Raw genomic sequence first — 56,536 nt, forward strand, 5'->3', positions numbered from 1 at the left:
TGAGACCGATATTCTGATAGGTGGCTTTGTAGAAGCCAATGTAGCCGCCATGACCGAGGCTGAACTGACTGATATGGAAGCCATATTGGAAATGCCAGACCCTGAATTAACAGATTGGTTGTTTGGCCGCCTACCATTGCCAGAAGAAAAAGCTACCCCCATGTTACGCCGCATGGTTGATGCCAGCCGCGCAAAAGGAGCCGGGAAGACGGAATGACAGCAGAAACGAGTGTTGAGGGCCGTATTGTTCCGGTTTGGGGCGCGGTAGAAGGGTACGATGCCCTTTTGTTAGCCCGCCGTGCACGGGAGCATAACGGGCCGGTTCTGCATATTGCGCGTGACGATGCCTCTACCGCACGGTTAGCAGATTTTCTGGCTTATATGGCAGACGATGTGGAAACCCTGCGTTTTCCCGCATGGGACTGCCTGCCCTATGACCGCGTTTCTCCTAACCCTGCGTTAGTGGCAGAGCGTGTGGCAACGCTTACCCGCTTGCTTGAGCCAGCCAATGGCAAGCCCCGCCTTATTTTAACAACGGTTGCGGCCGTTGTGCAGCGCGTGTCACCCCGTGCCACGTTTGAGGGGCAGTCTATTACCGTTAAGCAGGGTGAAAGCCTTGATCAGGAATTACTGATCGAGCTTTTGGTGGCCAACGGTTACACCCGTACAGACACAGTGATGGAAGCGGGTGAGTTTGCCACCCGTGGTGGTATTTTTGACCTCTACCCGGCAGGGGCAGCAGAGCCAGTCAGGCTCGATCTGTTTGGGGATGAAGTTGAAAATATTCGTGCGTTTGACCCCGGCACCCAGCGTTCAACAGGTAAGTTGCAAGAGCTAACGCTGCGCCCGGTTTCTGAATTTTCGCTCGATAGTGAGAGTATTTCGCGCTTTCGGACTGGTTGGCGCGATGTGTTTGGCCCTGGTGCAGCTCAAGATCCGCTTTATGAGCATGTGTCTGACGGGCGGCGCTACCCCGGTCTGGAGCATTGGCTGCCGCTTTTCCATACGTCTTTGGAAACGCTCTTTGACTATATGCCCAAAGCGTCTATCTCGCTCGATTATCAGGCTGAAGATGTGCTCAAGGGCCGGTTGGAAATGATAGAAGACCACTATCAGGCCCGCCGCCAGCCCGTGCGTGAGGGTGAAACACCCTACCGCGCGCTGCCACCACATTTGCTCTATCTGGACAAAAAAGGCTGGGATGCGGCCATGGGCCGCGTGCCAGTGGTTGCTTTTAGCCCGTTTGCCAAGCCCGATGGTGCCCAAGGCATGGATGTGGGCGGCAGGCCGGGCAAAATGTTTTCTAAACTTGTGCCCAATGCCGAGCGTGAGCAGGTATTTAAGCTACTAGGCAACCAAGTGCAGGAGTGGGGCGATGTAAAGCGCCGCACTTACGTAACCGCATGGAGCCGTGGCTCCCGCGAGCGTATTGGCACATTGCTGCGCGAGCATGGCGTGGCCACCCAAAGTTACGAAAGCTGGAAAGAGGCACAAAAAGCCAAGCCCGGTACGGTAGCGCTTCTGACCATTGGGTTGGAACGTGGCTTTGTGGCGGAAAATCTGGCGTTTGTGTCTGAGCAGGATTTGCTGGGTGAACGTATTGGCCGCCCACCACGCCGCCGCCGCCGGGCTGATGAACTGATTGCCGAAGCCGGAGAAATTACCGCCGGCGACCTGGTGGTGCACCAAGATTACGGTATTGGCCGCTATGATGGGTTAGAGACGGTAAGCGTAGGCGTTGCCCCGCACGACTGTTTACGCCTGCTCTATGATGGCAACGAAAAGCTGTACCTACCTGTTGAGAACATTGAGCTGTTAAGCCGCTTTGGCTCTGACCAAGCTGGTGTACCGCTTGATAAGCTGGGTGGTGTTGCGTGGCAGGGCCGTAAAGCCCGCATGAAGCAGCGCATACGGGATATGGCGTCTGACCTTATTCGCACGGCTGCGGCCCGTGCGTTGAAGGAGGCCCCCGTATTAGCCCCGGCCGAAGGTATGTGGGACGAGTTTTGTGCGCGTTTCCCGTTTGTGGAAACAGATGACCAAGCCCGTGCCATTGCCGATGTGCTGGAAGATATGGGTTCAGGCCGCCCCATGGACAGGCTTGTGTGTGGGGATGTGGGCTTTGGCAAAACCGAGGTTGCCCTACGGGCGGCCTTTGTAGCTGCCATGTCTGGTGGGCAGGTGGCTGTTGTGGTGCCCACCACATTGTTGGCCCGCCAGCATTACCGCACCTTCTCTGCGCGGTTTGAAGGCTTTCCGCTTAAAGTGGCACAGCTTTCGCGCATGGTAACGGGCAAAGAGGCCACGGCTGTGCGGAAAGGGCTCAGTGATGGCTCTATTAATGTGGTAATAGGTACGCACGCACTGCTGGCTAAAACGGTACAGTTTGCCAACCTTGAATTGCTGATTATTGACGAAGAACAGCATTTTGGTGTTGGGCACAAAGAAAAGCTGAAAGCCCTGCGTGATGATGTGCACGTGCTCACCCTTTCAGCTACGCCGCTCCCCCGCACTTTGCAGCTTTCGTTGTCTGGCGTACGGGAAATGAGCCTTATTGCCACCCCGCCCACAGACAGGCTGGCAGTGCGCACCTTTATTATGCCCTTTGATAGCGTGGTAATACGCGAAGCCATTCAGCGTGAGCGCTTTAGAGGTGGGCAGATTTTCTGTGTGGCTCCACGCATTGAAGACCTTGACCGTTTGGCAGAGCGCCTAAGCACCATTGTGCCAGATGCCAAGCTGGTGCAGGCCCATGGCCGCTTAAGCCCCACTGAGCTTGAGCGGGTTATGACTGAGTTTTCTGATGGTAAATACGATATTCTGCTTTCTACCAATATTGTAGAAAGCGGGTTGGATATGCCTGCGGTAAACACGCTTATTATACACCGGGCAGATATGTTTGGCCTTGGGCAGTTGTACCAGTTGCGTGGGCGCGTTGGGCGCGGCAAGCAGCGGGGGTATGCGTACCTTACGTGGCCGCAAACGCATGTGCTTTCGGCTTCTTCGCAAAAGCGGCTTGAGGTTATGCAAACGCTCGATACGTTGGGGGCAGGCTTTACGCTGGCTTCGCACGATCTTGACCTGCGTGGGGCCGGTAATTTGTTGGGCGACCAACAGTCTGGCCATGTGCGTGAGGTTGGTATTGAGCTGTACCAGCAAATGCTGGAAGACGCCGTGGCAGACCTGCGGGCCGATGCCAGCCGGAGGCGCGCAGAAGATAGAGACTGGACACCCAACATTATTGTGGGCCTGCCAGTGCTTATACCGGTTGACTATGTACCAGACCTGCCTGTGCGTTTGGGGCTATACCGCCGTATTAGCGGCATAGCCTCTGATGCCGAGCTAGAAGCTATGGAAGCCGAGCTGGTAGACCGCTTTGGCCCCGTGCCTGAAGAGGTGAAAAACCTGCTGGATATTGTGGATTTAAAGCGCCTGTGCCGCCAAGCCGGGGTAGAGCGGTTGGAGGCCGGGCCAAAAGGTATGGTGCTTCAGTTTAGGCACAATAGTTTCCGTAACCCGCAAGGCTTGGTGCAATGGATGGCCCGTTGGAAAGATGGCACTGTGCGCCTGCGTACCGACCACAAAATGGCCGTAGTGCGAGAGCTTACAAATGTGCAGCGTATTGACCTGGCAAGGCGTGTTTTGCGCGACCTTGCAAAACTGGCGCAAAAGGTACCCGCTTAGTTAATGCGTGCTATGCTTGGGAATATAGGCTTTTCAGTCACTTAGAAATTGTTTGACAGAGTTGCTCCGCTATTCTGTGCTGTACATTACAGTTTGTTGATGCGGAGAAAATGTGTGGGCGTAGTGGCTGCCGGGGCAAGCTCTCGGGATATTCTGGATTACTGGCGTATTTCGCTTATTGACAGCACGCAGTCTGCGCCAGATGCAACGGCTGCAAATGTTGATGTAGAGCCGCAAGAAATTGAAAACGGGCACTTGCCAGCACAGGCAATTGCCCGCCTTTTTGCGCTTAAAGCCGCTATGGCCACAGATCAGGATGATGAGTCTGATGATGTTGTGGCTAATGTTGCCCTCAGAACATTTATTCCTGAACATTTGCACACAGCGGCTCATACACGCAGCAAACCAACCTGCGCTTTAGGCTGTACGGTACGTGTGACACCCAAAGGCGTTATTACGCCGTATGCGTCTCAAACAGCGCCGCTTATACCACGCTCTCTTTTAGCGCCCTCTGGGCAGATGCAGACAATTGGGCAGGTAGCAGCGGTTGACCGCTACCTAGAGCAAAACCCGTTTAACTGCACCACATGGGAGCAACTGCTTATCTGGTCTGACCAGTTTTGGCAGAGCATTACCCAAAACCGCCAATTACCCGGCACTGTTTTGGCTGAGTACTTTACATTTACGCCAACCCCGCCCCCAGTGGGGCAGAACACTATTGTTAACCTTAAACAATTTTATGACTTTGCCCTTGAAGAGGTAAGTGCTGTTGAAACGCCGCTTTTAAAAGGCTTTTTACACGGCTGCCCCATAGCCCCCACAGTGCAACCAGAGCAGAGGTTGGCGCAGCTTGGTGCAGTAAGAGGCACCATGAACCCCAAGTTTGGGTTGTCGGCCTCGCAATCAGATACAATGGCCGCGTTTTCCATGCTGGGGCATGGGCAAATTTTAGCGGTTAATGGCCCACCCGGCACGGGTAAAACAACCCTGCTGCAAAGCGTAATTGCAACCGAGCTGGTACGCCGTGCCATAGCGGGGGGTGAGCCTGCGGTTATTGTTGGCTCTTCCACCAATAATCAGGCCGTGGTGAATATTATAGATGCCATGACCGAGGCCTTGGCCGCCGCTGGCACCGCCGCGTGGGAGCAACGCTGGTTACCTGATGTAGAGAGCTTAGGGCTATATTTTCCCTCTGGTGGGTATAAGCCCAAAGAAGGCCGCCAGCCGTTTATTGCCAAAGATGGGCGCCTTTTGGGCACTGAGCACTGGCAGGGGTTTCCGGCTGAGCGGGAGCGAGACCCAGACTACTACTGGCGGGCTCATGCTGCGTGGCTGGAGCAGTTTAGGCTGGTTTACCAAAGCCATGCCGCAGCAAATGTAAGCGATGCGGTTGAGGTTATACAGTGCGATATTAAAGCACTTTCTGCGCGTTGTGCTGCTTTGGCGCAGGCCTTTAGTGTTGCACGGCAGAGCATTATGCAGCATGGCGGCACACGAGTACTTGCGCAGCGTAAAAAGGAATGCCGTACACAAATTGATACGCTGACACAGCAGATTGCAGAGACGACAGAGCAAAAAACGCTTGCCCAGCAGCAGTTGAGTGCACTTTCGTACAGTTATAGCCAGAAAGCTGGAGCTTACGAGGCCACTTTGGCCCCTTTACTGGCAAGCGTACAAGACGCTGAGGCCAAACTGAAAAACGCCAAAGGCACAGAAGCCCGTATTTTGGCCGGGCTGCCTGAGAGTGGTTTTTTGGCAGCCTTTGGTGCAGCGAAAAAATGGAAAAATTTAGAAATTCTGGTTTCTGAAACCGAATTTGCAGACCATTTTTTACCTTTGGTGCGTGAACATTCAAAAGACGCCCAAGCCTGGCAAAATGCCGCAGCAAGCCTAACTGCGCATTGGGCGTTGGAAGAAGAGCAACGTATCAACCGCTATACTTTGGCTAAAGCTAACCCTCCGGCTGAGATTGCGGCCCTTGTTGCGCAAAAAGATGCAGCGCAAAAGGCGTATGAGGCATTGAACCAAAAGGTTTTGCAGGCTGAGCAGGCCCGTGTGCAGGCTACCAAAACCCTACAAAGCAGCGCACAGGCAGAGCATTTTTTAGCGCAGCTTGTGGCCCAGCTAGAGCAAATTTCTAGCCAGTATGGCTTGGGGGCAGACACACCAGATAAACCACCGGCGTGGCACCTGCCGGGGTGGGAGGAAACAACCGCCAGCCTTGATGACCTGCTGGATAAAACCCTGCGTTACGAGATGTTTCAAAAAGCCTTGCGTTATTGGGAAGGGCGCTGGCTGAACGAGGTGGAAACCCTACACCGCGCCATGGCGGGGGAAGAGGGTGTTGCCTATAAGTTTAATACAGGCCGCGTAGGTATGGAGACCATGTACCGCCGCTGGTGCATGCTAACCCCGTGCCTGATTATGACCACGGCCCGTTTGCCACGTATGATGAAATATTACCAAGGCAGAGAGCAGTACCACGCAGACTTTATTGACCTACTTATTATTGACGAAGCAGGCCAGATACCGCCTTACCAAGCGGCTCCGGCATTTTCTTTTGCGCGTAAAGCCATTGTTGTGGGTGATGTCTTTCAGTTAGCACCCGTTGTGACCTTGGGTGGCGAGACCGATAAAGGCAATGCGCACTCTGCCGGTGTGTACGCAGCATTTTGGCAAGAAGAAGAGGCCGTAAACCCCAGAGTGGTGACTGGTTTGGGTGACGGGCGGCAAACGCCTGGGTCTGTTATGGGTGTTGTGCAGTCTGCCACGGCGTGGTCATCGGTTGGGGCAGATGTGCCGGGTATGTTTTTGTCGGAACATAGGCGGTGCCGCAAAGACATTATCCAAATTTCGAATGACTTAATTTATAAGGGTAAGCTCCAGCCCTTACGGCCAGAGCCTGCTATTGCGCCGCCGCTGCCTGCTTTGGGGTGGGCGCATGTGCGGGGTGAGTGCATACGCCACAATGGGAGTAGCTGTAATTTAAAAGAAGCTGATGCCATTGCAGAGTGGATAGCCAGCAATGCCAAAGCATGGCAGTATTTTTACAAAAAAGAGCTAGACCAGCTTGTGGCGGTTATAACGCCGTTTTCGGCTCAGAAAAAAGCTGTGGCGAAAGCGCTGTCCAACATTGCGCATAAAACAGGGCAGGCTACCTTAAAAAAAATTACTGTAGGTACAGTGCATGCGCTGCAAGGGGCAGAGCGGCCAATTATTATTTTTTCTACGGTGTCTGACCCGCAGTCTGGCACAGGGTTTCTAGACAGTAGCGCCAGTTTAATGAACGTAGCTGTCTCGCGCGCAAAAGATTCGTTTGTTGTTATAGGCAACATGGACATTATGAACCCGGTTGTAAAAACGCCACTGGGTATTTTGGCCAGAGCCTTGTTTGAGCGCGGGCAAGAAGTTGAAGGGGTGCAGGGTAACTGGACATTGCCAGTTTTGCCCAGCCAAGTGCCTTTAATAGAGCGTGTTTCTACCCCCAATGAGCATACCAGCATGATGGATTATGCGTTGGATATGGCGCAAGCCGGGCAGCAGGTGCTTATTGTCTCTCCGTTTTTATCGCAAAAAGGGGCGCTGTGTGAGGCTGTGGTAAGCCGCATAACAGCTGCCGTGCAAAGGGGGGTAGAGGTTTCTATTGTTACGCAGCGCTGGCAGCGTACCAACCGCGAAGAACACCAGATGTGCGTAGAGGGGCTTAAAGCCTGTGGTGCGCAGTGTTACTGCATAGACCGCATACACATGAAAACCTTAGCGTGGCCCGGCCATATTGCGGAGGGGTCTTATAACTGGTTGAGCGTGTACCGCGAGCATGGCGGCAAAGCGAACCTTGATAGTTCGTGGAAAGTATATGGCCGTAGGGCCAAGCAAGCGATTGAGGCGGTGCTGGCAGAATTAGCCGAAAGAGGCGTGTGGGGGGGTAAAGCCCCCAGTATTGAGATGTTTCGCTCAACCGACCAGCAACGAGCTGCCCAGCAAGAGGGTGAGGGCGCACAATAGAGGCAACATGCCTTGGTAACAATAAGGGCATTGTTTACCAAGGTTGCTGCGCCAGATGATTTTACTACCCTACGTTATTTAAGGGGCAGCGGGAAACCGTTGACGGTGAGAACACCACCAGACCAAGTGGTGTTCCATGCGTTGGCGTCGTCCGCTTTTTTGCTGACCAAACGGGCTAAAACCAACCCTGCTGCCAGTTTCATTTGCTGGGCACTGCGGGCGGTTTCAATCAGGGTTTCAAGATTTGTAATTTCTAGGTGGCCAGAGGCTGATGTTGCGTTGACATCACCCGTAAGGGTGGCCGACCCATTGCCTTGTAGGTGCACAGTGCCACGTTGGGCGGCAAAGTTAGAAATAGTGACATGTACCGCAGGTGCCTGCTCGGCCCTGCCGCCAACGGCTGCCATAAGGGCTGGCAATTCAGACGCGGGTAGAGAGAATGCTGCTTGTGCAGAAGAAGGCAGGAGTTCTTGATTGGCGACGTTGTGAAAGCTCAGGCCAGACATGGTAAGGGTAGCCGCACTGGTGTGGGCGGTTGTATTACCCTGTAGCTTTAGGGCAGCGGCGCTAAGCCCAACCCGCGCGGTACCACGTTGAATACTGGCCGTGTTCCAGCTTAGGGCGTAATTACCCCCGGCCTTTAGGCCAGTGGCAACATTTTGCCCTTGGCGTTGCAGCCATTCAGAGCAGGCAGCATTATGGTGGCCTGTCATAGCAGAAACCAGCAACAGAGAGGCGGCATCTGCTTGGTCTTGCAGGCTTTGCGCTGTGTTGGCTGTGCTTGCGCTAAACTGCATCTGCTTAATGGTAAGGCTGGTGCTACCATCGGGTGTGCGCAGGGTTGTTGCGTCTAGCGTTATACTCTGGCCTGTAGAGCGTACGCCACCATGAGAGATAACGGCACAGCTTGCAGGCGGTGCTGCCAAGGCTGGCCGAGTGAGTGCGACGCTCACGAGCGCGAGAGCCGCAGAGCAAAAAAGGGTTTGTCTTTTCATTTGTGGGTAAAGGTGGCGTAAGCAAGCAACCTGCGCAATGACGATTTTTGCGGGGCTTCCCTTTTATGGCCTGCAAGGCTGTGCTTGTGGTGTCGTGCAGATAAGCAAGAAAGAATAAGGCAGCATGTTTGGTCTGGATCCGTTTTTACTTAGCCTGATAGGCACTGTGTTGTTGGCTACGTTTTTTCCGTGCCATGGGGCGGCGGTGCCAGTGTTTAAGTGGCTGGCTATTGTGGTCATTGGGGTTATGTTTTTTTTGCAAGGGGCACGCCTTTCGCGCCAAGCGGTGGTGTCTGGGCTTACGGCATGGCGGCTGCATTTGCTTATTTTATGCTGTACGTTTGTGCTTTTCCCGCTTTTAGGCATAGCGCTGCATGCGGTGTTTCCGGCCCTGTTGCAAAACGAGATTTGGCTGGGTGTGCTGTTTTTGTGCTGCCTGCCGTCTACGGTGCAGTCTTCTATTGCCTTTACATCTATAGGTGGGGGCAATGTGCCTGCGGCTGTGTGTGCTGCAACGGCCTCTAACGTATTTGGTATTTTCATTACACCGTTTTTGGTGGGGCTTGTGCTGGCAAAGCACGGTGCCCAAGGCGGTGGTGTGCTCAATATTGTGCTTGAACTTCTTTTGCCATTTGTACTGGGCCAAGTGCTGCAACCCTGGATTGGCAAATGGGCGCAGCGTAATAAAAAGCTGCTTTCATTAACTGACCGTGGGTCTATTCTGATTGTGGTTTACGCAGCCTTTAGCGATGCGGTTATGCAAGGGCTTTGGCACAAAGTGCCTTTAAGCCAGTTAGGCATGATAGCGCTGATAGATTTTATGTTGTTGGCTTGTGTGCTTATTTTAACCGCCCTGACCAGCCGTGCCGCAGGCCTGCCTTTAAAAGATGAAATAGCCGTTGTGTTTTGCGGGTCTAAAAAAACACTGGCTTCTGGGGTGCCAATGGCCAACGTGCTGTTTCCACCCGCCAGTGTTGGGCTTATTGTTTTGCCGTTAATGATTTACCACCAGATACAGCTTTTTGTCTGTGCCGTGCTGGCACGTCGTTTTGCGGCCAGAACAGCGCAGCTTGAGAGCAAGCAGAGTGCAGGAGAGTAAAACGATGGCCGGGTTAGACCCCAAAAACTGGGATGAATTACGCACACTCGGCCACCGTATGCTTGATGATATGCTGGATAGCATACAAAGCGTGGCAGACGGCCCCGTATGGCAACCTATGCCCCAAACGGTAAGGCAAGGGTTTGCCCAGCAGCCTTTACCCAAAACCGCGCAAGCGCTGCCTGCTTTGTATGAGCAATTTACCAAAAATGTGCAGCCTTATGCCGTAGGCAACCGGCACCCCCGTTTTATGGGGTGGGTGCACGGAGGGGGCACGGCCCAAGGCATGCTGGCCGAAATGTTGGCGGCAGGGCTAAATGCCAACCTTGGCGGGCGTGACCATGCCCCGGTTGAGGTGGAGCGTATGGTTATACGCTGGACAGCCACCATGCTGGGCTTTCCTGAAACGGCATCAGGCGTGCTGGTTACGGGGTCTTCTTTAGCGAATTTTATTGCTGTGTTGACCGCCAGCCGCGCCGTGCCAGAGGGTATTGCCATGCGGGAGGCTGGCATACAGGGCCGTAAATTGGTTGGTTATGCAGCCGAGAGCGCACATGGTTGTGTGGCGCGTGCTTTTGATATGGCGGGCCTAGGCATGCAAGCCTTACGCCGCGTGCCGGTAGATGCTGCTTTTAAGCTAGATATGGCGGCCCTACAGCGCATGGTAGCGCAAGACCGCACAGCAGGGTTTGAGCCATTTTTGGTGGTTGGCACCGCCGGTACGGTAGATACGGGAGCCATTGACCCACTGGCAGACTTAGCAGCGTTTGCACGGGAGCAGGGGCTTTGGTTCCATGTTGATGGTGCGTTTGGTGCCCTGGCTTGCCTCTCCCCCGCGCATGCGCCTGCTTTGGCTGGCATAGAGCAGGCCAATAGTATTGCGCTTGATTTTCATAAATGGGCACAAACTCCTTACGATGCGGGGTGTGTGCTTGTACGTGAAGAAGGCCGGCAGGCGGTGGCTTTTGCGCAGTCACTCGCGTACCTCTCCCGCGAGGAAAGAGGTGTTGCTGCTAGTGCTCCATGGTTTTGTGACCTTGGGCCAGATCTGTCACGCGGGTTTAGAGCCCTTAAAGTGTGGTTTACGCTGGCGGGTTTTGGCACCGAAGGGCTTGGGAACGTGGTCGCGCAGTGCTGTGACGTTGCGCGTTATTTGGCCGAGCGTGTAAAAGCCACACCAAGTTTAGAGCTGTTGGCCCCAGTAACCCTGAACGTTGTGTGCTTTCGTGTAAAAGAGGGAGCCGCTGACCTAGATACTTTGAATGCTGAGCTTGTGAAAGACCTGCAAGAAAGCGGTATTGCTGTGCCCTCTACCACCATAGTGCAGGGCAAGCTGGCCATTAGGGCCGCTATAGTAAACCACCGTACAACGCAGCAGGATATTGATATTATGCTGCATGCAGTGCTGGAACTGACACAAAAGCGCACGGGTGCCAAAGTACCTCATGCGCAGGGGCAGCCTTTACCCGTGTAAACTGGTTTTGCGTGCGCCACCTTTGCGTTTTTCATCAAACAAAGCAGAGAGAGACTGGAGCATGGTGCCGCCCAGTTCTTCTGCATCGGTAATGGTAACGGCGCGTTGGTAATAGCGCCCCACATCGTGCCCAATACCGATAGCCGATAGTTCGACCGGGCTGCGGTTTTCTATCATGTGAATGACTTCCCGCAGGTGGTCTTCAAGGTAGGATGCGGGGTTGACTGACAGGGTGCTGTCATCAACTGGTGCGCCGTCAGAAATAACCATAAGAATTTTACGGGATTCTGGGCGGCTTTTTAGGCGGCGCCATGCCCACAGCAGGGCCTCACCATCGATATTTTCTTTTAGTAAGCCTTCGCGCAGCATAAGGCCCATATTGGCGCGGGCGCGCCGCCATGGCAGATCTGCTGCTTTGTAAATAATATGGCGTAGGTCGTTTAAGCGGCCCGGTGCTTCGGGCTTGCCGTCTTTCAACCATTTCTCGCGGCTTTGGCCGCCCTTCCATGCGCGGGTCGTAAAGCCCAGAATTTCTACTTTCACGCCGCACCGCTCAAGGGTGCGGGCCAGAATATCGCCGCAGGAGGCAGCAACGGAAATAGGGCGGCCCCGCATGGAGCCAGAGTTATCTATCAGCAGGGTTACGGCTGTATCTCTAAACTCTGTATCGCGTTCGCGTTTGTAAGACAGTGAGAGCAGGGGGTTAACCACCACGCGGGAAAGGCGGCCAGCATCAAGCAGGCCTTCTTCCATATCAAAGTCCCACGAGCGTGTTTGTTGCGCCATGAGCTTGCGTTGCAGCTTATTCGCTAGGCGGGACACAACGCCGTGCAAGGTGGCGAGTTGCAGGTCTAGCTGGTGGCGTAGGCGGTTGAGTTCTTCTGGCTCGCACAGGTCTTCGGCCCGTACTTCCTCATCAAACTGGGTGGTGTAGGCGTGGTAGGTTTTAGCGGTTTCGCCCGGTGTTATGTCTTGGCGTTTGCCGGGGCCTGCGGCATCGCCTGTGCCTTCGGCCCCGCTACCTTCCCCTTCTTCTTCTGCCATATCGGGCGAGAAATCACCTGAGCCAGCTAATAGTTGGGGCTCTGGTGTGCTGGGAGAGGTTTCTGGCTCAGACGGTGGTGCGTCATCATCCTGCTCTGGGGGGGCAGACGTGTCTTGCTCTTGGGAGTCGGTTGTTTCTGCACCGCTTTCGTTTTCATCTACGTCATCAGAAGAGGTTTCCTCTTCTTCTTCCGTAAGAGAACAGGCCGCGAGAATCTGGCGAGACGCCCGAGCATAAGCAGCTTGGTCATCTGCATGTGCTTTGAGATGTGCAAGGGCGTCTTGCGCTTTGCTGGGCAGGGCTGCGCGCCATTTATTAAGAATAGTTTGGGCCGCAACAGGTGATGGCTCACCCGTTAACGCCTCACGCGCTAAAAGCTCGAGGGCTATGGCCGGAGCCAGCAGAGCAGGGTCTGTCATTTGCGCCAGCCCGCCCTCGCGGCATTCTGCCTCTAGCCGTTGGCGTAGGTTGGCAGCAACGCCTTTCATGTGGCGTGCGCCTACGGCCTCAATACGGGCTTGCTCGAGTGCGTCGTACACGTCTCGGGCGGTGGCGTCTTCTGGCAGGCGGCTAAGGTGTAGGGTGCTGTCGTGGTGTTTAAGGCGAAGTGCTTGGGCATCTGCCGCACCGCGAATGCGGATAAGCTCTTCTTCTTTCATGTGGCGTGTGGGGGCGGGTAGGCGTGCTTTACCCCCTAGGCTGAGAGATGCCACAGGCATGTGCCCGGTATGGAAAGAGACCTCGGCCTCACGCTGGCCCCCCATAGCACGGAGCGTTGCGGCTGTAGCCTGTTTAAAGGCGTCTACCCGGTCGGCTGGGTTGCCGGTAGGGGCTTGATTATGCCCTGCCGGTGTGGCCTGCGTGCCTGTTTTGCTCTCTGCCATACCTTAGCAGCCTTCCCCCTCTAAAACCTCAAGCGCCCTGTTTGGCGAGTGGGCTGGTGTTAAAGCAACGCTGGTAATATTCGGCCACCATGTTGCGTTCTGCCTCATCGCACTTGTTCAGGAACGTTACGCGGAAGGCGAAGGCTGTATCTTTGAAAATACGCTCGTTTTCTGCCCACGCAATAACAGAGCGTGGAGACATAACGGTTGAGAGGTCTCCGGCCATGAAGCCAGCGCGCGTTAGGTTGGCAAGGGCTACCATATTTTCAATGGTGCCTTTGGCGGCTTTGTCTTCTGGGTTAATGCCAAGGCGGGAGAGAACAATGCCCACTTCCTGCGCATGGGGCAGGTAGTTGAGAGAGGTGACAATGTTCCACCGATCCATCTGGCCTTGGTTGATTTGCTGTGTACCATGGTACAGGCCTGTTGTGTCGCCCAAACCAATGGTGTTGGCTGTAGCAAACAGGCGAAACCACGGGTGGGGTTTAATAACGCGGTTTTGGTCGAGCAGGGTAAGCTGGCCTTCTACCTCAAGCACGCGCTGAATAACGAACATAACATCTGGGCGGCCTGCATCATATTCATCAAACACAAGGGCGCAGGGGTGTTGCAGGCACCACGGCAGCAGGCCTTCTTGAAATTCGGTAACCTGTTGGCCATCGCGCACGACAATGGCGTCTTTCCCCACGAGGTCTATACGGGAGACGTGGCTGTCTAGGTTAATACGAATGCACGGCCAGTTTAGGCGGGCTGCAATCTGCTCAACATGGGATGACTTACCGGTGCCATGAAAACCCTGCACCATAACGCGGCGGTTAAAGGCAAAGCCCGCCAGAATGGCCAGTGTGGTGTCGTGGTCAAAACGGTAGGCGGGGTCTTTGGCGGGCACATGCTCTGTACGTAGCGAAAAGGCCGGTACGGTCATATCTGAATCGATACCGAAGACATCGCGCACTGAAACTTCAAGATCCGGCGTGGAAAGTGCCGAAATGGGCGGAAGATCACTAGGTGAGGCCGGGTTTGAAGACTCAGTCATGCTGTATCCGTCTGTGCGTTATGGTGGTGGACAAAACAAGGTACCCTGCTGTGCGTGAGGGTGCCAATAGGGAAGGTTAAGAAACAGGATGACATGATCACCCTGCTTTTTCGAGTCCTTCAGAGGTAAGGTGTGTTCTTACAATTGTGAAGGCCACATTAATAACCTTAAGCCGCTCTTCGGCTCTGCGGTCACCATTGTTGGTGTCTGGGTGGTGTTTACGCGCCAGATCACGATAGCGCGCTTTGGCAACGTCTAGCGTTACTGGCCAGTCTAACCCCAGTGTGGCTAAAGATTCCCGCAAGGGTTCTGGGGCGCGTGGCATGGCCGCTTTACGTTTTTGCTCAGCACGTGCGCGGCGGTTGCGGCCCAGAATATCGAGCGGGTCGAGAATTTCTTCTTCGTTGAAAGTGCTCTGTTTTGGCCGGGCTGCACTCTGGCCAAACGCCCAAGACGGACGGTCCCACGCAATGTCTGCACGCAGGTGGGCTTCTATCTGGCCGGGAGACATGCCTTTGTAATAGTCCCAACGGGCATTATACTCCCGCACATGCTCAAGACAGAACCAGAAATACTGGTTCAATGTATCGCGTGAGCGGGGGGCACGATAACCGGCGGGTTTGTCACAGTCTGGCATGTCACAGCAGCGCTGTGGGGCGTCCGGGTCCGGGTCGAACGCCCTATGACGGGTATTCCTTCGCTTCATCATCAGGGTTATGTGCGTGCTCAGTGGTTCTGCGCAAGGGGTAAGATATGGCAACGTTACGCAATTCAGATACGACACCAGCAGTCTTGGGGGCACGTGCAACGCGCGTGCAGGAGGTTTTGACCAAAACCTTTGCCCCCCAGAGACTCGAAATTTTGGACGAAAGCCACCGGCATGCACACCATGCCCCCATGGTGCGTGGGCCAGAAGCTGGTGCGTCTGAAACACATTTTAGAGTGCAATTGGTGAGTGCGGCCTTTGAAGGGGTAAGCCGGGTTAACCGCTCACGCATGGTGCATGATGCCTTGGGGGGCGAGTTTGAAACCGGGTTGCATGCGCTGGCCTTGAGCCTGCGCACCCCAGAAGAAGACGCGGCTCTTTCATGAATAAGGTTACGCAATTAGCACGGGCAGCTAAAGGCGTTGTGGCGGCAAGGCGGTTTGTTTTGCTGGGCACGTTGTTTTTGGCAGCCTGCGCAGGCGGGCAGGGTGGGTTAGGTAAGCCCGCCCAAACAGAAACAGCCCGTGTTGAAGCCTATTTGCGCACAGCACAGCTTAAAAATGTGCCTTTTGTGCAAACATGGCCCAATGGGGCAACTGGGGGGGGCGGGTTAACATATCGCCCCGGTTACCTGCATCTTGTTTATACCGCACCCCACGGTATGGATTTAGAAGCCTCAGGCAGCCACGCCGTGTTTAAGGATGCGCAGGCCGGGTCTGAAACGCATATGGGCCTGTCGCATAACCCTTTGGGGTTATTGCTGGGTAACCCTATTCAGCTTTCTGGTGCTGTGCAGGTGACCGATGTGCAAAAAACACCCGGCGTGCTGCAAATTTCTATGGCCCGGCGCGATAACCCTTCACAGGGGTTAGTGACGCTGCTTTTTCAGGACTCTGGGCGTGCGCTCACGTTGCACGATATTACTGTGGTTGATGAGCGCCGCCATAAGGTGCTTATTCAGCTTCAAGCTCAGTAAAGGGAGTGGGCTGGCTGCCAAAAACGGGCTGCCAGTTTGCCACCAAAGCGGCATCGAGCTGGGGTTGGGTCACATTTAGCCCCAGCTTTTCAAAGCTGGTTACGCCATATTCTTTTATGCCGCAGGGCACAATGCCTTCAAAATCTACCATGTTGGGGCGCAGGTTTATGGAAATGCCGTGCCAGCTCACCCAGCGAGAGACACGTACACCAATAGCGGCAACTTTCTCTTCTAAACCTGTGCGGGGGTCTACAACCCATACGCCCACCCGGTTTTCCCGACATTCACCCTTTAGGCCGAATGTAGCGAGAGTGCGAATAACCCATGCTTCTAGGCCGTGCACATAGGCGCGTAGGTCTCTGGGGGGGATGGTGCCGTGGGGCTTTTGAAGGTCGAGCATAAGGTAGGCGATTCTTTGCCCTGGGCCATGGTATGTCCATTGCCCACCACGCCCGGCATCGTAAGTGGGGTAATTGTGGGGGTTAAACAGGTCTTCTGGGCGGGCAGAAGTGCCAGACGTATAAAGGGGCGGGTGCTCGAGCAGCCAGACGCGTTCTTGTGCGTTTGCTGCGCGTATTTTTTGCGCAATGTCCTGCATTCTGGAGAGAGCGAAGGGGTAGGGAACAGGTTTTTTGCTTATTTCCCATAAAAAATGCTCGTTGGTCATTGCCGCCTGATGCTTGTTCGGTTATAGGGCTTCTCACCAAACGGTATCGCACTTTATGGTACTGGTTGTCACGGGGCGGCCGTGGCGGAATGGTAGACGCGCAAGCTTGAGGTGCTTGTGGGGGAATACCCCGTGGAAGTTCGAGTCTTCTCGGCCGCACCAAATCCTGACACCAAGAAAATTCAGATTTTTAAACTGGTTTTTCTTGGTGTCAGATATTTCCCAAATTTTATGACGAAAATGTAAAAAAGTGGTTTTGCCACATTAAGGCCGCTGTTGCGTTGTTTAAACGCCACGTAATGTTGGTTGCAGCGCAGCATGCCTTGGTAAGTTGGTGGTAAAAATAACCAACGCTAAGGCAGGCAGCATATATGGGCTAAGTTTGACCTGAGCGGTAAGCTGATATTAGCTGTTACGCGGTGCAATGTTTTGAAACCTAATTTTGATCAAGGTGTCGTATTCGTGTCCAAGCCCAAGCCATTACGTAAAGCAGTCCTGCCGGTAGCAGGGCTGGGTACACGCTTTCTGCCCGCAACCAAAGCAATGCCAAAAGAAATGCTTACGGTTGTAGATAGGCCACTGATCCAGTACGCTATTGATGAAGCACGGGCCGCAGGTATTGAAGAATTCTGCCTGATTACAGGCCGTGGTAAAGATTCTCTGATTGATTATTTTGATATTGCTTACGAGCTTGAGGCCACACTGCATGAGCGGCACAAGCTGGATGCACTGAAAGCCCTTGAGCCTAGTTCTATTCAGGCTGGGTCTTTGGTGGCGGTACGCCAGCAAGAGCCTCTGGGGCTGGGGCATGCTATTTGGTGTGCACGTAGCTTTATTGGTGATGACCCGTTTGCTATTTTGCTGCCAGACGACATTGTGCAGGCTAAAACGCCGTGCCTGAAGCAATTAGCTGATGCCTATTACCAGACGGGCGGTAGCGTTGTTGCCGTAACAGAAGTGCCCAAAGAGCACACAAACCGTTACGGTATTTTGGAAACCGGTGCCGATGATGGCCGCATGGTTGAGGTGCGCGGGCTGGTTGAAAAACCCAAACCTGAAGAAGCGCCTTCTAACCTGTCCATTATTGGTCGCTACATTCTAACCCCAGAAATTATGCCTCACCTTTCCAAACTGGAAAAAGGGGCTGGTGGTGAAGTGCAGCTGACAGACGCCATGGCTAAAACCATTGGCGAAGTGCCTTTCCATGGTTTGCGTTATGAAGGTCGCCGTTTTGACTGCGGTAATAAGGTTGGCTTCCTTGAGGCGCAGATTGCGTTTTCTCTCGAACGGCCAGACCTTGCAGATGATGTCAGAGCGTTTTTGAAAAACTACGTGACTGAACTTTAAAACGCTTAGGCCTTTTTCTCGGTAAAAAGGGTGCGTGCGTATTTGGGCGGCCAGTGGCGTTTGTCATTGGCCGCTTTTTTTATTGGGTGTTTGTTATATAAGGGACTCATGCTGTCCTCTTTAATTGACCCTGCGGGCCGAAGTATCTCCTACCTTCGTGTTTCCGTAACAGACCGTTGCGATATGCGGTGTGTCTATTGCATGGCTGAAAGCATGCGCTTTTTGCCACGTGAGGACGTGTTGTCTTTTGAGGAACTGCTGCGCCTTTCGCAGGTTTTTGTGCGCCAAGGGGTACGGCGCTTGCGCATTACCGGTGGTGAGCCTTTGGTGCGGCGCGATATTGGGCCGTTTTTTGAAACGCTCGGCCAGTGGCTGCAACGGCCAGAACAAGCAGGCAAGCTGGACGAACTTACTCTGACCACCAACGGCAGTTTGTTAGATGTTTATGCCGAAACCCTGTTTAAAGCGGGGGTGCGGCGGGTAAATGTGAGCCTTGATACGCTTAATGAAGACCGTTTTGCGCAAATAACGCGGCGCGGCAAGTTAGCCGCCACGTTAAACGGTATTAAAGCCGCACGTGCGGCAGGGCTTGCGGTGCGTATTAACACTGTGGCCATGGCCGGTGTGAATGAAGACGAGTTTGACCCCCTGCTGGCGTGGTGTGGCAGTGTTGGTGCAGATTTGTGCCTGATAGAGACCATGCCAATGGGCGATACCGGAACCGACCGGACAGCCAGCTATTTGCCGCTATCAAAAGTAAAAATAGATTTGGCGCAGCGTTGGACATTAACACCCGTGCCTGACCGTACTGGTGGGCCTGCGCGCTATATGCGCGTTGCAGAAACAGGGCAGCGCATTGGGTTTATAACCCCCATGAGCCATAATTTTTGCGGTAGTTGTAACCGCGTGCGCCTATCTTGCACGGGGCGGCTTTATACCTGCCTTGGCCAAGAAGATGGTATCGACCTGCGCGACATTATGCGCAGCGGAGGAGATGATGCGGCCATTCTGGCTGGTATTCAGGACGCAATAGCCCGCAAACCCACAGGGCACGACTTTTTGTTGGGGCAAGAGGCTGGAGTAGTGAACGGCCCAGCCCGGCATATGAGTGTGACAGGCGGTTAACGTTTTTAACCGGGCAGAGGGCCTTGAGAGTGCGTTTCTAAAGCACGCGCCAAAGACTGCGTGAACTCTCCCGGTTTTAAAGGTTGGGGCTGAGTGGGGGCTGGCCGCCATGCGGTGAGAATGCTCATGTGTAATGGCATCTCAAACCCACTTTCACCGTTCTGGGCAAGCTCTGCCGCCGCGGCCGGAAAAAGCATGCGGGGCGGGGGGCTTTTACTGCGTTGGGTGAGGGCGTTTGTCTCTCCCGCAGCGCGTAAGTCTTGCAACAGCCCATTGAGAGATTGGTAACGCAAAGACAAAATTTCTGTATCGACCACAGGCAAGGCAAAGCCCGCGCGTTGCAAAAGGTGGGCGCAGCTTGTGTTGGTAGGCAGTGGCGAGACACGCGCAGAGAGACCATCACTGACAGCAAGTTCTGCCATTTCCAGCGCCTGCTTAAGGGGCCGTAGTGTTGGTAGTATGGGCATACTGGCCAAAAACAGCCCGTCTGGCTTTAAAAGGGTACGTATTTGGGCAAAGGTGCCGGGTAGGTCATTGACCCAATGTAGTGAGAGGTTGGCAACAACGAGGTCAAAACTGTTGGGGGCAAAGGGGAGGTATTCTTCATCGGCGCAGACGGTAGGGGCTGTTGTTTGCAAGGTTTGGGCGAGAGGGAAGGCGCTTTCGCATTGTATAACGTGCAAGCCGCGCTCATGCAGTTTGGGTGCCATAAAGCCACGCCCACCTAAGTCCAGCGCTGTTTTGAAAGGGCGTGTTATGTCGCTGAGGCGGTCTATGAGCAGGTCTGCTGTGGCAGTAAGAATGGGGGCAACGTTGTGTTGCGTGTGGGCCGCACGGGCGCGGTGGCGTTTTACCGCCATGCGGTCAAAAATAACGGGGGCTTGCATAGTGTAAGCTGTGCGCCACCTTACGCTTTTTGCCAAGAGGAGCCGAGATGACATCTGGGCGAGACGCCCTGCAACGCAAAATGACTGCCTATGCCCGTACGGGCTGGCAGGGGGTGCTCAATGCCGTGTTTCCGCCAGTTTGTTTGCTTTGTAGTGCAGAAACAGAGCAAGCTGGCTTGGTGTGTGCGGCGTGTTTTGAGCGCCTTGTGCGCGTTGAAAAGCCATTTTGTGTGCGTTGCGCTACACCCCAGCCTTCTGTTGCTTATTTAAATGCGCAAGGTGAATGCGTGCGGTGCGAAAAGGCCCCACCACCTTGGGCTGCTGCGCGAGCTGCGTTTTTATATGAAGGCACAGCACGCAGCCTTGTTTTGCAACTTAAATATGCAGACCGCGTAGAGCATGCTGGTTTTTTGGCAAACCACTTAAAACGTGCCGGACAAGACATATTGCAGCCTAATTGTTTGGTTGTGCCTGTGCCGAGCCATTGGCGGCGGCGGCTCTGGCGTCGGTATAATCAGGCTGCTTTACTAGCCCAAAATGTTGCTCGTAAAGCCGGTTTGGTGTGTGTGCCAGATATGCTGTACCGTGCCCATGCAACAACACGCCTTTCTGGTTTTTCCCGGGGGGCGCGTTACCAAGAAATGGCTCAGGCCATTGCGTTACGGCCGCACTATAAAAACACCCTACGGGCCCAGCATGTGGTGTTGGTTGATGACCTTTTAACGAGTGGGGCGACAGCATCTGTTTGTACGCATGCTTTGCTGGAGGGTGGGGCCGCCTCTGTAAGTGTGCTTGTGGTGGCCTTGGTGCCCATGCAAAAAGAGATTGACCTTGATTCCCCAATATCGGAAACCGCCTGATCTTTAAGATGCTGAGTGGTCTGGCATTTTCCGTAATTGCGACACATATAAACAAGAGGGAGGCAGTATGCCTACAATCGAAATCTACACTCAGCCGGGTTGTCCCTACTGTGTAAGAGCTGTGCAGCTTTTGAGCAGTAAAGGCGTGGAATTTAAAGAAATTAATGCACCGCGTGGGTCTGCTGAGCGCGAGCAGGCTTATGAGCGTTCTGGCGGAGGCACCACCGTGCCCCAGACCTTTGTTGATGGGAAATGCCTTGGCGGGTGCGACAACCTGATGGCGCTAGAACGACAGGGCAAATTAAACGCAGCGCTTGGCTTAGCCTGACAAAACTAACCTGCCGTTAGAATGGTATTGGGGCATATAAAGGTGAAAGGGCCATGATCTGTTATCGTCTGGTGTGTGTGCATGAGCACTCTTTTGAGGGCTGGTACAAAGACAGTGCAACATTTGCCCGTTTGCAAGAAAACGGGCTGTTAAGCTGCCCAGACTGTGGCACGTCTGACGTAAAGCAGGCGCTTATGGCCCCCGCCATTGCAAAAGGGCGTAGCGCACAGGCCCCCACGAAAGAGGTGGCGCCAGCCCCCCAAGAGACACCAACGCAGGGGAGCAATGTGCCAGACAAGGTCATGGTAGCCTTTCAGAAAATGCGGCAGGCAGTTGAACAAAATTGTGAAAATATGGGCGACCGCTTTGCAACCGAAGCGGTGCGTATTCACCATGGCGAAGCCCCAAAGCGTGGCATATACGGAAACGCAACTGAGCGTGAACGGACAATGCTTCGCGAGGAAGGGGTGGATGTTGTGGCTGTTCCTTGGGTGAAGCGCCCAGAAAGTTAAGCCTGTGCGGCCTTTGACAAGGGTAATGTGCTAGCCCTGCTGTACGCCTGCAAAGAAAATGGAGAAGGCCAGAATGAGCGAAAAGAAAAAATGGCTGGTAGCAGTATTTTGTACTTTTCTGGCCTGTAGTGCTGCCCCAGCCGTGGCCCATGCTGAGCTGAAACCAGAAGAAGCCTTTATGGGCTATTGGTTAAGCCAAGGGCATGATGGCGTTTTTAAAATTGAAACCTGTGGCGATACAGTATGCGGGCGCTTGGTTGGCTTGCAGTATGAGGGAACGGACGTGCCCCACGACAAAAAAGGGCAGTCTGAATGCAACTTATTGATGCTCACAGAGTTTCGTCGGTCATCGAGTGAGGGGGAGCGTTGGAACGGGAAGATACTCGACCCTGATAGCGGCCATATCTATCAAGCTCAGATCTGGTCTCCGCATAAAGATGTGCTCAAGCTGCGTGGCTATATCGGTTTACCTTTATTTGGTGAAACCCAGACCTGGACCCGGTATGAGGGAACATTGGGGCCTGTCTGCAAAATGCCACAGTAATATTGGGTTAATAAAAAGAATAAGGCTGTTATGGTTATGGAACATTCTCTGTCCCGCCGGTTGTTTGGGCTTGGGGGCTTAGCTGGCGCTGTTGTTGTAAGTGCACGGCAAGGCTTTGCCGCTGATGACACAGCCAAAGCACCTGCCCCTAATGAGGATGCCCCCAAAGAGCGTACCTTTTGTTATGTGGGTGGCTATACCAAGCATGGCCCGCCCGGTGGCAACGGAGACGGCATTACGGTTTTTGAAATGGACCGTAAAACCGGGGCGCTTACCAGCCTTATGACGTTTACCGATATTGCCAGCCCATCGTATATTGCGCTTTCTCCTGACCACAGGCTGCTTTACGCAGTAAGCGAAATTAATGATTTTGATACGACCCATAGTGGCGCGGTTACGGCGTTTTCTATTGACCATTCTACTGGGGCATTAACCAAGCTCAATACCGTTGCGTCTGGCGGGGCAGACCCTGCACATTTGAGCGTACACCCTTCTGGCCGGTATGTTTTTGTTGCTAATTATACGGGCGGCACTGTGGCGGTTTTTCATGTGTTGGCCGATGGGTCTTTGGGGCGCAGAACGGAGTTAATTCATAACACCGGGCCAAGAATGCCAGACCGCGCAGCAGATAACCCGCCGGGTAATTATGCGGTAAGCGACCATTCTTCAGCGCACCCGCATATGGTTAAAAGCGACCCAACTGGTAAATATGTGCTGGTAATGGATGCGGGCCTAGACCGTGTGTATGTGTGGGCGCTTAACCTGCAAACAGGTAAGCTTACACCTGCGGCAGTCCCTTTTACCCCCATGACACCGGGCTCTGCCCCGCGGCATTTTGAATTTGGGGAGAGTGGTAAAAAGCTCTATCTGCTTTGTGAGCAGGACTCAAAAGTGGTTGTGGCAGATTTTGACCCGCAAAGCGGTAAAATTTCGCCCGTACAAACAGTAAGCAGCGTAACAGCCCATTTTAGGGGTAGCACCTTGGCTGCGGGTATTCTGCTCTCACCCGATGAGCGGTTTTTGTACGTGTCTAACAGACTTGGCGATTCTCTGGCTGTGTTTCAGGTTGCTAAAGATGGCGGCCTAACGCTGGTTGACGAAATCTGGATGCATGCTGACTACGGGCGCTCACTTATGTTCGATCCGTCTGGCAGCTATTTGTATGTTGCAAACCAGCGTAGCGATTCCATTACCTCGTTCCGGGTTGATAAAACGACAGGTAAAATCAGCTTCACGTGGGACTTCACGCCAGTTGGAAGCCCCACATGCTTTGAATTTATAACTGTGCCCGTCAGCTAGGCTTAGAGTTTTCTGAAAGCTGCAATGTAGTTAACATCTAGGTTGCGGCTTTCTTTCCAACCAGAAAAAGAAGGCACCATGCCTGCTATGGCTTGAATGGAAAGCCCTGCGTTGCGGGCATAACGCCCGAGTTCTGCCGGGGTAATAAATTTACGCCATTCGTGTGTGCCTATGGGCAGCAGGCGTAAAAGATATTCGGCCCCAATTTTACCGACAGCCAGAGACTTTAACGTGCGGTTCATGGTGGAAACAATAACCACACCGCCCGGCTCGGCTAGGTCGGCCAACATGGTCATAAATCTTTCAGGATCAGTGACATGCTCTATAATTTCTAAAGCGACAACAGCGTCAAACTGGCGGTTTTCGGCAACCAGTTCTTCTGCGCTGCCAACGCGGTAAGCAAGCGGGCCAGAGCCGGTGGGGAGCGGGTGTGCCTCTAAGTGGGCGTGTGCTGCAGCAATACCTTTGGGGGAGGCATCTAAGCCCAAAACATCGTGCCCGGCTTTTGCCAAAGCCTCGCTGGCTAGGCCTGCGCCGCAGCCAATATCAAGCACGCGCACCTTTCTGCTGTGGCGGCCTTGTAGGGGTAGGTGGCGGCAGGCCCACTCTATGCGCAAAGCATTCATGGCGTGCAGGGGGCGCATTGGCCCAGAGGGGTTCCACCATTGCTCGGCCAGCGCACCAAAACGGGCAATTTCTTCGGGTGAAACAGAGGAGGCAGTGTCTTGGCTGGAGGGGGGCATGGAACAAAAATCCTTTCCTGCTGATCTCCCCCGCTGGACGAGAGGGGGCCGGGAAGGGTATGTGACGCGCCTTGTGATGCTGCGCAACCGTCCTTTTGCACCTTTCGTACCTGCTGGTGGCAGGGTAGGAGCAAAAAGCGGTCTGTTTACAGCCTGTTCTGGTGGAGAAAAGATATGCCCGGTTCCGTGCCTCGGATCGTCATGAAGTTTGGCGGAACGTCCGTTGGCGATATTGAGCGCATTAAGGCCGTGGCCGAGCGTGTCAAGAAACAAAAAGAAACCGGCTGCGATGTGCTGGTTGTTGTCTCGGCTATGGCTGGGGAAACCAACAAGCTGGTTGGTTTTTGTGATGCCTTGTCTGAGTTGCATGACCCCTGCGAATACGACTCGATTGTGGCAACGGGTGAGCAGGTTACAAGCGGCCTTTTGGCAATTGCGCTGCAAAAGCTGGGTGTAAATGCGCGCTCATTTGCTGGGTGGCAGGTGCCTATCCGTACCGACTCGCAACACGGCAAAGCCAGCCTAGACACAATTGATGGCGCGCGCCTGCTGGGCTGCATGGCCGAAGGCATTGTTCCTGTTGTGGCGGGCTTTCAAGGTGTTGGGCCAGATGGCCGAGTAACCACTTTGGGGCGTGGTGGCTCAGACACCTCTGCTGTGGCTTTGGCTGCGGCTGTTAAGGCAGACCGGTGCGATATCTACACCGATGTGGACGGTATTTACACAACCGACCCACGGATTGTGGCAAAAGCCCGTAAGCTTGAAAAAATTACGTATGAAGAAATGCTGGAACTGGCATCTGTTGGGGCCAAGGTTCTACAAACCCGCAGTGTAGGGCTGGCCATGCGCGAAGGTGTGCGTGTGCAGGTGCTTTCTAGCTTTGTAGATGGGCCAGCTTTGGTTGAAGGTAAGCTTCCGGGCTCTCTGGTGGTGGATGAGGACGAAATAGTGGAAAAGAAACTGGTAACCGGCATTGCCTATTCCCGCGATGAAGCCAAACTGTCTATTCGGCGTATTCCAGACCGTCCGGGTATTGCGGCTGCTATTTTTGGCCCGCTGAGCGAAGCCAACGTGAACGTGGACATGATTGTGCAAAGCACCGGCGCTGACGGCACCACAAACATGACCTTTACCACCAGCAAAACAGACCTGCCGCGCGCTATTAGCACGCTGGAAAGTGTGCAGGCGTCTGTGGAGTACGAAGAGCTGGTAACCGATGCTGATGTGGTGAAAATTAGCGTGGTGGGCGTTGGTATGCGCTCTCATGCCGGTGTGGCCAGCACCATGTTCCGCACCTTGTCTGAGCGGTCTATTAATATTCAGGTTATCTCAACCAGCGAGATCAAGGTGTCTGTGCTGGTAGCGGCTGAATATGCAGAGCTTGCTGTGCGTGCCCTGCACACGGCTTATGGGCTGGATAATGTCTGAGGCTCTGGCGCAGAACAACTCTGCCCCCCTGACCGAGGCTGAGACAGCTTTGGCTCGTAAGCGTTTAAACCAGCTTTGGAAACGCGGTACTGACTTTTTAGGCACGCAATACGCCATTCTTGGCGGGGCTATGTCTTGGGTGAGTGAGCGCCACCTGGTGTCTGCTATCTCTAACGCTGGCGGGTTTGGCGTGATTGCCTGCGGGGCAATGCAGCCAGAACGCTTGGCAGAAGAAATTGCCGCGACACAGGCCCTGACAGAAAAGCCCTTTGGCGTAAACCTTATTACCATGCACCCACAGCTTTCTGAGTTGGTGGAGGTCTGCCTTAAAGCTGGGGTAAGCCATATTGTGCTGGCGGGGGGTATTCCGCCCGGTGCGGCTATTAAGGCAGCTAAAGAGGGGGGGGCGAAGGTTATTGCGTTTGCTCCGGCACTGGTACTGGCTAAGCGCTTGATCAAAATGGGGGTAGATGCCCTTGTGATTGAAGGGGCTGAAGCCGGTGGCCACGTTGGCCCGGTTTCGCTTACCGTGCTGGCGCAGGAAATTTTGCCCTATATTGACCAAGTGCCTGTGTTTGTTGCCGGTGGTCTTGGCCGAGGGGATGCGTTGGTATCTTACCTTGAGCAAGGGGCTGCCGGTGGGCAGTTAGGCACACGTTTTGCTGCTGCGGCAGAAAGCATTGCACATGAAAAGTTTAAGGCTGCTTTTGTGCGTGCCAATGCGCGTGATGCTGTAACCTCTGTGCAGCTAGATGAACGCTTTACCGTTATTCCGGTACGTGGTCTGGCTAATGAGGGGCGACGCCAGTTTATGGCGCACCAAGCCGATGTGATTGAGCGTTTCCAGAGTGGTGCTGTCTCGCGTGAAGAGGCGCAGTTGGAAATTGAACATTTCTGGGCTGGCGCACTGCGCCGTGCTGTAATAGACGGAGATGTAGAAAACGGGTCTGTTATGGCCGGGCAATCCGTTGGTATGGTAAAGGCCGTTCAGCCGGTGGCTGAAATTATCACAGACCTTGTTGAACAGGCTGTTGTGGCGCTTGCCCGCCAAAAACAGCGTATGGATGCTGATGGCTGAAACCGGTTCTGGTTCTACGCAGGAAAACCCTGCTCCTGCTCTGCCCCTGCCTGACATTGCTAGTCTAGGGGTTGGTAACGCGCTGCGTATGCGGCGCGAAGAGCTTGGCTGGGCTTTGCCGCAGGTTGCTGCGTGGCTTCGTATTCGCGAATCCTACCTTGAGGCGTTTGAGCAGGAGCGGGGAGATGTTTTTCCCGCGGAGGCGTACGCGCTTGGGTTTTTGCGTACTTACGCGCAAGCATTAGGGTTTGACCCCGCTTTGGTTGTGGCCCGCTATAAGCAAGAGGGCAAAGCGCCTGTCCGTAAACCTGAGCTAACGTTTCCGGCCCCACCGCCAGACAGGCGTATTCCACCCGCCCTTACGGTCTCTTTGGGGGTGGCGGTTATTGTTGGGGCGTATGTAGGCTGGTACCATTTTGTTGGGCATGCTCCACCGGTGCCTGAGCATGTGCCCCCTGTGGCTGAAATTATACCGGGCGAAAAAACGGCTAATGCGCCGTCTCCTCAAGTTGCCTCTTTGCTGCCTGCGCCGGGTGCATCGCCCGCGCCGCCGCCTAGGCCAGTTGAACCGCCACAAGGGGCACCCCCGGCTAGTATGCCTGCTCCTGCGCAGGCAGGGTTAGACACTAACCCGCCTACACCGGGCAGCATACCGGTTGCAAGCACGACTGCGCCCAATAGCATGCAGGATGATGCACAGCTTATGCTTAAGGCTGATGCCTCAAGCTGGGTGCAGGTTAAGGATACAACTGGCAAGGTGGTTTATGACCACATTATGCAAGCTGGTGATGTATGGGCTGTGCCAAAAGAAAACGGCCCATACACGCTAACCGTTGGTAATGCCGGTGGTGTTTTGGTAACATTGGGCACGGTTACTACGCCGCATTTGGGCCGTAATGGCGCGGTACGGCGTAAAATTATGCTTACGCCAGAAGCAGTCAAAGACGGCTCTTTGGCTGGAGCACCTAGTGTTGGCGCAGGAGATGCCGCGCAGGCCATTACAGCGCCACCAGCGCCTCTTAATGGGCAAGCTCAACCTGTGGCCAGTCAGCCAAGCGGCCAGCAGAGTGCTGCCCCTGTGGCATCTGTGCCGGATATGGGCGTAAGTGATACTAGTACTGGGGTGCCGCAAGCAGTGCGCCCTCAGTTGCATGGGCAGCATAAAGCCGTCTCTCCACCGCCTGAAGTGAGTGCGGACGATTTAAATGCCCGCCAGTTGCAGGGGATAAACCAGCATTGAATGCCTCCTGTGTGCGCTTTCATGTAGCCAACACGGATTGATTTTGGCAGGAAGGCAACAAACGTAATGGGTGGCTGCACAGGCGCGGTGCAGTTTGCTCGACTAACTGTCGTCTCGACAAAAGGATTGTAAGATGAGTGGCTACCGGCCTTACCAGCACATCGAGCGTCGGAAATCGCGGAAGATTCATGTCGGCAAGGTAGCCGTAGGCGGTGATGCGCCAATTTCCGTGCAGACCATGACCAACACTTTAACCAGCGATGCACAGGCAACAATCGAACAGATTCGCCGCGCAGAACTGGCTGGGGTTGATATTGTACGCGTGTCCTGCCCGGACGAAGAAAGCACGGCTGCACTGAAAGAAATTGTGCAGGAAGTGAATGTGCCTATCGTGGCAGATATCCATTTCCATTATAAGCGCGCTATTGAGGCCGCTAAAGCTGGTGCAGCCTGCCTGCGTATTAACCCCGGCAATATTGGTAGTGCAGAGCGTGTAAAAGAGGTGGTGAATGCCGCCAAAGACTATGGCTGCTCTATCCGTATTGGTGTGAATGCTGGCTCTCTTGAAAAGCACCTACTTGAAAAATACGGCGAGCCTAACCCAGAAGCACTGGTGGAAAGCGCGCTTGAACACGCTAAAATTCTGGAAGACCATGATTTCCGTGAATTTAAGATCAGCGTAAAAGCCTCAGACGTGTTTATGGCTGTGGCCGCTTACCAGCAATTGGCTGATGCCTGCGATTACCCGCTGCATATTGGCATTACCGAAGCTGGCAGTAAGCGTGCTGGTACGGTTAAGTCTTCTATTGGTTTGGGCAACCTGCTGTGGGCTGGCGTGGGTGATACCATGCGTGTTTCTCTTTCTGCTGCACCGGAAGAAGAAGTGCTGGTGGGCTGGGATATTCTTAAATCTCTCGGTTTGCGCCACCGTGGTGTTAAAATTATTTCCTGCCCGTCTTGCGCGCGCCAGGGCTTTAACGTGGTTGAAACAGTGCAGACGTTGGAAGACCGTCTGGCGCACATTAAAACCCCGCTTACGCTTTCCATTATTGGCTGTGTCGTGAATGGCCCCGGTGAAGCTCTGATGACTGATCTGGGTGTTACTGGCGGCGGGTCTGGTCGCCATATGGTGTATTCAGCTGGTAAGCAGGACCATACCGTGCCGGGTGCAGACATGATTGAGCATGTGGTTGAACTGGTTGAAGCCCGCGTTGCTGCCATTCAGGAGCAGGAAGCCAAAGAAAAGGCTGAGGGCAAAGTAGAAGAACTACCTGAAATGTCTTCTGCTAAATAAGACGGCGGCATTGGCGCTGCTCCGTATAGTGAGGCAGTGCTTAGTGCAAGAATGATGATACAAATGCCATGCCCGCCAGATAATGATGGCGGGCATGATGTTTAATTGGGAAAAAATCTGTGAGTACCATTCAGCCCGTTAGAGGCACGCACGACCTTATTGGTGAAGATCAACGGCGCTATGCCCATGTGGTATCGACCGCGCGGCACCATGCGGGCCTTTACGGGTTTGAAGAATGGGCGACCCCAATTTTTGAAGATACACGCGTTTTCTCCCGCTCTTTGGGAGATACGTCTGATGTGGTTTCGAAAGAAATGTATTCTTTCAGTGACCGCGATGGTGAAAGCCTGACCTTGCGGCCAGAGGGTACAGCGGCTATTTGCCGGGCTTTGGTCACTAATGGCCTAACACAATCTTTGCCGCAAAAGGTGTTTTATGCCGGGCCTATGTTCCGGTATGAGCGCCCGCAAAAAGGGCGCTACCGCCAGTTTCACCAAATTGGTGCAGAACTGCTCGGCGCTGCCGAACCCTTGGCTGATGTAGAAGCTATAGCGTTAGGCTACCAGATTTTAACCGCCCTTGGCGTGGCGGATGATGTAACCCTTGAGTTGAACACACTCGGGGATACAGCCAGCCGTGAAGCATGGCGGGCGGCACTTGTCTCTTACTTTTCGGGTTATAAAGATAAGCTGTCTGAGGATAGTCTGATCCGGCTTGAAAAGAACCCTTTGCGTATTTTAGATAGCAAAGACGCAAACGACCGTGCTTTGGTGGCAAATGCCCCCATGATGGAAGAGCACCTAACCCCAGATGCCAAAGCGTTCTGGCTTGATTTACGCCAGACGCTAGATGGGTTTGGAATTGCGTACCAGATTAACACCAGCATTGTGCGTGGGTTAGATTATTACAACCATACCACGTTTGAGTTTGTAACCCGTAAACTTGGCTCTCAGGGTACGGTTATGGCGGGTGGTCGGTATGACGGGTTGGTCCAGCAGATGGGCGGGCCTGAAGTGCCCTCTATAGGTTGGGCTGCGGGCGTTGAGCGTTTGTCTATGCTGCTTGAAGCAGCGCCTGCTGTTCCGCAATCTGTTGTTATTGTGCCGGTTGGTGCCCCAGATAACGCGGCCGTATTCAAAATTCTACAAAGTTTGCGCCAGCAGGGCGTGCGTGTGGAAATTGGATATAAAGGGTCTTTGCGCAAGCGCATGGAGCGGGCGGGTAAGCAGAATGCAAGCCATGTGCTGTTCTTAGGTGAAGATGAACTGGCCCGTGGGGCGTTTAGAGTAAAAACGATGGCCAGCGGACAGGAGCAGGAAGTTTCGCATGATCGCCTGCTGTCTGATGCAAAGGCTGTATTTGCTGCTAGCGGAGACACTTCTCTATGACGCTTGATGAGCGGCTAGACCGAATTGTTAGCCGATCACTTGAACTAGAAGCTTTGCTGGCAAGCGGGATAAGCGGTGAGGCCTTTACGCAGGCATCTCGGGAATATGCCGAGATTGAGCCTGTTGTTGCGCATATTAACGCCCTGCGACATGCTGAGCAGGAGGCCGCACAGGCTGAATTGCTACTTGCTGACCCTGAAATGAAAGAGTTGGCTGAGGGAGAACTTGCCGATATTCGGGAGCGTTTGCCCGAACTCTCTCAAAATGTGCGCTTGGCTATGCTCCCGCGTGATGCGGCAGATGAGCGTAGTGCTATTTTGGAAATACGCCCCGCAGCGGGGGGGGATGAGGCAGCTCTTTTTGCAGCAGAATTGTTTGACCTTTACCGCCGTTATGCAGACCTGCGCGGGTGGCGTTTTTCCATTATGGATTACAGCGATAGCGAACTTGGTGGCTTGCGTGAAGGTATTGCCGAAATAACCGGTAAGGGCGTTTTTGCGCGCTTAAAATATGAATCGGGTGTGCACCGCGTGCAGCGTGTGCCTGCCACTGAAAGCCAAGGTCGTATTCATACCTCAACCGTGACAGTAGCTGTATTGCCCGAAGCGGAAGAGGTTGATGTTACGATTGATGAAACTGATCTGCGTATAGACGTATACCGTGCATCGGGCGCGGGTGGGCAGCACGTTAATAAAACGGAAAGTGCGGTGCGTATTACCCACATGCCCTCGGGCATTGTGGTGGCCATGCAGGAAGAAAAAAGCCAGCATAAGAACCGCGCCAAAGCGATGAAAATTTTGCGTGCACGTTTGTATGAGCAAGAGCGTGCACAGGCTCATGCCAGCCGAGCCGCAGACCGTAAATCTCAGGTTGGAACGGGTGACCGCTCAGAGCGCATTCGCACCTATAATTTTCCGCAAGGGCGCGTAACAGACCACCGTGTGAACCTGACACTTTATAAGCTTGATAAAGTGATGTTGGGTGATATTGATGAGTTCGTGGACGCTCTAACGCAAGAAGAACAGGCTGCACTCTTGGCGGCAGAAGGGTTTTAAGGCCGTATTGCGTGCAGCTTGTTTTGTTGCCTGTTAGGCGTTTAACTTACAGGCATAGAGCAGACATTGGAGTGGGTGGGGTAATGCTCTGCTACGCTGGGGGCTTCGGGGTCGAGTAGAAAAAACTCTGTAAAATTGTTTGACCCCAAAGCGTACAGGCGGCGGTTGTCTGGGTTATGCAAAAGGCCGTCGTTGCTCACCTCATGCGTTTCTACCCGGCCTTCTGGGGTGCGGATCGTGATTTCGCCGCATAGGGTATAAGTGTGGTCTATACGGCCTACGGGCGTGGTTATTTTTATGGTTTTCTCTCGAGTTTTATCATCGAGCTTAAAAATGGCAGCGAGTTTTCCGTCAATATAGACGCGAGATACCTCAGAAATTTCTGTCTCGGCTTTAGCGTCTGTAACGCTAAAGGTGCCTGCAAAAGCTACGTGCGTATAGACTGTAGCCAATAATAGGGCAGAAAAGGCCGCTAGGAGTGTTGGGCGGCAGGATTTATGACACACTGCGCGGAACATGAACGCGACACCATTTTGCAAAGACAAGGTAAGGCTGTGAGTAGAGCAGAAATTCAGGCAGGGTTCCAGCCGTTTGGGGTGCTTCTTTCACAAGGGGCGCGCCAATTGTCTGAGGCCGGTATTGAAAACGCACGGCGTGAGAGCCGTCTGCTTATGGCGCATGCCTTAGAGAAAAGTCTTGAGCAGTTGCTTACGCTCTCTCCGCATGAGTTGGTGCCTGCGGAAGAATTTTTGGCTGTGCTTGCACGAAGAGTGCGGCGTGAGCCTATGGCCTTTATTACAGGCACCCAAGGGTTCTGGACACTAGATTTGGCGGTTTCTCCAGCAACGCTGATACCACGTGCCGATAGTGAGACAGTTATTTCTTGCCTGTTAGAGTATAAGTCCAACCATGAAGCCGCACTTGCTATGTTGGATTTGGGTACGGGCAGCGGCTGTTTATTGCTTGCCGCTTTGAGTGAGTACCCGAACGCGTGGGGGGTAGGGGTTGATATAAACCCGCAAGCGGCCAGTTTAGCACGCCGTAATGCTATACAGTGTGGTATGGTAGGCCGGGCAAGTCTTGTAGCCGGGCGATGGGATACGGCTTTGCAAGGTCAGCGTTTTGACGTGGTATTGAGCAACCCCCCCTATATTCCTACCGCTGACTTGGCGGGTTTAATGCCTGAAGTACAAACCTATGAGCCTGTTGCTGCCCTAGATGGAGGCGATGATGGTATGGAGGCTTATAGAGTGCTCTGTAACCGGCTGCCGCATATTTTGGCGCCACAAGGGATTGCTATTTTTGAGATTGGGATAGGCCAGCAGCATGACCTGCAACGCGTAGCAGAAGCCGCAGGTGTTGATGTGCTGGAGGTGCGTGCAGACCTAGGTGGCATTGCACGCGCTGTTGTTTTGCGCACCAGGGCTGAAGAGGGTGCATAAAAAACAAGTTGGCTTTGCCTGTATGGCTTGCTATAAGCAAGGCAGCTTATTTCTAATGCAATGTAATCTGTATTGCATGGAGCAAAGCCTTTAGGGTCTTTTGGCTTAGCAGTGTTTTTCCTGCTTCAAAAGGGCCCGTCCAGACAGACAATTCGGCTTTCAATCAGGAAACATGTCTCATTCAAAACAGAGCAGTTTCTTCATGCGGAATGCCATGAACGTGAAAGTGCTGCGATAGCTCATGAATGTAAAACGGATGCGAACCCGCAATCATCGGTCCACTGGTGGAAATGGCGGTTCTTCCCGGCATTTGAATGGTCAGATCCCGATGAACCGCAACCATGTGTTTGATAGCCATGGCCCAGATGTTCGTGTGCGGGGCACTGCTCAGCAGCTTTTTGAAAAATATCTGCAGCATGGGCGCGATGCAACAAGTGCTGGCGACCGGGTAGCGGCAGAAGCTTATTTCCAGCATGCTGAGCATTATTTCCGCATTATGAATGCTATGGCCCAAGCAGCCCAGCAAGGGCAGCAGGAGCGGGCAGAGCGGCAGCAGGCAGTGCGCCAGCAGCGCATGGCCGCCGTTGGGCACGATGAAGACGGCGAGCACGGAGCAGCGCAGCCCGATATGCAGCCTGTACGGGGTGAGGAGCCTCAGCCAGACATACAGCCCCAACCTGAACTTTCAGAGGGTTGAGACGACAATGCGGCTTTCGAGCCGCATTTTTTTTGCCTGCGCTTATTTGTAAGTACGCACGTTCTGTGCGGCTTTGAATGTTGAGAATTTATTCTTAGGATTTGCTTCAAAACTCAGAACAGAGTGTTGGCTATTCGTGCCTCAAAGAGGCAGTTTGGCGGGCGCGGTACGGCTTTGGTGGGGTAAATGGGCAATATTTGAGCAGGTATAGGTAGCCCGGACTGGTGGGGTTGTCATGCAAGGGGTGAAAACCACAGCGGCAAAATGACTGGCCGAGGCTGGCTGCTGAAAGTGTGCAATTGTGGCTGTCACTGGGCACACAAGCTCTGTTATGGCGAGCCGTTATGTGCGGAAGCGCGCCAGACAACATGCGTCACAATTGCCGCTGGAAAGGTGACCTGTCGCTGTGGAAAAGAGGCGATTGCCAAACCACAGAAAACTGAGCGCCAAATGCACTTAAATTAGAATCTATTTTAAGAAAGGAAAAAACCGAACTTTCTTAATGATTTGAACCACTAAGAAGATGGTAGCGGCGGAAGGATTTGAACCTCCGACCAAGGGATTATGATTCCCCTGCTCTACCACTGAGCTACGCCGCCATCGTTCGGTGAGGCTGATCTACCCCCGAGAAGGGGGTGCCGTCAACCCGGTATCGCTATTTTTTATAACAAAATTTGCGACTGCGTACTTTTGTTGCAAAACAAGCCCTTATTGGCCCAGATTGCCGCCCCCAAAAATGTAATTGCTCACCTGTTGCTCTAGGCTTGAAGGTTCGAGGGTGTGGGTCATGAGGGTATTAGGGGCCACATAGGTTTTTGATTGGCCCGGCTCGACCATAAGAGCATTGTCAGATGAAAGGGTGCTGCTGCCTATGGTCAGCACGCTGTCATCTGGCAGTTTAAGATCTGAATTTACAGAAAAGCGTACTATGGCCATTTGGCTGTTGGGGTCGAGTGTAATGGCGTTTACGCGACCAATGGTAACGCCAGCCATATTAACATCTGCCCCACGAGCAAGCCCATTGGCTGAGACAAAGCGGGCCGAAAGCGGGTAATTGGCTTGCCCTGGTGCAATTTGGGTAGAGTGGGCATAAAGGCCAAAGGCCAGCGTGCCAGCTAAAACTGCACCGCTAAAAACAATTGCACCCATACGGCCTTTTGCGCTCATTCTCAGTTGTGCTCCTTAAATACGTTTGGCCTGCTCTTTAACAGGTTAGGTGGGATGAATGCTTGCAGCACGCGGGCAGTTGGTGCAAGGACAAGATTGGTAAAGCCAAGTCTTGGGTTGTAGCGTAATGTCTTTTGTTCAGGCCATCATCATAGCAATTTTGCAGGGAGCCACAGAGCTTTTTCCTGTCAGTAGCCTTGGGCATGCAGTTATTTTGCCTGCCTTGCTGCATTGGTCTTACGACCTGCATGATGTGTCGTTCCTGCCATTTTTGGTTATGCTGCACTTGGGTACCTCGGTGGCGTTACTCATTTTTTTCTGGAAAGACTGGGTAGCTTTGTTTCAGGGTGCTGCTGGCGGAATGGGCAGGCGCCTTCAAATGGAAAGCCTGCATATTCTGTTTCTTCTGGTTATAGCAACGATACCCGCAGTTATTATCGGTGCTTTATTTGAGCATATGCTGCGTAGCTTTTTTGGCTCGGCGGCATCGGCTGCAATTTTTCTGTTTTTAAATGGGCTTATGCTTTTGCTGGCTGAAAAGCTGCGGGGTATGAGCGGCCGCTATGGCGTAAGAACCGTTGCCGATATGACAATGGTTGATGCGCTGATTATTGGCTGTTGCCAGTGTATTGCGTTTTTTCCCGGTTTTTCGCGTTCTGGAGCGACTATTTGTGGTGGGTTGTTGCGCGGTTTGCAGCATGACACCGCAGCGCGTTTTTCGTTTTTAATGGCAGAACCCGTTATTTTGGCCGCTACCGTGCGGGAAGCCTTTAAAATGCGAGGTATGCCACTAGAGGCCGGGCAAATAAAAATAGCTGTTGTTGCCGCCATTGTGTCGGGCGTTGTTGCGCTGGGTAGTACAGCATTTTTGATGCGTTATTTCAGAAATCATGACAGGTGGGCGCTATCGCCTTTTGCCTATTACTGTATGGCGCTTGGCGCTGTGGCAACCGCTGTTTTTCACTTTGCAGCATAAAGCGAGAGAGTAGGGGGGGGTACCCCTTTTAGCTGCTCAATCTGCGCTATTTTTTTGAGTGTATAACTTACTGCATTGAGCCGCCTAAAGTAGGTGGCTTGGTTTGCTTATAATGGAGGTTCCAGAAGCTCTCATGGGGTTTTCATCCTGCCCGAAAGAGGGGCGGTCTCGTCGTAAATCACTTGAGAGAATCGAGGCAGAGAATAACGCCCAGCGTCTTTCTCGCTCACTTGGGCCGTTACAGTTAACCATGCTTGGTGTTGGCTCAACTATTGGGGCCGGTATTTACGTTATGACAGGTACGGCGGCGGCTAATTACGCCGGGCCGTCTATTTTGCTTTCTTTTATTATAGCGGGTCTGGCCTGTCTGTTTACGGCTCTTTCGTACGGAGAGCTGGCCTCTGCTATGCCGGTATCTGGCTCGGCTTACACCTATGCTTATGTTTCAATGGGTGAAGGGTGGGCTTGGGCGGTTGGGTGGCTGCTTTTGCTTGAGTACGGCATTTCTTGCGCCGGGGTTGCGGCTGGTTTTTCCGGCTACGCGGTTAGTTTTTTGCAAGACTGCGGTGTTCCTGTTCCCCACGCTGTAAGCACGACAACGTTTCAGGTCATGTTTCAAGGGGCTGCACGGCATGTGCATACTGGCTGGCAAATAGATGCTGTTGGTGCTTTCTCCATTCTTGTTGTGACCATTTTGCTGATTTTTGGTGTGAAGGAATCCCTTCGTATCAATACGGCTATTGTTTTTCTTAAAGTGGGTGTGCTGGTTATTTTTGTGGTGCTTGGGGTGTGGGTTATCCACCCTGCATACTGGACACCTTTTATTCCGCATTATGAAGGGGGTTTTCGTTACGGTTTGCCGGGCATATTCCGGGCGGCCTCTATTATATTTTTTGCTTATGTCGGTTTCGAAGCTGTTTCGACCGCGTCTTCTGAGGCAAAAAACCCACGGCGAGATATACCGCTCGGCATTGTGGTTTCTCTTGTTATTTGCACCGTTGTGTACATGATTGTGGCGGCGGTTTTGATAGGGGTCGTGCCTTGGCAAACCCTAGACGTAGCAGACCCATTGGCTGTTGCGGTTAACGCCATGCACCAGCCTTGGTTGGCAGTATGCGTTAAAATTGGTGCAATTATAGGGCTATGCTCAGTTTTGTTTGGCTTGCTGTATGCCCAAAGCCGTATCTTTTTTGCTATGGCCGAAGACGGCTTGATGATGCCAATTTTCAGCAAATTGCACCCACAGTATAAAACGCCTTGGGTGGGCACTATTGTGTTGGGTATTACGGTTGCGTTGGCCACAGCCACCTTGCCTATTGATATTATAGGCGACCTTGTAAGTCTTGGTACTGCCACGGCTTTTGGTATTGTGTGCTTTACCGTTATTTGGGTGCGTAATGCTTCGCCCAATAGCCCGCGTGCGTTTTCTGTGCCTGGCGGCGCTTTTTACATAAAGGGCGTATGGCTTGGGTATGTGCCGCTTTTGGGTATTTTCTTTTGCTTTATTATGGCAGCCCCTCTTTTTATAGATATGGCGCTGGCGTGTTTAGCGGGAGACCCCGTGCCTGCGGTGCTGCTTATAACTTACGGTGTGTGTGGGTGGGCCTGTTACCGGTTTTATGGCAAGCAGCACTCTCGCTTAGCGCGGGAGCATGCTGCACAGCAGGGTGGTACTGAATAAGCGCGTAGTGAGTAGCTTAGTCGTTCATGGGGTAAGAGGCTAATAGGCGCTTTTGCCTGCGCCAGAGTCTAACGCCATACCATAGGCCGCAGGGCTTCCAGCCAGCAGCGCGTTTTTTAGCGCCAATGCGGAAGGTTTCACCATAATGGAAAAACTGGGTTGCGTAGGCTTCTTTAAGCGTGGTGCGTTTATCCCAGATATGGATGGCTTCTGAGCCTACGCCGTTAATTTCAATAATTTCGAATTTTTCGCCGCGGCGTAGGGCTTCAGCACTTTCGAATTTGACATCAATGCGGCCAAAGTGAAAATCGGGAATGTCTTTCATAATGGCATCAATCTGGGCGGTTAGGGCCGGTGTGATGTCATTTGCCCCATTGCGAAAGACTGCGCCCTTACAGTGGTTGCCTGTAAAAACCAGATCCAACGTCTCACCTTGCGGCAGCACCTCATTGAGCCTGTGCTCAAGTCTTGGGGTGTAGAGTGGGAGGAGAAGTTGTGTGCGTGGGTCTTGCTTTAACAGCTCCAGCACGGTGTTGTGCCCATTGCCTGTAAGGGTGGGAATGTCTTTGTAGGTGAGCGATGAAATGCTGCCGCATGCTTGGTCGGGGTGGCGAATGTAGAAAATGCCCGCTTCATGCTGGTAAGGAATAAGGCGCTGTAAAACCAGTGGTGTAGTGCGCGGAAACGCCGCCAAGGCTGCGTAAAGTTCATTCTCGGTTCTGGCGAGCTTAACGCCAGTGCCGTTGCACCCCACATCAGGCTTAACCACGATAGGAAGGCTTAAGCCTTTATGGCTCATCGCTTCTAAGGCGCGGCTATTGTCATTTTGCCCTGTTGTTAGGGTCGTGTAGGGGGCAATCCAGCGTGTGGCGGTAGGGCCTGCCATGTCCAGAATGCTGCTTTTGCTCTCACCGCACAGGCCACCCGTTACAATGCGGGGGTTGGCTGCGGTTGGTAGGCTAAAGTCGCGGTAGCGCAAGCCAAGCACAACCCAATAGATGACAATAGGGGTATAAAAAATCCAACCGGGCCAGAATTCAAAACTGGAAAGAGGGGCTGTTTTTTCAGATGGGGTAAGGGGGCTTGTAGGCAGCTTGCTCATTTTCCCTGTTGTTTCTGCATGCGGGCAGCAAGGCGGCCCATGATAAGAATAACCAGCACAAAGCCAAGAATGCCAGCCCAACGCCAAGCGCCCAAATGTGTGAGCAAAAAATTGCCAACACGCAGCGAAAGCGCAAAGAGTGCTGTTGTCCAGATGAGTGTTGCCGCAAGCGTTGCCAATGTGAAAGTGCGCAAGCCAGCATTGAAGAACCCGCAGGCAGTATAAAGCGGTAGGCGCGTGCCCGGCACAAAACGGCTAATAAACACGACTTTAAACAGTTTTTGGGTAAGCCATTTGCGCTGAATGTCGCGCTCGGGTGTTTCTACCCAGCGGCGTGCAGGTGGCCAGCGTGCTGCAAGGTAGCCTAGGCCGTATAGCCCAACATCACCCAACACAATACCGCAGTAGAGCGCGATAAGGGCTGTTGCTGGTTGGAGTGTCTGTAACTGCACTTGTATGGCGGTAAGGACTGTTGCCGCATCTTCAAGAATAAACGTAGCAAGAATAATAATGAGCACCTGCACAAGCGGTGATGCCGTACTAGAGGCGAGAGAATGTGCAAGAGAATGCAGCATGCGGTGCGTAAACAGTCCGTCATGAAAAACAAGGTTTGACCGTGTTGGGCCAAAGTGCGGTGGTGCACAGCAATACGCCCATGTATGCGTAGGCACAACCTGCGGGTGCGTTTGTAAAAATAAATAGCCTTTTTTAAGGAAAGCACGCTTATATCAAGAATAAAGAGAACCTGAATAATAGAGCGAAACTGGTTTATAATGTTAAAAAGAAGAGCACTTGTTTGTGGGGCTGCGGCCAGTTTGGCTGTGCCGACACTCGCGGCCCGTAGTGCTACGGTTAAGCACGCCAAGAAAAAAATGGCCGAGGGTGGCTACGCAGCCTTCTTGGCTGGTGTAAGGCGTGAGGCTCTGCAAAAGGGGCTTTCAGCCTCTATTGTTGATGCTGCCTTGGCGCTGAGTGTGCAGCCGAACGAAAAAGTGCTGAAAGCAGACCGCCACCAGCCAGAATTTACCCTGACATGGGCGCAGTATAAAGACCGGGTTATTACCACTAAAAAAATTACAGACGGGCAAGCCGCAGTTGCGCAGCGCACTAACTTGCTTGCGCAAATTAGTGCGCAGTTCGGGGTCGATAAAGGGGCTATTGCCGGTATCTGGGGGCTTGAATCAGCCTATGGCACCAAAATGGGCACGTATCATGTGGTCGATTCTTTAGCGACACTGGCCTATGACGGCAGGCGTTCAGCTTTTTTTAGAGCGGAATTGTTCAAGGCGCTGCATATTTTAAACCAAGGGGACATAGCGCCCGCAGCTATGTTGGGTAGTTATGCTGGTGCTATGGGGCAGCCCCAGTTTATGCCAAGCGCGTATGAGCGCTACGCAACCAGCTTTCCCGAAGGGGGGCGGCGGAATATCTGGACAAATGAGGCAGATGTTTTTGCCTCTATCGCGAACTATCTCGCTAAATGTGGCTGGCATGCTGGTGAGCCATGGGGTGAGCCTGTGCGCCTGCCAGATACCGTAACGCAAGCACAGATTGGGCGCAGCGTTGTTAAGCCTGTCTCTTATTGGGCCAGCATGGGTGTTAGGCCAGTTTTGGGCGGGCAGTTTGCCAATGCTGGCCTTGATGCCGCGGTTATACGGCCCGATGGCGCAGGCGGAGAAGCCTATTTGGTCTATCATAATTTCAACGTGATTCGTCGTTACAATCCCTCAGACTTTTACGCGTTGGGCGTGGGTCTTCTTGGAAGTGCCGTAGTGTGAAAAAGGCTATTCTTGTTTGTTGTGTTGGGGTTGCTGCGTGTTCTCGCCCTGTGCCCAAAATAGAGCCTGCGGTGCATTATGTTGTGGGGGCTGCGTGGCAGGTTGACGGCTTTTGGGTCTACCCAAGAGAAGACTTTTCCTACCAAGCGACAGGTTTGGCGGTGCGGGTAGATAAGGGCAAAAAAGACCAGCCCTTAACGACAGATGGCGAGGTACGGAGCGACCTGACCATGACAGCCAGCCACCCAACCTTGCAATTGCCTGCCATTGTAACCGTTACAAACCTTGATAATGGGCGCGTGGTTAAAGTGCGCTTGAATGATCGCGGCCCAGATAAACTAGGCCGTGTGTTGGGTGTTACCCCTAAAGTTGCCAGCTTGTTAGGTATAACAGACCAACCCGCAAAAGTGCGTGTGGTAGAAGACGAGCAGGCGAGCCGCCATTTGGCCGAAATTTTACCCGGTGGCCCGGCGTTGCAAATTAATGCGGCCCCCCTTGAAGGGGTTGTGCAAACACAACTTGCCGGAGGGCAAAGTGCTGGGCGGGCCACTAAAGAGGTGCCCTCTGTAAAAGAGGGTGGCGTTGCGCAAACTGCGGGCTTACAGGCAGATGTTGCCGCGGCCATGGCCGACTTGCCTGTCTCTTGGTGGCAGGGTGCCCCTAGCTATGCGCGTTTATGGGTTGAAACAACAGATTTTACCTCTCGGTACGCTGCGGCAAGAGAAGCCGCACGAGAGGGGGGCAGTGTTGTGCCTTCTTTTGCCTCTCAAGGTAAAATGTGGGCTGTGCGGCACGGGCCTTTTGCGACTATAAGCGAGGCAGATACGGCCCTGAGGCGTTCACTCGCAGATGGTTTAACCGGATCTCATATCGTCGTTGAATAGGAAAAAACGTGCAGACTCGCCGGTTTCTTCTTGCTGGGGGCGCAGCCCTTGTTTCCAGTAATTACGCGCTGACAGCTTTTGCGCGTAAAGGGCATACTCAGGTACGGCCTGCTGCTACGGCAGCGCCACAAGCCGCACCCGTGGCAGAGGCACCGGCCCTAACCCCGGTAGGGCCGGTTGATACCGCTGCTCGCTGGGCTTGTATTCTGGATTACGATAGCGGTGCCACCCTGCTTGAAAAAGCAGCGGACGAGCGCATGCCGCCGTCTTCTCTTACCAAAATGATGACGGCTTACGTTACCTTTACCATGCTGCGTTCTGGCCGCCTGAAGCTGGATCAAACGCTGCCAGTGAGTGAAAAAGCATGGCGTATGCAAGGCTCGCGCATGTTTGTGCCCTTAGGGCAGAGCATCCCGGTACAAGACCTTATTCAGGGTATGCTTATTCAGTCCGGTAATGATGCCTGCGTTGTGTTGGCAGAAGGTATTTCTGGTTCAGAAGAACAATTTGTAGCCACCATGAACGATATGGCAGGCAAATTAGGCTTGCATAATTCGCACTTCATGAACGTGACTGGCTGGCCAGCCGAAAACCATTACATGACAGCGCGTGATGTGGCTTATCTGGCGTTACGCCTTATTCACGACTTTCCTGAATATTATCATTTCTTCTCGGAAAAAGAGTTTTTCTTTAACAAAATCCGCCAAGAAAACCGCAATACGCTGGTCGTTAAAGGTTTGGCAGACGGTTTAAAGACAGGCCATACTGATGCCGGTGGTTTTGGTTTGTGCGCGTCTTCTTTGCGTGATGGCAGGCGCGTTATTTTGGCCGTGAATGGTCTTGCAAGCAGCAACCTGCGTGCGCGTGAAAGTGAGCGCTTGTTAGGCTGGGCTTTTGCCAATTTTGAATCGGCCAAAATTCTGACCAAAGGGGATGTTGTTGAGCAAGCCCCCGTATGGATGGGGGAAAGCCAGACAGTGCCGCTTGTTGTCGGGCAAGACTTTACCATGCTGTTGCCGCACGGCTGGCGTAATGCCACGCATGTGGCGTTAGACTACCAAGGCCCACTGACAGCACCACTTAAAGCAGGCCAACCTGCCGGGCAGTTGACCGTGACCCTACCCGGAGGGCGTCAGGCTGCTATTCCGGTTGTGGTGGGGCAAGATGTTGCCGCATTGGGTATATTTGGCCGCGCCGCACGTAGGTTGCACCTGTAAGCCATGGCTAAAGGTTTGTTTATAACGCTGGAAGGCGGAGAGGGCGTTGGTAAATCAACACAACTCAGGCTGTTACAGGCTGCGTTGCTTTCCCGCGGGCTAGATGTGGTGATAACGCGTGAGCCGGGTGGCTCACCCGGTGCAGAAGACCTACGGCAGGTTTTACTGTTTGGTAAAAACCCCCTTTCATGGCGGGCGGAGATTTTAACCCATTTTGCCGCGCGTTATGACCATGTTGACCAAGTAATTAACCCGGCCCTTGATGCGGGTAAAATTGTAATTTGTGATCGTTTTACAGATTCAACATTAGCGTATCAGGGGTATGGACGGGCAGATGGGCGGCCAGATGTACTGCGTCTGATCAACACCCTGCAAAAAGAGCTTGGCCGAGACCCAGATATGACCTTTCTGCTTGAAGCGCCGCGTGATGTTGCCCGCCTAAGGCTTGCTGCGCGCGGTGCGCCAACAGATAGGTACGAACAATCTGACGAGGCATTTCATGCCCGTATGCTGCACGGCTTTGCAACATTAGCTGAGCAACACCCACACCGGATACGGCGTATTGTCGCGCATGGCGCCTCACCTGAAGAGGTGAACAGCGTGATTGTAAAAGATATTTGCGCTCACCTTCAGCTAGGCTGAAGAGGGATGTACGAAGACCCCCGTATTGCCTCTCTTGCTCTGCAAGGGCACGTGCAAGCGTTAGATGTGTTTCGTACTGGGTTGGCGACTGGGCGCTTGGCGCATGCGTGGCTCATAACCGGGCCACCGGGCATAGGTAAAGCAACCTTTGCGTTTCGGGTAGCCCGTATAATTTTGGGTGGAGAAGCCCCCCAAAGCCCGGCAGGGCGGCGTATTACGGCCGCAACCCACGCAGACCTTTTGGTGGTTGGCCGGGGTTTTGATGAAAAAAAGCAGCGCTACCGTGGTGAAATTGTGGCTGACGACGTACGGCCCATTAACGCTTTTTTGCGACGCACGGCAGCAGAAGGCGGCTGGCGGGTTGTTATTGTTGATGGCGCAGAATGGCTGAACAGAAGTGCAGCCAACGCTCTTCTTAAAATTCTGGAAGAGCCGCCGCCAGAGGCTGTGCTGCTTTTAACAAGCTCGGCACCGGGGCGGTTGTTGCCAACAATACGTAGCCGTTGCCGCCGGTTAGACTTGGCACCGCTCCCTTCTGCGTGCGTGCAGTCCATTGTTATGGGGGCTGCACCAGACCTTGACCCGGCAGAGTTGCAGCGTTGCCTTGCTGGTGCCAATGGCTCTGCCGGGCGAGCATTCGCGCTCTTGGCAGACGAAGGTGGCCGTATGGCAGGCCTTGTTGAAAAAGTTTTGGCCGGGCAATCTGTAAGCCAATCTTACGCAACGGCAGAAGCTGTTTTGCGCAAGGATGAAGGTTTTAATTTATTTTTCAGCCTGTTATCAGACGCGTTGCAGGAGCGTGCCCGTGGGGCTGCCCGGCAAGGGCTTGGAGTGTCGGTTGTTTTTGCACAAGCGTGGGAGGCAATAATGCGCCTTCAGGCAGAGACGGAACGCTTCAATCTGGATAAACAGGAAACTCTTCTCGAAGCCATGACTATTGCGAGTAAAGCATGACCGCACGTTTTTACGTTACCACCCCCATTTATTACGTGAATGGCGCGCCCCATATTGGGCATGCTTATACCTCTATCGCGGCAGACGTGGTGGCGCGTTTTCACCGTCTGTCTGGGCATGATGTTTTCTTTTTGACCGGTACAGACGAGCACGGCCAAAAGGTTGAACAAGCTGCACAAGCTGCTGATGTGGCCCCCAAAGAGTTTGTAGACGCTATTTCAGCTAATTTTCGCGATATGGCCGATGCAATGGCCATTTCTTATGATGATTTTATTCGCACAACAGAGCCTCGTCACATAAAAAGTGCACAGGCGCTGTGGCAAAAAGTGGCAGACAGTGGCGCTATTTACCTTGGTGCATACGAAGGCTGGTATGCCCTACGCGATGAGTGTTTTTACTCTGAAGACGAGCTTGTTGCTGGCCCAGATGGCACAAAACGCGCTCCAACGGGTGCCCCGGTCGAATGGGTAAAGGAGCCTTCCTACTTCTTCCGTTTGTCTGACTACCAAGACAAACTATTGGAATTGTACGAAACACACCCTGAGTTTTTGGGGCCCAACAGTGCAAACCGTGAACTTGTCAGTTTTGTAAAGCAAGGCCTACGCGACCTCTCTGTTAGCCGTACAAGCTTTAAGTGGGGCATTCCCGTACCGGGCGACGACGCACATGTTATGTATGTGTGGTTTGATGCGCTGGCAAACTACTTAAGCGCGTTAGACTACCCGGATACAGATGCGCCTCGTGCGGCTTTTTGGCCAGCAAACCTGCATTTGGTCGGTAAGGATATTGCACGTTTCCATGCCGTTTATTGGCCCGCCTTTTTGATGGCGGCCGGGCTTGAGGTGCCTCGTAAAGTTTTTGCCAATGGCTGGTGGACAGTCGAAGGCGAGAAAATGAGCAAGTCTTTGGGCAACGTAATTGACCCGCGTGACTTGGTGCAAGAGTTTGGCCTTGATGCAGTAAGGTTCTTCTTGCTGCGTGAAGTACCCTTTGGCGGTGATAGCGACCTTTCTCGCAAGTCTCTGATTATGCGTAATAATGTGGAGCTTGCAAATGACCTTGGTAATTTGTGCCAGCGCACACTGTCTTTGGTGGCCCGCAACTGTGACGGCATTGTACCAGAGCGCAGAGAGCTAACTGAAGAAGACAGCAAGCTATTGGGGCAGGTGGCTGTGCTACCCAACTTAATGGCCTCACAAATTGAGCGCTGCGCATTGACGGACGCACTAGAAGATGTGTGGAAAGTAATCCGGGCCGGTAACGCCTATATTGACCACCAAGCCCCTTGGGCTCTGCGCAAAACAGATGTTGAGCGCATGAAAGACGTGCTGCGTGTGTTGCTAGACACATTGCGCGGCATTGCTACGGTGCTACAGCCCTTTATGCCACAAAGCATGGACCGTATGCTAACCCAACTTGGTGTTGAGGCAGCAGAGCGTAGCTTTGCCGCACTTGACGTTATTTTGCCCGCAGGCCGTACCTTGCCCGCACCTCAGGGTATTTTTCCACGGTATGTAGAGCAGGCGCCTGAGTAAGTTATGACACGTGTAACGACTAAGCTGATTGATTCGCACTGCCATCTTGATCATTTTAGTGATGAAGAAATTCCCGCTTTAATGGCAGCCGCAAAGGCTGCCGGGGTGGGTGGTATGGTAACAATTGGCACACGGCTTGCGCGGGCAGAGCAACAAAAGGCCTTAACCCGTTTTTCTGACCCAGAGCTTACTGTGTGGTGCACAGTCGGCACGCATCCAGACCATGTTGCAGAGCAGCCTTTGCCCTCTGTGCAGCATATTCTTGATATTGCGCGGGTCCCAGAAGTGGTTGGGATTGGGGAAACCGGGCTAGATTATTTCCATGGTGAGGCTGAGGTAAGGCCCCTACAGCAAGAAAGCTTTAGGCTGCATATTGCTGCGGCTAGAGAGCTTGATGTGCCGGTTATTATTCATTCCCGTCAGGCGGATGAGGATATGGCACTGGTCTTGCGTGACGAAATGGCGAAAGGCGCGTTTCCCATTTTGTTGCATTGCTTTGCCTCAAGCGAGGCCTTGGCGCAATGTGTTGTAGATTTGGGGGGCTATGTCAGTTTCTCTGGTATTTCAACATTCCCAAAATGTGGTGAGTATCGAGACGTGGCGCGCAAACTACCGCGTGAGCGCATTTTAGTTGAAACTGATGCGCCCTATCTTGCCCCTGTTCCTAAACGTGGCAAAAAAAATGAACCTGCCTTTGTGGCTTATACAGCTGCGTGCCTTGCGCAAGAGCTAGAGGAGCCGCTTGAGCAGTTTACCCAAATGACAACGGAGAATTTTTTCCGTCTGTTTAAAAAGGCAGCCTAAAGACGGCGTGGGGTGAGTATGAAGGTTACAATTCTCGGGTGTGGTGGCTCTGCTGGCGTGCCTATGGTGGGCGGCCAAGACGGCTACGGCGCTTGGGGGCGTTGTGACCCCACTGAACCTAAAAATAAGCGTAGCCGGGCTTCTATTTTTTTGGAAATGGAAAATGGTGAGAATATTTTGGTCGATACCGGGCCAGATATTCGTGCCCAGTTACTTTCAAACGGCATTACTGCGTTTAAATCGATTTTTTACACACATGCCCACGCAGACCATATTGCAGGGTTAGATGAAGTACGGGCTGTTAACCGTATTATAAAAGCGCCTATTGCAGCTTATGGGCGCGCTGTTGTGTTAGAAGAAGTCAAAACGCGTTTTGACTATATTTTTCAACCCATGACAGGCACTAATTTTTTCCGTGCTGCGGTTGAGGCTGTCTCTATTGCACCAAACCAAGATTTTGAGATGGCAGGGTATAATTTCACCGCATTTCAGCAAGGGCATGGGCGGGGTCAGTCAACGGGCCTGCGCTATGGTAGCTTTGCATATAGCACAGATGTCGTTGAGCTAGACGCACATGCTCTTGCTGCATTGGCTGGTATAGAAACATGGGTGGTTGATTGTTTCCAACATGAACCGCATTGTGCCCATGCGTGGCTTGAGCGCGTTCTGGAGTGGAAACAGCTTTTAAACCCCCGCCGTATTATTCTGACCCATATGGGGCCAGATATGGATTGGCAGACGTTGTGCAACACGCTCCCAGCAGGTGTTGAACCTGCGTGGGATGGTATGACCATTACTGTGCCAGAATAATAGCGTTAAAAATAGTTCTAAGATGCTGCTTTTCCAGGCTTTTATACTGCTTCAGTTTAACCCCCATATATCTCGGTCAACGAGTTTAGGGCCCGCAAGCCTTGGCTTAGGCCAGAGCCAATAACAGAGCCTTGAGTCTCGTTAGGAATGGTGGCGGTGTGCAGGGTTAGGCCTTGCGTTTTCCATGGTGCCAGAGCTGCTTCCAAGCGGTGTATATGGCCTGCAATATCAGGGCGTAAAATACCTTGTGGTAGTTTAGCCTGTAAATCTTCGGGAAGGGCAGATACCAAGGATTTTGTTGGGTGCTGGGCCTCTAGCGCACCTGCGCACAGGTAAAGCTTGCTTTTTGGGCTTAGCGTGCTGGCAGTGGTATCTTGCGCTAGATTAATAAGAGCGCTCTCGGCCCACCACAGGGCAGGGCTAATGGCAAGGTAATTTTGAAACGCTTCAGGCCGGTTCAGAAAAGCAAAAAGAGTAAACAGGCCGCCCAAATCGTGCCCGACCAAGGTGCTGTCTTGTAGGTTGATAGGGTAGGCAGCGTTTAGTTCAGGCTGTAGTTCATCAATAATAAAGTTAAGAAAATCGAGTGCCTTGCCTGTTGGTAGCACGGTTGGTTCGTTGAGTGCTTCTGTAAAAAAAGCGGAGTAAGCAGGCCATTCTGTTGGAGTAAGGTCGCGCGTTCTTTGCACACTGTAGGCCTGTGCACTGGTCGGCGCATAACCAATGCTTACCGTGTAAGACGGATAAACATCTCCAAAAGTGGTGAGAGTGCGCACCATATTAGGTACCATGTTCCCGAATTGTTCTGCATCGGTTGCAAATGTTACGCCAAAGCGTGTTTCTTCAGGCCATGACCCTTCAGGGCCAACAATAAAAATTTGTAATTCTGTATCAATTGTGTCGGGGCGGACGCGCCATATCTCGCAGTTTGAGAGAAAAGCACAGGGGCTTTTTTCGAGAATACGCATGAAATACCTGCTTTTTTGCGGCTAAAAGATTAGCTCTCACTATAAAAACAGAAATATTGAAATAAATTTAAAAATATACAGCGTTTAAAAATGTTTGATTGCAATAAACGAACCTTTTTAACCAAAGAGGCGCACTCAAAATTGTGGCGCCTCTTTGGTTGTATATTAGCGGCTCATAAGTACGGTTAGGTCAGCATGTTCCAGCACATACCTGGTAACGCCACCTAAAATAAGCTGACGCAAGCGTGAGTGGGAATAAGCGCCCATGGCCAGCATATCGGCATCAAAGTCTTGGCAGGCGGCTAGTAAGCCTTTGCCTACGTCTCTATCAACCGGGCTAAAGGCAACAGCATCGGCTTTGATACCGTGGAAAGAGAGGTAATCAACCACATCGCGTGCTTTGGGGCCGCGGCGTTGGTAGTCTTCGCAGTGTAGTACGCGTACCGCTTCTGCCGTTAAGGCCCAAGCAAGCGCCCCACGTAACGCAGATGAAGACTCTGCGGTACCGTTCCAGCCAATACAAACCCGTTTAATAAGCCCTTTAGGCGGGGTGCGGGGCGCCATAACAACAGGGCGGCCACTATCGAACAACACGGCATGCAGCGTTTCGGAAGAGGAGACCTCTTGTCCGGAATCTGGGTGGGGTACCAGTGTAAAGTCTGAAAGCCGTGCGTGGGCCGGTACAATTTCACTTTCTGCGCCAGAGAGAATGTTAAAGCTCATGCTTGGTTTGTCCCACGGGAAAGGCGGGCGCGGGGGTACAACTTCAATATCAGGGTGGGTGGCGGCAAAACGCTCGAAAAGCTGCCGCACTTCGTGGGCATGGCGTGAGCTTTCATGCTCGGCAGAGCGCATAAGGTCTTCTACCATAGCGCCAGACAGGCCCTCTCCGGCCATGGGGGCTATGTCTCGGCCATCTGGGCGCACATGCAGCACCGCTAGGTGTGCACCAAAGCGCCGTGCAAAATTGTAACCACGCGTTAATGCGGCCTCACCATTTGAAACGCTAGGCAAGGGAAGCAGAATTTTTCTTACGTCTTTCATAGTATTTTCTCCCTGCTTTCAGTGTGTATTGCCATAATGATTAGGGGTAGAGCCGTGTGGTAGACCACATACCAGCTTGTAAAACCCAGCGTGCGCGGTCGTGCAGCCTGTAGGGGCGCTCTTGCCAAAACTCAAAAGCTCTGGGGGTTACGCGGTAACCAGACCAATTATCGGGGCGTGGAATATCTGTGTGTGCGTAAAGAGTTTCGGCCTCTTTCACACGGGCTTCAAATAGGGCACGGTCTGCCAAAGGGCGAGACTGGTCAGAAGCAATGGCCCCTAATCTGGAAATACGGCTTCGACTCGCAAAATAAGCGTCTGCTTCTTGCGGCGTTACCGGGGTAACGGCCCCTTCAATCCGGATTTGGCGGCGCAGGCTTTTCCAATGAAAAAGTAGAGCAACGTTTGGGTTTTCGGCGAGTTCATCGCCTTTGCGGCTCTGTTGGTTGGTGTAAAAAACAAACCCGCGCCGGTCTGCCCCTTTAAGAAGAACAATACGAGCAGAGGGGTGGCCGTCTGGTGTGCTCGTGGCAAGGGTCATTGAGTTAGGGTCGGAGGGCTCGCTTTTTTCAGCTTCATGCATCCACTCCGCAAACAGCACAAACGGATCTGCGGCCAGATCAATTAGTGTTTCATTTTGTGCCATTTCGTGCATGTGAGCGGAAGAGTGGTCTGTCATGCTTTTTTCTTTCTAACGTCTGGGGAGCGAACCAAGGCTACCAGTTACTTTTACAGCATACTTCTAACAACGCAGGGAGGGGAGAGGTTGCGTTGGGCTATGGTATAATTGTCTGGCAGGGCAGGCAAAATGTGCGTAAATGGTTACCGTTGGTCAGAAAAATGGGCCTTTTAGGCGGCTATGCAGGGCAAGGTCTTGTTTCTAGCGCGCTGGTATGCGACCAACCCTCTAAAGTGCGTATACGCTTCTTGTTTGTGTACAAATATAATAGGTCGAGGTTAGCAGCATGTCTTCTCATGACACCACATTGCCCGCCCGGGGAACACTCATGCAGGGCAAAAAAGGTTTGGTAATGGGTGTTGCCAATGACCGCTCTATTGCTTGGGGTATTGCCAGTGCTGTTGCCGCACAGGGTGGTGAGTTGGCGTTTACATACCAAGGTGAGGCACTGGGTAAGCGAGTGCAGCCGTTGGCCGAAAGCGTTGGTTCCTCTTTGGTTCTGCCCTGTGACGTAACCGATGATGCCGCAATTGACGCCACGTTTGACCGGCTTGAGCAAGAATGGGGCGAGCTTGACTTTGTTGTGCACGCCATTGGCTGGGCAGATAAAAAATACCTCCGTGGCCGTTATGTTGACACCCCGCGTGATGCGTTTCTGACGGCACTCGATATTTCCTGCTACTCCTTTACGGCTGTGGCACAGCGTGCAGCTAAGCTGATGAAAAAAGGCGGCTCTCTGCTTACCCTAAGCTACCTTGGTGCAGAGCGTGTTATGCCCCACTACAACGTAATGGGTGTTGCTAAAGCGGCGCTGGAAGCATCTGTAAGGTATATGGCGGCCGACCTTGGTAAAGATGCCATTCGCGTCAATGCAATTTCCGCAGGGCCTATTAAAACACTGGCTGCCAGTGGCATTGGGGACTTCCGTTATATTCTGAAGTGGAACCAATACAACGCGCCGCTAGAGCGTAACGTTGCTTTAGAAGAGGTTGGTGGTGCAGGGCTTTATATGCTCTCTGACCTGTCTTCTGGCGTTACGGGTGAAGTGCACCATGTTGATAGTGGTTACCACATGGTTGGCATGAAAAACCCAACTGCCCCTGATATTTCCGTCGTCGGGGAATAAGGGAAGCATCGTGTCTTACAACAGCTTTGGTCATTTATTTCGCGTTACAACATGGGGTGAAAGCCACGGCCCAGCCATTGGCTGTGTGGTTGATGGCTGCCCCCCACGTTTGGCTTTGACTGAGGCTGATATTCAGCCGTTTTTGGATAAGCGGCGGCCAGGCCAATCTGCCTTTACCACGCAGCGTAAGGAACCAGATGCTGTTCGCATTCTCTCCGGTGTGTTTGAGGGGCAGACAACAGGCACGCCTATCTCTCTGCTGATTGAAAATACAGACCAGCGCTCGCGGGATTATGGCGATATTGCCCAGACTTACCGCCCTGGGCATGCTGACCTAACCTACGACCTGAAATATGGCATTAGGGACTACCGCGGCGGAGGGCGTTCCTCTGCGCGTGAAACGGCATGCCGTGTGGCGGCGGGTGCCATTGCGCGGCGCGTGCTTGGTGAGTCTGTGCGTATTCGGGGCGCACTGGTACAACTAGGCCCACATAAAATTGACCGTACCCGTTGGGATTGGGCAGAGGTGGAGCGTAACGCCTTTTTTTGCCCAGATGCGCAAAGCGTACCTGTGTGGGAAGAATATCTGGCCGCCATTCGTAAGGATGGTCTTTCAATAGGGGCTGTTATTGAACTGGTGGCAGAAAACGTACCTGCAGGGTTAGGCGCCCCTATTTATGGCAAACTCGATTCCGACCTTGCCGCAGCGTTAATGAGCATTAACGCTGTTAAAGGGGTGGAAATAGGCGATGGTTTTGCCTCAGCCGCACTAACGGGCGTTGAAAATGCTGACCCATTGCGTATGGACGGTAGCGGTCATATTGCTTTTGGCGCCAATCATGCTGGTGGTATTTTGGGGGGTATTTCTAGCGGGCAGCCTATTGTGGCGCGTTTTGCGGTTAAACCAACCAGTTCCATGTTAACGCCAGTGCCATCTGTGACACGAGATGGTCAGGAAAAAGACGTTATCACTAAAGGGCGGCATGACCCCTGTGTGGGTATCCGGGCTGTACCTGTGGGTGAAGCCATGATGGCCTGCGTTTTAGCAGACCATCTTTTGCGGCACAGAGGGCAGGTTGGTTAGTTTACCCTACTAATTCTGCATCAAGTGTAATTGTCGTGTTAAAGAGTTTAGAGACGGGGCAACCCGTCTTTGCTTTATTGGCCAGATCTTGAAACTGCTCGGCAGATGCGCCGGGAATTTCAGCTTTTAGTGTCAGCGCAACAGAGCTGATCTCAAACCCGGCATCTGTTTTGTCTAGGCTGACAACGGCTTTCGTATCAATATTTTTTGCAGTTAGCCCGGCTTCTCCTAAAATGAGAGAAAGCGCCATTGAAAAACAGGCTGCATGGGCTGCCCCCAGCAGTTCTTCTGGGTTGGTGCCGGGTTTCCCCTCAAAGCGTGTGTTGAAGCCATAAGGTTGGTCAACAAGTACCTTGCTTTGGGTAGAAACTGTGCCTTTCCCTTCTTTAATTGTGCCTGTCCAATGGGCTGAACCATATTTTTGAATGCTCATAGGGTTGTCCTCTTTATTGTGTGGTGGCTGAGGGTGCTTGTTAAACGCCTATAAACTGTAGGGGTTCACTGCCAAGAATAAAACGCATTGCAGCTACGCTCTCGGAGAGATGAGAAGTGCTGCGCCACATGCTGTGCCATAAGGTCTTCTGTATCTGCATGCAGTTGTTCTGGCTCTCTCCATCTTGCATGCAGGCATGAAGCGGGGCATTGCTTGCATAAGCCAGCCCACTTTATGTCTGAGCAAAAGGGCAGGGTTGAATATTCGGAGACCACAATGAGTTCCACCACGACCGATACCGCTTCTTCTGTTGATGTCGTCCTGATAGGCGGTGGCGTGATGAGCGCCACTTTAGGGGTTTTGCTCAGGCAGCTTCAGCCAGACTGGAGCATTAGTACCTTTGAGCGGCTTGATAATGTTGCAGAAGAAAGTTCGGATGCGTGGAACAATGCTGGCACAGGCCATTCTGCCCTTTGTGAGTTAAACTATACGCCACAGCAGGCCGATGGCAGCGTGGACATTAGCAAGGCTGTGGCGGTTAACGAGGCATTTCAGATTTCACGCCAGTTCTGGAGCTACCTTGTAGAGGCCGGGCTAATTGCGAACCCACGCGACTTTATTACGCCTGTGCCCCACATGAGCTTTGTTTGGGGTGAGGCAAATACAGAGTTTTTGCGCAAACGCTACGAGGCTTTGAGTGCGCACCCTCTTTTTGAAGGGATGGAATACTCTGAAGACCCAGCCCAGATGGCACAATGGATGCCACTGGTTATGCAAAACCGTACAGCAGGGCAAAAACTGGCGGTAACCCGTAGCCTTAATGGAACAGATGTGAACTACGGCGCGTTAACGCGCCTGTTGTTTGGCTACCTTGCCAGCACGCCCGCCAGCACCCTGCATACAAAGCATGACGTGTTAGATGTGACCAAAGGCAAAGACGGTCTTTGGCATGTGCTGGTGCAAGATTTGCGCTTGAATACGCAGCGTATGGTTAAGGCACGTTTTGTTTTTATTGGGAGCGGTGGCGGCGCGCTTTCACTGCTACAAAAAAGTGGTATTCCAGAATCACGCGGGGTAGGTGGTTTTCCTGTCAGTGGGCAGTTTTTACGGTGCAAAAACCCCGATATTATCGCCCAGCATCATGCTAAGGTTTACGGTAAGGCGTCTGTCGGTGCGCCGCCAATGTCTGTGCCGCACCTTGATACGCGCGTTATTAACGGGCAACGGGCGTTACTGTTTGGGCCATATGCAGGTTTTTCAACCCGGTTTTTAAAGCACGGGTCGTTAATGGATCTGCCTAAATCTGTGAATGGTGGCAACCTTGGGGCTATGTTGGCCGTAGCCAGAGATAACTGGCCCCTCACCAAATACCTTATCCAGCAGGTTATGCAGTCCAACGATGAGCGTATGAACGCTCTACGTGAATTTGTGCCAGATGCTAAACCAGAAGATTGGGAACTGGTAACGGCAGGCCAGCGCGTGCAAATTATTAAGAAAGACCCGAAAAAAGGCGGTGTTCTACAGTTCGGGACAGAGGTTGTAGCCAGTCAGGACGGGAGCATTGCGGCTTTGCTTGGCGCATCACCCGGTGCATCTACTGCGGCCCCTATTATGCTGACCGTGCTCAAAAAATGCTTTGCAGACAAGCTGCTTGAATGGGACGCTAAATTAAAAGCTATTGTGCCATCCTATGGTCAGACATTGGCAAATAATGCAGCCTTAAGCAAAGAGTTAAGGGAAAAGACAACTCAAGCTCTTAAACTTAAAGATTAAAACTCCCCACAGCCCGGTATAGTATGTAAATGCCTATACCGGACTGTGGGGATATTGTGGTTTATGAGGTCAATATTTCTCGCGGTGGTTTGGGAAAGATATTTTTTAATGTTAAAATTTAAAAATAGTATTTTCTGTATTTAACTATTTTTATAAAAGAAAAAATGTGGGTTTATAGTGGCGCTGGGCATTACTAACCGTTGTTCCCAGCAAGCCCATAATACTTTACTTCATTGAAATTTTATTGCGTGTAGGGAACACTTACTCTCAATCGGCAATAGACATATCAGCGCGGTGCCACCAGCATTGTTCAGGGGCGCGTGGGCTGGGTAAAAAATCTTTGGGGTTGCCCGTAAAACTAACAGTGTTTGTAGGGGTTTCCTGAAGAGAGACTTCAATGCAGCGCAACGCATCGCCCTCAGCACGTAGAAAAGCGCTGAGTTTTGCCATCATGAGGCAAACCATGAGTTCAGTTGTTGGGTCGCCGGGGGTTACAACAATGCGCTTCGCTCTTTCTGGCTCGTTATGCTGAAACCAGATTAAGAGAGGGTCATCTTGTGCAAGCTGTAAGGCGTGGTCTAGTTTTTCATCTACAAATTTATGCCACGTACTTTTTGCTTTTTGAAAAGAAACAGGCATATTGCCCATGCCGTCAAGCGGTGCAGGGCGTGTAGGAGTAAGTTTTACACTTACAAATTCATTGTGGCCATGGGGTAGGGCGCAGGTCTCGCTCGCGCCATGAATAAGGCGATGGCCCATAGAAAAGCGGCGTGTAAAAATAAGCTCAGGCATTGGGCGTCACCTTGGCTTGGTATTCTTCCCAACCATTGCGGCGTAGGTCGCATGCGGGGCAGTGGCCGCAGCCGTGGCCCCATGGGTGCATGGTGCCGCGCTCTCCCATATAGCAAGTATGGCTTTCTTGGTTAATGAGCGAGACCAATTTTTGGCCACCTAGCTCTTCTGCCAATTGCCAAGTTTCTGCTTTATTAATCCACATTAAAGGAGTGTGCACAACAAAGCGAGATTCCATGCCTAAGTTGAGGGCAACCTGAACGGCTTTAATAGTATCGTCTCGGCAATCTGGGTAGCCCGAGTAGTCTGTTTCGCACACCCCGGTTACAATATGGCGAATACCCCGGCGCGCAGCTAAAGCCGCTGCAAAATTAAGAAAAATAATGTTGCGGCCCGGCACAAAGGTATTGGGTAACCCCCCTTCGGCCATGGCTATCTCGGCCTCACTGGTTAAAGCTGTGTCTGATATTTCACCCAGTGCGGCAAGGTTGAGGGTATGATCCATGCCCAGCCTATCAGACCATGTGCGGTTTTGTGCTTGTAGGCCTGCGCGCAGGGTTGCGCGGCAAGCAAGTTCAATTGCGTGGCGTTGCCCATAGTCAAAGCCAAGCGTTTCAACGCGTCCAAAACGTGCAAGGGCCCAGGCTAGGCATGTGGCTGAATCTTGCCCGCCAGAAAAAAGCACCAAAGCGGCTTCGTTTTGGGCTTGTGTTGGTAATGGCATGCTTACGGAATACCAGTGAGTTTGTGTGTCTGGAGCGAAAGGCCCCATTGAGGATGTTGGAGGCAGTAACGGATAGCTGCCTGAATATTGTCTTCTTGCTCTGGCCCATCCATGGGTTGTAACCAGAACTTTTTAAAATCGAGATGTTCAAGGCTGGCCGGATCAAGCCCGTTTTGTGGAAAAACGAGTTTGAGCTCCATGCCGCGTTGTTGCACAAAATCAGTGCCAGCTTTGGGGCTAATGCATAGCCAGTCAATACCCACTGGGGCTATAACTGTACCGTTGCTTTCCACCGCTATAGAAAAGCCATTATGGTGCATGGCATCAATAAGGGCGTCGTCAAGCTGTAAAAGTGGTTCGCCACCGGTAAAAACAACAAGCTTGTTGTTGGCATCAGAAGCAGGCCACTGCGCAGCAATAGTAGCGGCGAGGGCCGTGGCTGTTTCAAATTTTCCGCCGCCTTCACCGTCTGTGCCAATAAAATCTGTATCGCAAAATTGGCAAAGCGCTTTTGCGCGGTCTTCT

General features: G+C 52.8%; 53 protein-coding genes and 2 tRNA genes (2 of these 55 running past the window's edge). 36 read left to right on the forward strand and 19 right to left on the reverse strand.

Annotated elements, in window-relative coordinates:
* From Abor_RS09785 to Abor_RS09795, 3 genes are all read left to right on the forward strand, one after another.
* Positions 1-217, forward strand: the 3' portion of a protein-coding gene (locus tag Abor_RS09785) for an FAD assembly factor SdhE (RefSeq protein WP_048841691.1). The gene continues 95 nt to the left of window position 1, outside the view; the window shows 217 of its 312 coding nt (coding positions 96-312); its start codon lies beyond the left edge, outside the window; its stop codon occupies positions 215-217.
* A complete protein-coding gene (gene mfd, locus Abor_RS09790; RefSeq protein ID WP_048841692.1) occupies positions 214-3,684 on the forward strand; it encodes a transcription-repair coupling factor in 3,471 nt (1,156 codons plus the stop codon). The genes Abor_RS09785 and mfd overlap by 4 nt, the downstream gene beginning before the upstream one ends.
* A 114-nt stretch (positions 3,685-3,798) precedes the next feature.
* Positions 3,799-7,689: an AAA domain-containing protein gene (locus tag Abor_RS09795; RefSeq protein ID WP_048841693.1), complete on the forward strand. Its 3,891-nt coding sequence runs from the start codon at positions 3,799-3,801 to the stop codon at positions 7,687-7,689.
* A gap of 74 nt (positions 7,690-7,763) precedes the next feature.
* On the opposite strand, the gene Abor_RS09800 is transcribed toward Abor_RS09795, so the two are convergent.
* A complete protein-coding gene (locus tag Abor_RS09800) occupies positions 7,764-8,642 on the reverse strand; it encodes a translocation/assembly module TamB domain-containing protein (RefSeq protein WP_126621023.1) in 879 nt (292 codons plus the stop codon).
* Positions 8,643-8,808: 166 nt separating this feature from the next.
* On the opposite strand from Abor_RS09800, the gene Abor_RS09805 reads away from it, so the two are divergent.
* A complete protein-coding gene (locus tag Abor_RS09805; RefSeq protein ID WP_048841695.1) occupies positions 8,809-9,783 on the forward strand; it encodes a bile acid:sodium symporter family protein in 975 nt (324 codons plus the stop codon).
* 4 nt (positions 9,784-9,787) lie between these two features.
* Complete coding sequence (locus Abor_RS09810; protein ID WP_048841696.1) at positions 9,788-11,257, forward strand: pyridoxal phosphate-dependent decarboxylase family protein; 1,470 nt, start codon at positions 9,788-9,790, stop codon at positions 11,255-11,257.
* Here Abor_RS09810 and cobT read toward each other — a convergent pair.
* The 3 genes from cobT to Abor_RS09825 form a co-directional block, all read right to left on the reverse strand.
* Positions 11,246-13,186 carry a cobaltochelatase subunit CobT gene (cobT, locus tag Abor_RS09815; protein WP_048841697.1) on the reverse strand — a complete coding sequence of 647 codons (1,941 nt, stop codon included), beginning with the start codon at positions 13,184-13,186 and terminating at the stop codon, positions 11,246-11,248. The genes Abor_RS09810 and cobT overlap by 12 nt on opposite strands.
* A gap of 28 nt (positions 13,187-13,214) precedes the next feature.
* A complete protein-coding gene (locus Abor_RS09820; RefSeq protein ID WP_048841698.1) occupies positions 13,215-14,222 on the reverse strand; it encodes an AAA family ATPase in 1,008 nt (335 codons plus the stop codon).
* 97 nt (positions 14,223-14,319) lie between these two features.
* Positions 14,320-14,931 carry a J domain-containing protein gene (locus Abor_RS09825; RefSeq protein WP_084594485.1) on the reverse strand — a complete coding sequence of 204 codons (612 nt, stop codon included), beginning with the start codon at positions 14,929-14,931 and terminating at the stop codon, positions 14,320-14,322.
* Between the two features lie 44 nt (positions 14,932-14,975).
* Here Abor_RS09825 and Abor_RS09830 point away from each other — a divergent pair, with 44 nt between their 5' ends.
* Both Abor_RS09830 and Abor_RS09835 read left to right on the forward strand, forming a co-directional pair.
* On the forward strand, positions 14,976-15,314 hold the full coding sequence (locus Abor_RS09830; protein WP_048841700.1) for a BolA family protein: 339 nt from the start codon (positions 14,976-14,978) through the stop codon (positions 15,312-15,314).
* Positions 15,311-15,904 (forward strand): LolA family protein, encoded by a 594-nt coding sequence (locus tag Abor_RS09835; protein WP_048841701.1) that lies wholly within the window; start codon positions 15,311-15,313, stop codon positions 15,902-15,904. Before Abor_RS09830 ends, Abor_RS09835 begins: the two co-directional genes overlap by 4 nt.
* Here the strand turns inward: Abor_RS09835 and lipB are convergent.
* Positions 15,882-16,571, reverse strand: coding sequence for a lipoyl(octanoyl) transferase LipB (lipB, locus tag Abor_RS09840; RefSeq protein WP_048841702.1), 690 nt, complete (start codon positions 16,569-16,571; stop codon positions 15,882-15,884). The genes Abor_RS09835 and lipB overlap by 23 nt on opposite strands.
* A 75-nt stretch (positions 16,572-16,646) precedes the next feature.
* Between lipB and Abor_RS09845 the strand changes: the two genes are divergently transcribed.
* The 3 genes from Abor_RS09845 to moaA all read left to right on the forward strand — a co-directional run bounded on the left by Abor_RS09845 (position 16,647) and on the right by moaA (position 19,043).
* Positions 16,647-16,733 (forward strand) — tRNA-Leu (locus Abor_RS09845).
* 300 nt (positions 16,734-17,033) lie between these two features.
* Entirely contained in the window at positions 17,034-17,918 is an 885-nt protein-coding gene (gene galU / locus Abor_RS09850) for a UTP--glucose-1-phosphate uridylyltransferase GalU (RefSeq protein ID WP_048841703.1), read from the forward strand.
* Positions 17,919-18,026: 108 nt separating this feature from the next.
* On the forward strand, positions 18,027-19,043 hold the full coding sequence (gene moaA / locus Abor_RS09855) for a GTP 3',8-cyclase MoaA (protein WP_048841704.1): 1,017 nt from the start codon (positions 18,027-18,029) through the stop codon (positions 19,041-19,043).
* Positions 19,044-19,048: 5 nt separating this feature from the next.
* Here the strand turns inward: moaA and Abor_RS09860 are convergent, their stop codons facing one another.
* The gene (locus Abor_RS09860) at positions 19,049-19,930 is read right to left on the reverse strand and encodes a methyltransferase domain-containing protein (RefSeq protein ID WP_048841705.1); all 882 of its coding nucleotides are present in this window, start codon (positions 19,928-19,930) and stop codon (positions 19,049-19,051) included.
* A 47-nt stretch (positions 19,931-19,977) separates the two neighbouring features.
* Between Abor_RS09860 and Abor_RS09865 the strand changes: the two genes are divergently transcribed.
* From Abor_RS09865 to Abor_RS09885, 5 genes are all read left to right on the forward strand, one after another.
* Complete coding sequence (locus Abor_RS09865; protein WP_232015085.1) at positions 19,978-20,790, forward strand: ComF family protein; 813 nt, start codon at positions 19,978-19,980, stop codon at positions 20,788-20,790.
* Between the two features lie 67 nt (positions 20,791-20,857).
* The gene (grxC, locus tag Abor_RS09870; protein ID WP_048841706.1) at positions 20,858-21,118 is read left to right on the forward strand and encodes a glutaredoxin 3; all 261 of its coding nucleotides are present in this window, start codon (positions 20,858-20,860) and stop codon (positions 21,116-21,118) included.
* 53 nt (positions 21,119-21,171) lie between these two features.
* Positions 21,172-21,630: a DUF1178 family protein gene (locus tag Abor_RS09875; RefSeq protein WP_048841707.1), complete on the forward strand. Its 459-nt coding sequence runs from the start codon at positions 21,172-21,174 to the stop codon at positions 21,628-21,630.
* A 73-nt stretch (positions 21,631-21,703) separates the two neighbouring features.
* Complete coding sequence (locus tag Abor_RS09880) at positions 21,704-22,174, forward strand: DUF2147 domain-containing protein (protein WP_232015086.1); 471 nt, start codon at positions 21,704-21,706, stop codon at positions 22,172-22,174.
* Positions 22,175-22,210: 36 nt separating this feature from the next.
* A complete protein-coding gene (locus Abor_RS09885; RefSeq protein ID WP_048841827.1) occupies positions 22,211-23,473 on the forward strand; it encodes a lactonase family protein in 1,263 nt (420 codons plus the stop codon).
* A 2-nt stretch (positions 23,474-23,475) separates the two neighbouring features.
* Here the strand turns inward: Abor_RS09885 and ubiG are convergent, their stop codons facing one another.
* Positions 23,476-24,216 (reverse strand): bifunctional 2-polyprenyl-6-hydroxyphenol methylase/3-demethylubiquinol 3-O-methyltransferase UbiG, encoded by a 741-nt coding sequence (ubiG, locus tag Abor_RS09890; protein WP_048841708.1) that lies wholly within the window; start codon positions 24,214-24,216, stop codon positions 23,476-23,478.
* 174 nt (positions 24,217-24,390) lie between these two features.
* Between ubiG and Abor_RS09895 the strand changes: the two genes are divergently transcribed.
* From Abor_RS09895 to prfA, 6 genes are all read left to right on the forward strand, one after another.
* Positions 24,391-25,644 carry an aspartate kinase gene (locus Abor_RS09895; RefSeq protein ID WP_048841709.1) on the forward strand — a complete coding sequence of 418 codons (1,254 nt, stop codon included), beginning with the start codon at positions 24,391-24,393 and terminating at the stop codon, positions 25,642-25,644.
* Positions 25,637-26,722 carry an NAD(P)H-dependent flavin oxidoreductase gene (locus tag Abor_RS09900; protein WP_048841828.1) on the forward strand — a complete coding sequence of 362 codons (1,086 nt, stop codon included), beginning with the start codon at positions 25,637-25,639 and terminating at the stop codon, positions 26,720-26,722. The genes Abor_RS09895 and Abor_RS09900 overlap by 8 nt, the downstream gene beginning before the upstream one ends.
* On the forward strand, positions 26,685-27,962 hold the full coding sequence (locus Abor_RS09905) for a helix-turn-helix domain-containing protein (RefSeq protein WP_244877887.1): 1,278 nt from the start codon (positions 26,685-26,687) through the stop codon (positions 27,960-27,962). The genes Abor_RS09900 and Abor_RS09905 overlap by 38 nt, the downstream gene beginning before the upstream one ends.
* A gap of 133 nt (positions 27,963-28,095) precedes the next feature.
* Complete coding sequence (gene ispG, locus Abor_RS09910) at positions 28,096-29,256, forward strand: flavodoxin-dependent (E)-4-hydroxy-3-methylbut-2-enyl-diphosphate synthase (protein WP_048841711.1); 1,161 nt, start codon at positions 28,096-28,098, stop codon at positions 29,254-29,256.
* A gap of 119 nt (positions 29,257-29,375) precedes the next feature.
* Positions 29,376-30,644, forward strand: coding sequence for a histidine--tRNA ligase (gene hisS / locus Abor_RS09915; protein WP_048841712.1), 1,269 nt, complete (start codon positions 29,376-29,378; stop codon positions 30,642-30,644).
* Complete coding sequence (prfA, locus tag Abor_RS09920; protein WP_048841713.1) at positions 30,641-31,699, forward strand: peptide chain release factor 1; 1,059 nt, start codon at positions 30,641-30,643, stop codon at positions 31,697-31,699. Before hisS ends, prfA begins: the two co-directional genes overlap by 4 nt.
* Before the next feature lie 41 nt (positions 31,700-31,740).
* On the opposite strand, the gene Abor_RS09925 is transcribed toward prfA, so the two are convergent.
* Positions 31,741-32,217, reverse strand: a complete 477-nt coding sequence (locus Abor_RS09925) for a hypothetical protein (RefSeq protein WP_232015089.1) — start codon at positions 32,215-32,217, stop codon at positions 31,741-31,743.
* A gap of 36 nt (positions 32,218-32,253) precedes the next feature.
* Between Abor_RS09925 and prmC the strand changes: the two genes are divergently transcribed.
* Both prmC and Abor_RS09935 read left to right on the forward strand, forming a co-directional pair.
* Complete coding sequence (gene prmC, locus Abor_RS09930; RefSeq protein ID WP_048841830.1) at positions 32,254-33,141, forward strand: peptide chain release factor N(5)-glutamine methyltransferase; 888 nt, start codon at positions 32,254-32,256, stop codon at positions 33,139-33,141.
* A gap of 241 nt (positions 33,142-33,382) precedes the next feature.
* Positions 33,383-33,838, forward strand: a complete 456-nt coding sequence (locus Abor_RS09935) for a DUF4167 domain-containing protein (protein WP_048841714.1) — start codon at positions 33,383-33,385, stop codon at positions 33,836-33,838.
* 524 nt (positions 33,839-34,362) lie between these two features.
* On the opposite strand, the gene Abor_RS09940 is transcribed toward Abor_RS09935, so the two are convergent.
* Positions 34,363-34,437: transfer RNA gene (locus tag Abor_RS09940), tRNA-Met, on the reverse strand.
* Positions 34,438-34,546: 109 nt separating this feature from the next.
* Positions 34,547-35,005: an MlaD family protein gene (locus Abor_RS09945; RefSeq protein WP_048841715.1), complete on the reverse strand. Its 459-nt coding sequence runs from the start codon at positions 35,003-35,005 to the stop codon at positions 34,547-34,549.
* A gap of 127 nt (positions 35,006-35,132) precedes the next feature.
* On the opposite strand from Abor_RS09945, the gene Abor_RS09950 reads away from it, so the two are divergent.
* Both Abor_RS09950 and Abor_RS09955 read left to right on the forward strand, forming a co-directional pair.
* Positions 35,133-35,981: an undecaprenyl-diphosphate phosphatase gene (locus tag Abor_RS09950; RefSeq protein WP_048841716.1), complete on the forward strand. Its 849-nt coding sequence runs from the start codon at positions 35,133-35,135 to the stop codon at positions 35,979-35,981.
* Between the two features lie 133 nt (positions 35,982-36,114).
* Positions 36,115-37,662 carry an amino acid permease gene (locus Abor_RS09955; RefSeq protein WP_048841717.1) on the forward strand — a complete coding sequence of 516 codons (1,548 nt, stop codon included), beginning with the start codon at positions 36,115-36,117 and terminating at the stop codon, positions 37,660-37,662.
* A 16-nt stretch (positions 37,663-37,678) separates the two neighbouring features.
* On the opposite strand, the gene Abor_RS09960 is transcribed toward Abor_RS09955, so the two are convergent.
* Together Abor_RS09960 and Abor_RS09965 are read right to left on the reverse strand one after the other, a co-directional pair.
* On the reverse strand, positions 37,679-38,764 hold the full coding sequence (locus Abor_RS09960; RefSeq protein WP_048841718.1) for an ATP-grasp domain-containing protein: 1,086 nt from the start codon (positions 38,762-38,764) through the stop codon (positions 37,679-37,681).
* Positions 38,761-39,339 (reverse strand): DedA family protein, encoded by a 579-nt coding sequence (locus Abor_RS09965; protein WP_048841831.1) that lies wholly within the window; start codon positions 39,337-39,339, stop codon positions 38,761-38,763. Before Abor_RS09965 ends, Abor_RS09960 begins: the two co-directional genes overlap by 4 nt.
* A 198-nt stretch (positions 39,340-39,537) precedes the next feature.
* On the opposite strand from Abor_RS09965, the gene Abor_RS09970 reads away from it, so the two are divergent.
* From Abor_RS09970 to Abor_RS10005, 8 genes are read left to right on the forward strand one after another with little or no spacing between them, the layout of a single operon-like run.
* A complete protein-coding gene (locus tag Abor_RS09970) occupies positions 39,538-40,542 on the forward strand; it encodes a lytic murein transglycosylase (RefSeq protein ID WP_048841719.1) in 1,005 nt (334 codons plus the stop codon).
* Positions 40,539-41,426, forward strand: coding sequence for a septal ring lytic transglycosylase RlpA family protein (locus tag Abor_RS09975; RefSeq protein WP_048841720.1), 888 nt, complete (start codon positions 40,539-40,541; stop codon positions 41,424-41,426). Before Abor_RS09970 ends, Abor_RS09975 begins: the two co-directional genes overlap by 4 nt.
* Positions 41,427-41,434: 8 nt before the next feature.
* Positions 41,435-42,643: a D-alanyl-D-alanine carboxypeptidase family protein gene (locus Abor_RS09980; RefSeq protein ID WP_048841721.1), complete on the forward strand. Its 1,209-nt coding sequence runs from the start codon at positions 41,435-41,437 to the stop codon at positions 42,641-42,643.
* Between the two features lie 3 nt (positions 42,644-42,646).
* Complete coding sequence (tmk, locus tag Abor_RS09985) at positions 42,647-43,285, forward strand: dTMP kinase (RefSeq protein ID WP_048841722.1); 639 nt, start codon at positions 42,647-42,649, stop codon at positions 43,283-43,285.
* A gap of 6 nt (positions 43,286-43,291) precedes the next feature.
* Complete coding sequence (locus tag Abor_RS09990) at positions 43,292-44,239, forward strand: DNA polymerase III subunit delta' (protein WP_048841723.1); 948 nt, start codon at positions 43,292-43,294, stop codon at positions 44,237-44,239.
* Positions 44,236-45,774, forward strand: coding sequence for a methionine--tRNA ligase (gene metG, locus Abor_RS09995; RefSeq protein WP_048841724.1), 1,539 nt, complete (start codon positions 44,236-44,238; stop codon positions 45,772-45,774). Before Abor_RS09990 ends, metG begins: the two co-directional genes overlap by 4 nt.
* Before the next feature lie 3 nt (positions 45,775-45,777).
* The gene (locus Abor_RS10000; protein ID WP_048841725.1) at positions 45,778-46,578 is read left to right on the forward strand and encodes a TatD family hydrolase; all 801 of its coding nucleotides are present in this window, start codon (positions 45,778-45,780) and stop codon (positions 46,576-46,578) included.
* An 18-nt stretch (positions 46,579-46,596) separates the two neighbouring features.
* Positions 46,597-47,388: an MBL fold metallo-hydrolase gene (locus tag Abor_RS10005; RefSeq protein ID WP_048841726.1), complete on the forward strand. Its 792-nt coding sequence runs from the start codon at positions 46,597-46,599 to the stop codon at positions 47,386-47,388.
* Positions 47,389-47,444: 56 nt separating this feature from the next.
* Here Abor_RS10005 and Abor_RS10010 read toward each other — a convergent pair whose 3' ends face one another.
* The 3 genes from Abor_RS10010 to pdxH all read right to left on the reverse strand — a co-directional run bounded on the left by Abor_RS10010 (position 47,445) and on the right by pdxH (position 50,079).
* Complete coding sequence (locus Abor_RS10010; protein ID WP_048841727.1) at positions 47,445-48,356, reverse strand: alpha/beta hydrolase; 912 nt, start codon at positions 48,354-48,356, stop codon at positions 47,445-47,447.
* Positions 48,357-48,521: 165 nt separating this feature from the next.
* Positions 48,522-49,400: a universal stress protein gene (locus Abor_RS10015; RefSeq protein WP_048841728.1), complete on the reverse strand. Its 879-nt coding sequence runs from the start codon at positions 49,398-49,400 to the stop codon at positions 48,522-48,524.
* A 40-nt stretch (positions 49,401-49,440) separates the two neighbouring features.
* Positions 49,441-50,079, reverse strand: a complete 639-nt coding sequence (gene pdxH, locus Abor_RS10020) for a pyridoxamine 5'-phosphate oxidase (protein WP_048841729.1) — start codon at positions 50,077-50,079, stop codon at positions 49,441-49,443.
* Positions 50,080-50,365: 286 nt separating this feature from the next.
* Between pdxH and fabI the strand changes: the two genes are divergently transcribed.
* Positions 50,366-51,205, forward strand: a complete 840-nt coding sequence (gene fabI, locus Abor_RS10025) for an enoyl-ACP reductase FabI (RefSeq protein WP_048841730.1) — start codon at positions 50,366-50,368, stop codon at positions 51,203-51,205.
* A gap of 10 nt (positions 51,206-51,215) precedes the next feature.
* Positions 51,216-52,289, forward strand: a complete 1,074-nt coding sequence (gene aroC, locus Abor_RS10030) for a chorismate synthase (RefSeq protein WP_048841731.1) — start codon at positions 51,216-51,218, stop codon at positions 52,287-52,289.
* A gap of 1 nt (position 52,290) precedes the next feature.
* Here aroC and Abor_RS10035 read toward each other — a convergent pair whose 3' ends face one another.
* Entirely contained in the window at positions 52,291-52,722 is a 432-nt protein-coding gene (locus Abor_RS10035) for an OsmC family protein (protein WP_048841732.1), read from the reverse strand.
* A gap of 276 nt (positions 52,723-52,998) precedes the next feature.
* Between Abor_RS10035 and Abor_RS10040 the strand changes: the two genes are divergently transcribed.
* Positions 52,999-54,495: a malate:quinone oxidoreductase gene (locus tag Abor_RS10040; protein WP_048841734.1), complete on the forward strand. Its 1,497-nt coding sequence runs from the start codon at positions 52,999-53,001 to the stop codon at positions 54,493-54,495.
* 267 nt (positions 54,496-54,762) lie between these two features.
* On the opposite strand, the gene Abor_RS10045 is transcribed toward Abor_RS10040, so the two are convergent.
* The 3 genes in view from Abor_RS10045 to queE are tightly spaced (at most 2 nt apart) and all read right to left on the reverse strand, a layout consistent with a single transcriptional unit that may run on beyond the window.
* On the reverse strand, positions 54,763-55,287 hold the full coding sequence (locus Abor_RS10045; RefSeq protein ID WP_048841735.1) for a 6-pyruvoyl trahydropterin synthase family protein: 525 nt from the start codon (positions 55,285-55,287) through the stop codon (positions 54,763-54,765).
* Complete coding sequence (gene queC, locus Abor_RS10050; protein ID WP_048841736.1) at positions 55,280-56,011, reverse strand: 7-cyano-7-deazaguanine synthase QueC; 732 nt, start codon at positions 56,009-56,011, stop codon at positions 55,280-55,282. Before queC ends, Abor_RS10045 begins: the two co-directional genes overlap by 8 nt.
* A gap of 2 nt (positions 56,012-56,013) precedes the next feature.
* Positions 56,014-56,536: the 3' portion of a 7-carboxy-7-deazaguanine synthase gene (queE, locus tag Abor_RS10055; RefSeq protein ID WP_048841737.1), read on the reverse strand. 113 nt of this gene lie beyond the right edge of the window; only the last 523 of its 636 coding nucleotides appear in the window; its start codon lies beyond the right edge, outside the window; it ends in the stop codon at positions 56,014-56,016.

Source organism: Acetobacter orientalis (assembly GCF_000963965.1).
Taxonomy (GTDB): Bacteria; Pseudomonadota; Alphaproteobacteria; order Acetobacterales; family Acetobacteraceae; genus Acetobacter; species Acetobacter orientalis.

Coding starts and splice junctions, on each gene's coding strand:
- mfd (WP_048841692.1), top strand. CDS start 214: ATGACAGCAGAAACGAGTGTTGAGGGCCGTATTGTTCCGGTTTGGGGC.
- Abor_RS09805 (WP_048841695.1), top strand. CDS start 8,809: ATGTTTGGTCTGGATCCGTTTTTACTTAGCCTGATAGGCACTGTGTTG.
- Abor_RS09810 (WP_048841696.1), top strand. CDS start 9,788: ATGGCCGGGTTAGACCCCAAAAACTGGGATGAATTACGCACACTCGGC.
- cobT (WP_048841697.1), bottom strand. CDS start 13,186: ATGGCAGAGAGCAAAACAGGCACGCAGGCCACACCGGCAGGGCATAAT.
- Abor_RS09820 (WP_048841698.1), bottom strand. CDS start 14,222: ATGACTGAGTCTTCAAACCCGGCCTCACCTAGTGATCTTCCGCCCATT.
- Abor_RS09825 (WP_084594485.1), bottom strand. CDS start 14,931: ATGATGAAGCGAAGGAATACCCGTCATAGGGCGTTCGACCCGGACCCG.
- Abor_RS09830 (WP_048841700.1), top strand. CDS start 14,976: ATGGCAACGTTACGCAATTCAGATACGACACCAGCAGTCTTGGGGGCA.
- Abor_RS09835 (WP_048841701.1), top strand. CDS start 15,311: ATGAATAAGGTTACGCAATTAGCACGGGCAGCTAAAGGCGTTGTGGCG.
- lipB (WP_048841702.1), bottom strand. CDS start 16,571: ATGACCAACGAGCATTTTTTATGGGAAATAAGCAAAAAACCTGTTCCC.
- moaA (WP_048841704.1), top strand. CDS start 18,027: ATGCTGTCCTCTTTAATTGACCCTGCGGGCCGAAGTATCTCCTACCTT.
- Abor_RS09860 (WP_048841705.1), bottom strand. CDS start 19,930: ATGCAAGCCCCCGTTATTTTTGACCGCATGGCGGTAAAACGCCACCGC.
- Abor_RS09865 (WP_232015085.1), top strand. CDS start 19,978: ATGACATCTGGGCGAGACGCCCTGCAACGCAAAATGACTGCCTATGCC.
- grxC (WP_048841706.1), top strand. CDS start 20,858: ATGCCTACAATCGAAATCTACACTCAGCCGGGTTGTCCCTACTGTGTA.
- Abor_RS09875 (WP_048841707.1), top strand. CDS start 21,172: ATGATCTGTTATCGTCTGGTGTGTGTGCATGAGCACTCTTTTGAGGGC.
- Abor_RS09880 (WP_232015086.1), top strand. CDS start 21,704: ATGAGCGAAAAGAAAAAATGGCTGGTAGCAGTATTTTGTACTTTTCTG.
- Abor_RS09885 (WP_048841827.1), top strand. CDS start 22,211: ATGGAACATTCTCTGTCCCGCCGGTTGTTTGGGCTTGGGGGCTTAGCT.
- ubiG (WP_048841708.1), bottom strand. CDS start 24,216: ATGCCCCCCTCCAGCCAAGACACTGCCTCCTCTGTTTCACCCGAAGAA.
- Abor_RS09895 (WP_048841709.1), top strand. CDS start 24,391: ATGCCCGGTTCCGTGCCTCGGATCGTCATGAAGTTTGGCGGAACGTCC.
- Abor_RS09900 (WP_048841828.1), top strand. CDS start 25,637: ATGTCTGAGGCTCTGGCGCAGAACAACTCTGCCCCCCTGACCGAGGCT.
- ispG (WP_048841711.1), top strand. CDS start 28,096: ATGAGTGGCTACCGGCCTTACCAGCACATCGAGCGTCGGAAATCGCGG.
- prfA (WP_048841713.1), top strand. CDS start 30,641: ATGACGCTTGATGAGCGGCTAGACCGAATTGTTAGCCGATCACTTGAA.
- Abor_RS09925 (WP_232015089.1), bottom strand. CDS start 32,217: ATGTTCCGCGCAGTGTGTCATAAATCCTGCCGCCCAACACTCCTAGCG.
- Abor_RS09935 (WP_048841714.1), top strand. CDS start 33,383: ATGAATGTAAAACGGATGCGAACCCGCAATCATCGGTCCACTGGTGGA.
- Abor_RS09945 (WP_048841715.1), bottom strand. CDS start 35,005: ATGAGCGCAAAAGGCCGTATGGGTGCAATTGTTTTTAGCGGTGCAGTT.
- Abor_RS09950 (WP_048841716.1), top strand. CDS start 35,133: ATGTCTTTTGTTCAGGCCATCATCATAGCAATTTTGCAGGGAGCCACA.
- Abor_RS09955 (WP_048841717.1), top strand. CDS start 36,115: ATGGGGTTTTCATCCTGCCCGAAAGAGGGGCGGTCTCGTCGTAAATCA.
- Abor_RS09960 (WP_048841718.1), bottom strand. CDS start 38,764: ATGAGCAAGCTGCCTACAAGCCCCCTTACCCCATCTGAAAAAACAGCC.
- Abor_RS09965 (WP_048841831.1), bottom strand. CDS start 39,339: ATGCTGCATTCTCTTGCACATTCTCTCGCCTCTAGTACGGCATCACCG.
- Abor_RS09970 (WP_048841719.1), top strand. CDS start 39,538: ATGTTAAAAAGAAGAGCACTTGTTTGTGGGGCTGCGGCCAGTTTGGCT.
- tmk (WP_048841722.1), top strand. CDS start 42,647: ATGGCTAAAGGTTTGTTTATAACGCTGGAAGGCGGAGAGGGCGTTGGT.
- Abor_RS09990 (WP_048841723.1), top strand. CDS start 43,292: ATGTACGAAGACCCCCGTATTGCCTCTCTTGCTCTGCAAGGGCACGTG.
- metG (WP_048841724.1), top strand. CDS start 44,236: ATGACCGCACGTTTTTACGTTACCACCCCCATTTATTACGTGAATGGC.
- Abor_RS10000 (WP_048841725.1), top strand. CDS start 45,778: ATGACACGTGTAACGACTAAGCTGATTGATTCGCACTGCCATCTTGAT.
- Abor_RS10005 (WP_048841726.1), top strand. CDS start 46,597: ATGAAGGTTACAATTCTCGGGTGTGGTGGCTCTGCTGGCGTGCCTATG.
- Abor_RS10010 (WP_048841727.1), bottom strand. CDS start 48,356: ATGCGTATTCTCGAAAAAAGCCCCTGTGCTTTTCTCTCAAACTGCGAG.
- Abor_RS10015 (WP_048841728.1), bottom strand. CDS start 49,400: ATGAAAGACGTAAGAAAAATTCTGCTTCCCTTGCCTAGCGTTTCAAAT.
- pdxH (WP_048841729.1), bottom strand. CDS start 50,079: ATGACAGACCACTCTTCCGCTCACATGCACGAAATGGCACAAAATGAA.
- fabI (WP_048841730.1), top strand. CDS start 50,366: ATGTCTTCTCATGACACCACATTGCCCGCCCGGGGAACACTCATGCAG.
- Abor_RS10035 (WP_048841732.1), bottom strand. CDS start 52,722: ATGAGCATTCAAAAATATGGTTCAGCCCATTGGACAGGCACAATTAAA.
- Abor_RS10040 (WP_048841734.1), top strand. CDS start 52,999: ATGAGTTCCACCACGACCGATACCGCTTCTTCTGTTGATGTCGTCCTG.
- Abor_RS10045 (WP_048841735.1), bottom strand. CDS start 55,287: ATGCCTGAGCTTATTTTTACACGCCGCTTTTCTATGGGCCATCGCCTT.
- queC (WP_048841736.1), bottom strand. CDS start 56,011: ATGCCATTACCAACACAAGCCCAAAACGAAGCCGCTTTGGTGCTTTTT.